Below are 56,240 nucleotides of genomic sequence, written 5' to 3'. Positions count from 1 at the left end.
AAGCCCAGGCGCGGGTGAAGCGCTACGAGCCGCTGGTGAAGATCGAAGCGGTCAGCCAGCAGGACTTCGACACCGCCATCGCCGACCTGCGCAGCGCCCAGGCTTCGGTACGCTCCGCCCAGGCGGACCTGGAAACCGCGCGCCTGAACCTGGGCTATGCCTCGGTCAAGGCGCCGATCTCCGGGCGCATCGGCCGCGCGCTGGTGACCGAGGGCGCACTGGTTGGCCAGGGCGACGCCACCTTGATGGCGCGCATCCAGCAGCTCGACCCGATCTATGCCGACTTCACCCAGCCGGTGGCCGACGCCCTGCGCCTGCGTGAAGCGCTGAAGAGCGGCAACCTCCCCGCCGGCCAGAGCCAGGCCCTGAGCCTGCGCGTCGAGGGCACGCCGTACGAGCGCAAGGGCGAGCTGCTGTTCACCGATATCTCGGTGGATCGCGGTACCGGCCAGGTCTCGTTGCGCGGCAGATTCGACAACGCCGACGGTCTGCTGCTGCCAGGCATGTATGTGCGCGTCACCGCCCCGCAGGGCACCGACGCCAAGGCCATTCTGGTGCCGCAACGCGCCGTGCAGCGCGCCACCGACGGCACCGCTCATGTGCTGGTGATCGGCGCCGAAAGCCGCGTCGAGACCCGCCAGGTGCAGACCGGCGCCATGCAGGGCTCGCGCTGGCAGATCAGCCAGGGCCTGGCCAGCGGCGACCAGGTCATCGTCGGTGGCCTCACCGGCCTGCAGCCGGGTGCCAAGGTCGAAGCCCGTCAAGCCGATCAAGCCCAGAAGCAACAGCAGCAACAGCAGGCGTCGCGACAATAAGGCGAGGACCGCCGCGAGGAATTCCCCATGTCACTGTTCTTCATCAAGCGCCCCAACTTCGCGTGGGTGGTGGCGCTGTTCATTTCCCTGGCCGGCCTGCTGGCCATTCCGCTGCTACCGGTCGCCCAGTACCCCAGCGTGGCGCCGCCGCAGATCACCGTTACCGCCACCTACCCCGGCGCCTCGGCGCAGGTGCTGGTGGACTCGGTCACCAGCGTGATCGAGGAGGAGCTCAACGGCGCCAAGGGCCTGCTCTACTTCGAATCCACCAGCAACTCCAACGGCATGGCCGAAGTGGTGGTCACCTTCCAGCCCGGCACCAACCCGGAACTGGCCCAGGTGGACGTGCAGAACCGCCTGAAGAAGGCCGAGGCGCGCATGCCCCAGGCCGTGCTCACGCAAGGGCTGGAAGTCGAGCAGACCAGCGCCGGCTTCCTGCTGATCTACGCGCTGAACTACAAGGAAGGCTCCCAGCGCACCGACACCACCGCCCTGGGCGATTACGCCGCGCGCAACATCAATAACGAGCTGCGCCGCGTACAAGGCGTCGGCAAGCTGCAGTTCTTCTCCTCCGAAGCCGCCATGCGCGTGTGGATCGACCCGCAGAAGCTGGTCGGCTACGGTCTGTCCATCGATGACGTGGGCAATGCCATTCGTGGGCAGAACGTGCAGGTGCCGGCCGGCAGCTTCGGCGCCTCCCCCGGCAGCACCGAGCAGGAGCTGACCGCCACCCTCGCCGTGAAGGGCACCCTGGACGATCCGGCAGAGTTCGGTCGTATCGTCCTGCGCGCCAATCCGGACGGTTCCACCGTGAAGCTGGCCGACGTGGCGCGCCTGGAGGTGGGCAGCGAGAGCTACAACTTCACCGCACGCCTGGACGGCAAGCCCACCGTGGCCGGCGCCATCCAGCTCTCGCCGGGCGCCAACGCCCTGCAGACCGCTGCGCTGGTCAAGGAACGCCTGGCCGAGCTGTCGGTGAACTTCCCCGACGACGTCGAGTACTCGGTGCCCTACGACACCTCGCGCTTCGTCGACGTGGCCATCGAGAAGGTCATCCACACCCTGCTCGAAGCCATGGTGCTGGTGTTCCTGGTGATGTTCCTGTTCCTGCAGAACGTGCGCTACACCCTGATCCCGGCCATCGTGGTGCCGGTGTGCCTGCTGGGCACGCTGACGGCGATGTACCTGCTGGGCTTCTCGGTGAACATGATGACCATGTTCGGCATGGTGCTGGCCATCGGCATCCTGGTAGACGACGCCATCGTGGTGGTGGAGAACGTCGAGCGGATCATGGCCGAGGAAGGCCTCTCCCCGCCTGCCGCCACCGTCAAGGCGATGGGCCAGGTGTCCGGCGCGATCATCGGCATCACCCTGGTGCTCTCGGCGGTGTTCATGCCGCTGGCGTTCATGGCGGGTTCGGTGGGGGTGATCTACCAGCAATTCTCCCTGTCGCTGGCGGTGTCGATCCTGTTCTCCGGCTTCCTCGCCCTGACCTTCACCCCGGCGCTGTGCGCGACCCTGCTCAAGCCGATCCCCGAAGGCCACCACGAGAAGCGCGGCTTCTTCGGCACCTTCAACCGGGGCTTCAACCGCCTGACCGAGCGCTACACCCTGCTCAACACTGCGCTGGTCAAGCGTGCCGGGCGCTACATGCTGATCTACGCCGGCATCGTCGCCCTGCTCGGCTACAGCTACCTGCGCCTGCCGGAATCCTTCGTGCCGGTGGAAGACCAGGGCTACATGATCGTCGATATCCAGCTACCGCCGGGCGCCACCCGTGCGCGGGCCGACGTCACCGGCCAGGAACTGGAGCAGTTCCTCAAGTCGCGCGAGGCCGTGGCCTCGTCCTTCCTGGTGATGGGCTTCAGCTTCTCCGGCATGGGCGAGAACGCCGCACTGGCCTTCCCGACCCTGAAGGACTGGTCCGTGCGCGATAAATCGCAGTCCGCCGAGGCGGAAACCGCGGCGATCAACGAGCGCTTCGCCGGCATCAGCGACGGCGCGATCATGGCCGTTACCCCGCCGCCCATCGACGGCCTGGGCAACTCCGGCGGCTTCTCGCTGCGCCTGCAGGACCGTGCCGGCCTCGGCCGCGAGGCGCTGCTGGCGGCCCGCGACCAACTGCTCGGTGAGGCGAACGGCAATCCGAAGATCCTCTACGCCATGATGGAAGGCCTCGCCGAGGCCCCCCAGCTACGCCTGGAGATCGACCGCGAAAAGGCGCGCACCCTGGGCGTCAGCTTCGAGTCCATCAGCAGTGCGCTGTCCACCGCCTTCGGCTCCTCGGTGATCAACGACTTTGCCAACGCCGGCCGCCAGCAACGCGTGGTGGTGCAGGCCGAACAGGGCGACCGGATGACCCCGGAAGCCGTGCTCAAGCTCTACGTGCCCAACAGCGCCGGCGAGCTGGTGCCGCTGTCGGCCTTCGTCAGCACCCGCTGGGAAGAAGGCCCGGTGCAGCTGGCGCGCTACAACGGCTACCCGTCGATCCGCATCTCCGGCGACGCCGCCCCCGGTGTCAGCACCGGCGAGGCCATGGCTGAAATGCAGCGTCTGGTGAGCGAACTGCCGGCCGGCATCGGCTACGAATGGACCGGCCTCTCCTATCAGGAAAAAGTCGCCAGCGGCCAGGCCACCCAGCTGTTCGCCCTGGCGATCCTGGTGGTGTTCCTGCTGTTGGTGGCGCTCTACGAGAGCTGGGCGATCCCGCTGTCGGTGATGCTGATCGTGCCCATCGGCGCCCTCGGCGCGGTGCTCGCGGTGACCGTTACCGGGCTGCCCAACGATGTGTACTTCAAGGTCGGCCTGATCACCATCATCGGCCTGGCGGCGAAGAACGCGATCCTCATCGTCGAGTTCGCCAAGGAGCTCTGGGAACAGGGCCACAGCCTGCGCGACGCCGCGATCCAGGCCGCGCGCCTGCGCTTCCGGCCGATCATCATGACGTCCATGGCCTTCATCCTCGGCGTAGTGCCGCTGGTGGTCGCCAGCGGAGCCGGCGCCGCCAGCCAGCGCGCCATCGGCACCGGGGTGATCGGCGGGATGCTCAGCGCCACGCTGCTCGGGGTCATCTTCGTGCCCATCTGCTTCGTCTGGCTGCTGTCACTGCTGCGTCGCCAACCCAAACCTGCGCATCAACCGTCGGAGGTCGTGCAATGACCGCCCTGCACAAACCCGCCATCACCCTGCTGCTGGCGCTGACCCTGGGGGGTTGCTCGATGGCGCCCACCTACGAACGCCCGGAAGCACCGGTGGCGCAGAGCTGGAGCGGCCCCGCCGCCCAGCCCGGCACCGCGGCGAGCCACCTGGACTGGCAGACTTTCATCGTCGACAGCGAACTGCGTGAGCTGGTGAACGTCGCGCTGGACAACAACCGCTCGCTGCGCCAGACCCTGCTGGACATCGAGCAGGCCCGCGCGCAGTACCGCATCCAGCGCGCCGACCGCGTGCCGGGGCTGAACGCGGCGGCCAATGGCAATCGCCAGCGGCTGCCGGCGGACCTGTCCAACAGCGGCAGTTCGGCGGTTAGCAGCAGCTATCAGGTCGGCCTGGCGTTGCCCGAGTACGAGCTGGACCTGTTCGGCCGGGTGAAGAGCCTGACCGACTCCGCGCTGGAACAATACCTCTCCACCGAGGAAGCGGGGCGCAGTGCACGCCTTGCGCTGATCGCCGAGGTCAGCCAGGCCTATCTCACCTACGACGGCGCCCAGCGCCGCCTGCAGCTGACCGAACAGACGCTGGCCAGCCGCGAGGATTCGCTCAGCCTGATCGGCCAGAGGCGTACTGCCGGCGCGGCCACGGCGCTGGACTATCAGGAAGCGCTCGGGCTGGTGGAACAGTCCCGTGCCGAGCTGGAAAGCAACGCACGGCAGAAGCAGCAGGCGCTCAATGCCCTGGTGCTGCTGCTCGGCACATCCGATGCAGCCAGGCGCATCCCGCAGGTGCCGCAGGACAAGCCCATGCTGATCCAGGACATCGCGCCGGGTACCCCGTCGGAGCTGATCGAGCGGCGCCCGGACATTCTCGCCGCCGAGCATGTGCTCAAGGCGCGCAATGCCGACATCGGCGCGGCCCGCGCGGCGTTCTTCCCGCGCATCAGCCTCACAGGGAGTTTCGGCACATCCAGCGCGGAAATGTCCGGGCTGTTCGACGGCGGCTCGCGTTCGTGGAGCTTCGTGCCGACCTTGTCGCTGCCGATCTTCGATGCCGGCCGCAACAGCGCCAACCTCGACCTCGCCAAGGTGCGCAAGGATTCGGCCGTGGCCGCCTACGAAGGCACCATCCAGACCGCATTCCGCGAAGTGGCCGATGCGCTCGCGGCAACCGACACCCTGCGCCGTGAAGAAGCCGCGCGCCGTGCCCTGGCCAACACCACCAACGAGACGCTGAAGCTGGCCAAGGCGCGCTACGAAGGCGGCGTCGACAGTCACCTGCGCTACCTCGATGCGCAGCGCAGCAACTTCGTCAACGAGTCGGCCTACATCGAGACCAGCACCCAGCGGCAGATCGCCCTGGTGGATCTGTTCCGCGCCCTCGGCGGCGGCTGGAATGGGGAGGCGACGGCGCAGCGCTGATCCACCACCTTGGCTCCGGTTCACGTAGGGCGCATAACCCGGCACGGGTTATCCGCCGCCATGGCGGATAACGCCTCCGGCGTTATGCGCCCTACGGTGCTGCTCCTCTGCCGACGGATGGCCCGCGCCTACCCTAACGCCATACAAGCGGACTGTGTCCGCGATGACTCCAGCCCCGAGAAGCTTGCCGGCTGGCACGGGGCCTGCGCGCTGCATCAAAGCGGGCGATCAGTCGCCGAACACCGGCCGGAAGAAGCTCCGCTCGTAGCTGAGAATGCAGCGGGTTTCTTCCGCGTAACGGAACGCGGCCTGGCATTCGGGATCGTCCATGGATTGCTGTCGGTAGCGTTCGTAGTCGGCCAGGCTGGGGAAGGTGAACATCGCCAGGGCAATGTTGCTGGCCCCCTCGGAGGGCAGGAAGTAGCCGTGGTGCTGACCGCCGAAGCGCTCCACCAGGGGAATCCACAGCCGGCCGTAGTGTTCGAATTCCTTGAGCTTGTACGGGTCCAGCACGTAGCGCAGGTAACAGGTGACCATCTTGCCAACTCTCTTGCGTTGAATGGGACGGCCACTCTACCTAGTCCTCGCGGGAACGCCTAAACAGCCTTCCCGGCATATGGCTCTTCGTAGGAGCGAGCTTGCTCGCGAACAGGCCTCCCGGCGACCTCGTCGTCAAGCGGTTCGCGAGCAAGCTCGCTGCTACAGGTCACAGCCCGCCTGCGACATGTCAGCCCGTATCGCCCACCAGCCCGTTAGACTGGACGCACCTCCCTATTCACCAGGGGCACGATGCCCCTTTCCACGGACGTCGGCACAAGACCGGCGCGGAGCACAAGGCATGAACTTCGAGATTGTCCTCGACCTCTTCGCGGCACTCTGTTTCGGCGCACTGATCGGCATGGAGCGCCAATGGCGCCAGCGCTTCACCGGCGTTGCCACCCATGGCCTGGTGGCCCTGGGCGCGGCCACCTTCGCCACCCTGCCGTTCCTGCTCGGCGCGGAGGACCAGGTGGTGCGGATGTCCGCCCAGGTGGTCACCGGCATCGGCTTCCTCGGCGCAGGCGTGATCATGCGTGACGGCCTCAGCGTTCGCGGCCTGAGCACCGCGGCCACGGTCTGGTGTACCGGCGCCGTGGGTGTGCTGGCTGGCAGCGGATTTCTGCTCGCGGCGCTGTGCGCCACCCTGCTCATCGTGCTCTGCAACCTGACGCTGCCGACGGTGACCCGCTGGATTCAGCGCCACGCTCCCATCGAACCCAGCACCGAGCGCTACTACGAAGTGCAGGCCGTCACCGAATCCCAGCATGAAGCCCTGGTGCGCTCTACCCTGCTGCGCCGCCTGGGTGCCAACGGCCTGGCCTTGCAGAGCCTGGAAAGCCACACCCGCAAGACTGGCGGCGAGGTGGAAGTGAGCGCTCTGGCGCTCGCGCCCCGCGAGCAGGACAGCCTGCTGGAAGCTCTGGTCGGTGAGCTGGCCTTGGCGCCCTATGTGTCGGCCGCCAGCTGGTCGGTCAGCGACGGGCCCCAATGAGCGCCGCACCCTGAAAAAGGGAGCCGATGGGCTCCCTTTTTCATGATATCCAGGTCAGGCGAACACGAAGTACTTGCGCACCGTCTCCACCACTTCCCAGGTGCCCTTCATGCCCGGTTCGATGACGAACACGTCGCCGGCACGCAGGTGGACTGGCTGCTCTCCCTCGGGGGTGATGACGCAGTAGCCGTCGAGGAAGTGGCAGTACTCCCACTTCTCGTAATTCACCTCGAACTTGCCGGGGGTGCAGATCCAGGTGCCCATGATCTTGCTGCCGTCCGCCGACAGGTAGGCGTTGAGGTTGACGGTGTGCGGGTCGCCGCCGATGCGCTTCCACTTGGTCGCGTCCAGCACGGGCTTCGGGCAGGTGTCGCGCAGGACGGTGATGAAATCGGACATGTCAGCTCCAGGTCGTTTCAATGAGGGTTCGCCACCCTAGGCATCGGCCGCCGGCAGCGATTGCCTGGTTCCGACATCGGTTTGCCTGCCAGCGCTGCCTGACAGATTTGTCATCCGCCGCTCACGCCAGCGTTATCCACGCTCCTACACGATGCCCGTGGCCCTCGCCACGCCTGGGCGAAAACAACAACAGCAGGCGGTAACCGACCATCCTGCCCTTAGGAGCACATCATGTACCGATACAAGTTCCCGCTGGCGGCTTCGCTGCTGGCACTGGGGGTCGCTTCGCCGACCGTCCTCGCCGAAGGCAAGTCCGAGGAGAAGGCCGAAGGCTTCCTTGAAGGCGCCAGCCTGGAAATCCTCAACCGCAACCTCTACTTCAACCGCGACGCCCGCCACGGCCAGTCGATGCCGCCGCGCGGCAACGGCTACTCGGAAGTCTGGGCCCACGGGATCATCGGCAGGTTCGAGTCCGGCTTCACCCAGGGCACGGTCGGCGTGGGCGTTGACGCCTTCGCCATGGTCGGCTTCCAGCTCGACACCGGCGACGGCCGCAACGGCGCCGGCAGCTCGGTGGACGTATTGCCCACCGATAACGACGGCCGCACCGAGAGTGACTACGCCAAGGCCGGCGGCGCCGCCAAGGTGCGCCTGTGGGACACGGTGCTGAAGGTCGGCGACGTGTTCCCGGAAACGCCCGTGGTGCATTACGGCGACTCGCGCCTGCTGCCGGAATCCTTCCGTGGCTTCACTCTGCAGAACACCAGCCTGGAAGGCCTGACGCTGCAAGGCGGCCGCCTGCACTCCATGAGCCAGCCGCAGTCACGGCAGATGGACGACGGTTTCGCCACCTTCTACGCAGGCCCGGTGGACTCCGACTGGCTTGCCTATGGCGGCGGCGACTACGCCATCAACGACAACGCCAGCGTCAGTCTCTACAGCAGCCGCCTGAAGGACGCCTGGAACCAGTACTACTTCGGCACCGCGCTTAACTTCCCGCTCAGCGAGGGCGTGGAGCTGTTCGGCGGCTTCAACTACTACAAGTCGCAGGACGAGGGCCGCGAGCTGCTCGGCGAGTTCAACACCAACATCTGGAGCGCCAGCGCCGGCGTTCACTTCGGCGCCCACCGCATCGCCGTCAGCCACCAGCGCAACAACGGCAACAACGACTTCGACTACCTGCGCCAGGCTGACTCGATCTACCTCGACAACTCCATCCAGTACAGCGACTTCAACTCGCCGAAGGAGCGTTCCTGGATGGTCCGCTACGACCTCGACATGGCCACCTACGGCGTGCCCGGCCTGAGTTTCATGACCCGCTATGCCCGCGGTACCGACGCCGACTACTCCAACGCCAACGCCGTGTACATGCGCCGCGACGACAACGGCGATCCACTCACCGACCAGAAGCGCTGGGAGCGTGACATCGAAGCCAAGTACGTGTTCCAGGAGGGCCAGCTCAAGGACCTGTCGCTGCGCATACGTCAGGCGACGACCCGCGCCACCGCCTTCGAGTCGGACCTGGATGAGGTGCGGCTGATCATCGAGTACCCCTTGGCGGTGCTCTAGGACCATCGCCTGGGGGGATGACGAAATTGTCAGCTACGCCTCAGCCTCCCGTTAGGCGCCCCTGCGTATAACGGAAGGCATCACCGCCCCCAAGGCAACTGGTGATGATTTCCCCCGCAAGACTGCTCCACTTCCTGGCGCTCCACGTGCCCCTTTGGAGGAAGAGGAACCCTCGGCGCCCGCATGGGCGCCTTTTTTTGCCGCTTTCATCGTCATCGCCGCTGCCCATGCCACCGACTCAAGCCGATGCAGAATTCTGCGCGGATTCCGGACGCGAGCTTGTCCGTCCCCGCCGACGATGCCACTCTCTGGCGATCCTCACGGTAGCGGACCACAGCCTTGAAGCTTTCGACACTCATTGCGGCGTTGCTCAGCCTGCTGGTGAGCAGCCTCGCCGGGGCCGACGACTACCGGGTCGTCACGGAAGACTGGGCCCCTTACAACTATCGGGAGAATGGGCAGATCACCGGACTTGCCACGGAAATTGTCCGCGCCATCATGCTGCGCACGGGCGACCGCTTCGAGATCGTCCTGCTGCCGAGCATGCGCACCACCCGCGACCTGCAACTGCGCCCAAAGACCATCATGTTCTCGTTGTTCCGCACGGCGGAGCGCGAGCCTCTTTACAAGTGGGTGGGGCCGATCGTCGAGGAATCCATTCACGCCTACCAGCTGGCCGGCGCCGAGCCGCCGATCACGACCCTGGCTCAACTGCGGCAGGCCAAGCGCATCACCACGCGCCACGCGGGCCTGGTCCCGGATACGCTGGCGGCGCAAGGCTTCGACAATCTCGACCCGCGGGCAGTGGAAAGCGAGCAGCTGTACCGCATGCTCCTGGCCGGCCGCACCGGCATCATCGTCGGTGACACCGACGCGGGCGTCGCCTATTACAGCAAGCAGCTGAACATCGCCGCGGGAACGCTACGGCGCATTCCCATCGAGCTCTATCGCTCTTCTCTGTACATCGCCTTCAGTCGCGACAGCGACGACGCCCTGGTTGCGAGCTGGGCCAGCGCTCTGGAGGAAATGCGCCAATCCGGCGAGCTGGAGCAAATCCGGCGCCGCTACGAACACGCTGACGAGCACTGAGTGGTTTCGTCGCCAGGGCGATCAGGCCCTGACGACAACCGCGCTCATCAATCCGCCTGCGAAACCTCCTCCTCGCGACGGTGGATCCACCGATACAACGCCGGCAGCACCAGCAATGTCAGCGTGGTCGAGGACAGGATGCCGCCGATCACCACGGTCGCCAGCGGCCGCTGCACTTCCGCGCCAGTGCCGGTAGCCAGCGCCATGGGCACGAAGCCCAGGGAAGCCACCAGCGCCGTCATCAGCACCGGGCGCAGGCGGGTCAGCGCGCCTTCACGGATCGCCGCATCGAGGCCGCGCCCCTCCTCCCGCAAACTGCGGATGAACGAGATCATCACCAGGCCGTTGAGCACCGCCACGCCCGACAGCGCGATGAACCCTACGCCCGCGGAGATCGACAACGGGATATCGCGCAACCACAGCGCGACCACGCCGCCCGTGAGTGCGAAGGGAATCCCGGTGAACACCACCAGGCCATCGCGGACGTTGTTGAACATCATCAGCAGCAGAGTGAACACCAGCAGCAACGCCACCGGCACTACGATCTGCAGACGTTGCGCCGCCGACTGCAACTGCTCGAACTGGCCGCCCCAGGTCGTCCAGTAGCCGGCCTGCAGCTTCACCTGCTGCTCGATGCTGCCGCTGGCTTCGGAGACGAACGAGCCGATATCCCGGCCACGCACGTTGGCGCTGACCACGACGAGACGCTTGCCGTTCTCGCGACTGACCTGGTTCGGCCCCTGCACCAGCTCCAGGCGCGCCACCTCTCCCAGGGTGATGAAACCGATGCGCGAATCGATGGCGTTGGCCGGAGCCGGCACCGGGATCAGCATGCGCGACAGGGCGTCGATATCGCTGCGCAGGTTTTCTGGCAGGCGCACGATCAGGTCGAAGCGGCGGTCGCCCTCGAACAGCGTGCCTGCCTCGCGCCCACCGATGGCCACGGCGACATTGTCCTGGATATCGCCGACATTCAGCCCATAGCGCGCCGCGCGCTGGCGGTCGATGTTGACGGTGAGCACCGGCAGGCCGCTGGTCTGCTCGACCTTCACCTCGGATGAACCCTGCACCTGGCGCAGTACACCGGCAATCTGCTCGGCAGTCTGGTTCAGCACGTCCATGTCATCGCCGAAGACCTTCACCGCCACGTCGCTGCGCACCCCGGAAATCAGCTCGTTGAAGCGCAGCTGGATGGGTTGCGACAGTTCGTAGGCACTGCCCGGTACGCCATTGGCAGCGTCCTGGATTTCCGCTTCCAGTTGCGCGCGACTCTTCTTCGGATCGGGCCACTGGTCCTTGGGCTTGAGCATCACGTAGGCGTCGGAGATGTTCGGCGGCATCGGGTCAGAGGCGATCTCGGCGGTACCGGTACGGCTGAACATGCGCTGCACCTCCGGCACCTTGTCGAGCACCTGGCGCTCCAGCCGTTCCTGCATGGCCACCGATTGCGAGAGGCTGGTGCCCGGCGTACGCAAGGATTGCAGGGCGAAGTCTCCTTCGCCCAGGCTGGGCACGAACTCGCTGCCCATGCCCCTGGCGAGCAACCCCGAGAGCACCACCAGCACGGCGGCGCCGGCGAATACCAGCGCACGGCGCGCCATCACCCAGTCCAGCACCGGCTCGTAGGCACGGCGCGCACTGCGCATCAGCAGGTTTTCCTCTTCCTTCACCTTGCCGGTGATGAACAGCGCGATGGCCGCCGGGACGAAGGTCACCGAGAGGATCATCGCCCCCAGCAGCGCCAGCACCACGGTGAACGCCATGGGGTGGAACATTTTCCCCTCGACGCCGGTGAGGGCGAGGATCGGCAGGTACACCACCATGATGATCAGTTGCCCATAGATCAGCGCGCGCCGCGCTTCCTTCGACGCGGCAAAGACCTCGTGCAGACGTTCGCTACGGGTGAGCATGCGCCCATGATGCTGCTGCGCGTGGGCCAGGCGGCGAATGGCGTTCTCGACGATCACCACGGCGCCGTCGACGATGATGCCGAAGTCCAGCGCGCCGAGACTCATCAGGTTGGCGCTGATGCGGTTGCTGAACATGCCGGTGAAGGTGAACAACATGGCCAGCGGGATCACCATGGCGGTGATCAGCGCCGCGCGGATGTTACCCAGGAACAGGAAGAGCACCGCGATCACCAGGATCGCCCCCTCGGTGAGGTTGCGCTTGACCGTGGCGATGGCCTTGTCCACCAGCTGCGTACGGTCGTAGACGGTCACTGCCTTGACCCCGGCCGGTAACGTGCGGTTGATCTCGTCCAGCTTGGCCGCAGCAGCCTTGGCGACCGTACGGCTGTTCTCGCCGATCAGCATGAACACCGTGCCAAGCACCACTTCGCGGCCATCTTCGGTGGCGGCGCCGGTGCGCAGCTCACGACCGAGGTCGACCTCGGCGACGTTGCGCAGGCGGATCGGCGTGCCGTCGACATTGGCGACCACGATGTTGGCGATGTCTTCCAGGCTTCCCACCTGCCCCGGTGCACGCACCAGCAATTGCTCGCCGTTGCGCTCGATGTAACCGGCGCCGACGTTGGCGTTGTTACGCTCCAGCGCGGCGATCACATCGGCCAGGGTCAGCCGGTAGGCTGCGAGACGGCGGGTGTCCGGGGCGACCTGGAACTGCTTGGCGAAGCCGCCGATGGTGTTCACCTCGGCCACGCCCGGCACGTTGCGCAGTTGCGGCTTGATCACCCAGTCCTGGATCACGCGCAGGTCGGTGGGCGTGTATTCGCTGCCGTCCTCCTTGCGCGCGCCCGGCTCGGCTTCGATGGTCCACAGGAAGATTTCTCCCAGTCCCGTGGAAATCGGCCCCATGGCCGACTCGACGCCCTCCGGCAATTGCTCGCGGGCCTGCTGCAAGCGTTCGTTGACCAATTGGCGAGCGAAAAACAGGTCGGTGCCATCCTTGAAGATCACCGTCACCTGGGACAGCCCCGAGCGCGAGATCGAGCGCGTCTGCTGCAGGCCGGGCAGTCCCGCCATGGCGGTCTCCACCGGGTAGGTGACGCGCTGCTCGGTCTCCAACGGGGTGAAGCCCGGTGCCGAGGTGTTCACCTGCACCTGCACGTTGGTGATGTCGGGTACCGCGTCGATGGGCAGCTTCTGGTAGCTGGCGATACCCAGGCCGGCCATGGCGAGAACGGCGAGCAACACGAGATAGCGTTGCTCGATGGCGAAACGAATGATGCGTTCGAACATGCTCTCGCTCCGTCAGTGCGCGTGGGACGCCGAGCTCTTGCCCAGCTCGGACTTGAGGACGAAGCTGCCTTCGGCCGCCACCTGATCGCCGGCGGCAAGCCCGGCCAGCACCTCGACCTGACCTGCGCTGCGCGCGCCGAGATCGACCGGACGCGGGGCGAACCCTTCGATGCTGCGCACGAAGACGCTGGGCTTGCCTTCCACCTCCTGGATCGCCTGCTCCGGCACCGCAACCGCCACCTGGCGCGCACTGCTGCTCACCCGCACATTGACGAACAGGCCGGGACGCCAGGCGCCATCGGGATTGGCCAGGGTGACGCGGGCCACCGCGCTGCGGGTCTGCTCGCCGAGCAGGTTGCCGACATAGCTGACGCGACCATCGACCTGCATGCCCAGGTCCGCCGCCTCCACCCGCGCCGGCTTGCCCACCTGCACCCGCGCCAGGTCCTGAGGCGCCACACTGAAACTGGCCCAGACCCGCGACAGGTCGGACAGCGTGAAGGCCGCCGTGGTCTCGCTGACCACCTCGCCGGGTACCAGGTGCTTCTCCACCACTACGCCGTCGAAAGGCGCGCGCAGTTCATAGCGATTGCCACCGGCGCTGGCCGACACGCCGCTGAGCGCGTTGGTCTTCTGCTGTGCGTTGGCCAGGGCGATGCGCGCCTCTTCCAGGTCCTGGCGCGCCTGCAGGTAGTCCTGTTCGGCGGAAATCTTCTCCTGCCACAGCTCCCGTTCGCGCTCGAATGTCCTGCTCGCCAGGGCCAGCCGGCGCTGGGCGGCAGCCAGCTCGCTGCGCAGCTCGGACACCTGCTGGCTGGCGATCACCGCCAGCAGCTGGCCCTTCTTCACGCTTTGCCCGAGCTCCACCGACACCGCTTCCACCACGCCAGGGGTGCGCGGCACGACGTGCGCGGTGCGGTCCTCATCGAAACCGATCTCACCGGGCAGGCTGAAGGCTTCATCCAGCGCCTGTGGGCCGGCGGTCACCAGCTGGATGCCGGCGGCCTCGATCTGCGCAGGGGTCAGGTGCAGGCCTTCCTCCTCGTTGTCTGTTTCCTCGGCGACGTGATGTTCACCATCGGCATGGCTGGCCGCTTCGGCATGGCTGGCCGGCGCAGGGTTGCCATGGTGCTCGCCGTCCGCATGGGTGGCGTCGTCGAGGTGTTTGCCGCCGGCCTGTTCGCTGCCCATCCAGGCGTAGGCGCTGACGCCTAGAGCGGAGGCCAGCAGAACGGCGGCGGCGAGAGGGGTTTTCTTGATCATGGAAGCTCCGGTAAATATCCCCCGACGCCGCGCCGTGGCGCAGGCACCGCAGGGTGATGGAGGGTGCTGAAGAGGTCATGGACGCACCAGTGCGCGGGCAGGCTCACGGTCGGCGCGGCAGCAGATGGCATCAGGGTCACGAGCAGCAGGCCGAGCCAGGCGCGACGGCGGTTAGCGGGCCGTGCCGACATCGCCGTAGACCCGTTCGATGCGTCCCCAGGCATCGCTGACCTGAGCCAGCGCACGCAGGTACTGGTCGCGGGCGGTGATCAGGGTGCGCTGGGCGTCGAGCACTTCGAGGAAGCCGAACTTGCCCATCTCGAAGCCGCGCGTGGCGCTTTCCACGGCGGTCTGGGCACTGGGCAGGATGGTCTGGCGGAAGGCATTCACCTCGCCCTGGGCGGTACTCCACTGCTGCAGCGCCTGCTGGGTTTCCTGACGCAGGCGCAGCTCGGTGGCATTGCGCAGGTCGCGGGCCTGATCGGCACGGCGCGATTCGGCGAGGATGTTGCCCTGGTTACGGTCGAACAACGGCAGCGGCAGGCTGAAGCCGATCACCGCAACGCGGTCGCGGTTGCCCTCCTCGATCGCTTCCTGGCTCCCCAGGCTGACATCGAGGTCGGGGATGCGCTGGGTCTTCGCCAGGCGCACGGCAGCTTCGCCTTCATCGATGCGCCCCTGCGCCAGGCGCATCGGCGCGCTATCACCGAGGCGGCGCAGCAGCTCATCGGGGGTTGGCAGCGCGGGCAAGGACTGCGCGCCGTCGTTGCGCACCCCGGTGAAGTCCGGCGACGCAAGCCCCATCAGCGCGGCCAGCGCCTGGTTGGCGTCGGCCCGTTCGCGACGGGCGCGCTCCTGCTCCAGGCGCACTTCGGCCAGTTGTACCTGCGCGCGGTTGGCCTCCAGTGGCGGCGCCTTGCCGGCACGCACACGGCCATCAGCGGCAGAGACGCCCCGCTGCGCCAACTCGACGGACTGTTGCGCCAGGCGCTCGCGCTCCTGGGCACGCAGGGCGGTGTAGAACACCGCGATCACCTCGCCACGCAATTGATTGCGCCGGGCTTCCAGGCTCAGCGCCGCCACATCCTGGCCGCGCTCGGCCAGTTCCACCCGTGCGCCGCGCTTGCCGCCCAGTTCCAGTGGCTGGCTGATACTGAGGGTGGTGGTGCGGTTGCGCGATTCGGTGCCCTCCTGCTCCCAGGACAGCGTCGGGTTGCGCAGCAGACCGGCCTGCTCGCGCAGCCCCTGGGCAATACCGATTTCCCGGCCGCTGGCAGCCAGCTCGGGGTTACCGCTGGCGGCCGCCTGCAGGGCATCCTCGATGCCGATCTCGCGGGCCTGCGCCCAGCTTGGCGACTGCCAGAGCAGCAACGCCAGCAGCGTCGCCTGCGCGGCGAATACAGAACGTCTTGAAAACACGGCGAACCTCGCACGGTGGAGTCAACTTCGACGGCATCCCGTCATTTCCACCGGCGAATCTAGAAGTGCCTCTCTAGCGACAAGGTGACTGGATAATTACAAACATGTAATTGGCCATCCGCCGACGTCCCGTTGTATGTATTTAAAAAGGCCGCACGCCGCTTCCAGGTAACTTCAGGAAACAATTCAAAGCATTCCAACGAAACCCTAAATCTCCTGAAATTCCTTGCAGACCAGCGATCTACAGAACTTTCAGCACTTCTTTCAGAACCGCAAATGCGACATCGCCATCGTTGACCCTGAAGTCGCTACAGCTTCTAGACTGCGCGCGTTTTTCGCAGTCCGGATGAACTTTCCTGCACCTGCGGCACCACTCTTCACGCAATTACCGAGTAACTATTCATGAAGATCCTGCTCATCGAGGACGACCACAAGACGGCCGATTATCTGCAACAGGGGCTGAGCGAAAGCGGCTATGTCGTCGACCGCGCCGACAACGGCGTCGACGGCCTGCACCTGGCCCGGCAGTGCGCCTACGACCTGGTCATCCTCGATGTGAACCTGCCGCAGATGGACGGCTGGGACGTGCTCGCCAGCCTGCGTCAGCACAGCGACATCCGCGTGATGATGCTCACCGCCCGCGGCCGCCTCACCGAGCGGGTCAAAGGCTTCGACCTGGGCGCCGATGACTACCTGCTCAAGCCCTTCGAGTTCCCCGAACTGCTGGCCCGCGTGCGCTCGCTGATGCGCCGCAGCGAGCGCATCGACCAGCCACAGGTGCTGGAGATCGGCGGGCTGGAACTGGACCCCGGCCGCCATCGCGCCTACCGCGACAGCCAGCGCATCGACCTGACCAGCAAGGAGTTCGCCCTGCTGTACCTGCTGATGAGCCGCAGCGGCGAAGTGCTTTCGCGCACGCAGATCATCTCGCTGGTCTGGGACATGAACTTCGACTGCGACACCAACGTGGTGGAAGTCACCATTCGCCGTTTGCGCGCCAAGATCGACGATCCCTTCGCCGACAAGCTGATCCACACCTTGCGCGGAGTCGGCTACGTGCTGGAGTCCCGCGCATGAAGCCGGCCAGCCTGTCGCTGCGCATCGGCCTGTGGGTCGGCGTGCTGGGTTCGGTGCTGACGGTACTGCTGCTCACCCTCGCCTACGTCGCCCTCGATCATCAGCTGGACCAGCGCGCCCACCGCGAACTGGAAGACAAGCTCGGGCAACTGCGCCACGCGCTGGAGGCCGACCCCGGCCTCGCCGCCCTGCCCCTGCGCGGCCATACCCTGCAGGACCAGTTGATGGGCCACGATAATCTCAGCGCTGTGCTGCTCGCCGAACAGCCTGGAAAATCGGCGCTGTTCAACAGTGGGTCGCCCGCTGATCTGCCGGCGCTCGATGCATTCGCCGGCACTGGCCGTGCGTTCGGCTGGAGCGCGCCGGATGGCCGCCGCCTGCTCACCGAGCCCAGCCTGATCCGCCTGCGCGACGGCAATACCCTGCGAGTATTCCTGACCCTGGATCGCCGCGAGGATGACGCCCTGCTCAGCGCCTTCCTGCGTTCGGCCTGGCTGGCGGTGCCGCCACTGCTGCTGCTGATCGCCCTCGGCGCGCGCCTGGTGGCCAAGCGCGGCCTGCAACCTTTGCGAAAATTCGGCCAGGTGGCTTCTCTGATCACCACTCAGGATCTCAGCCATCGCATCCCCGTGCAGGACCTGCCGCGGGAACTGGGCAAGGCCGCGCGGGCGCTGAACCTGATGCTGCACCGACTGGATGGCGGCGTGCAGCAGCTGACGCAGTTCTCCGACGACATCGCCCACGAACTGCGCTCGCCCATCGGCAACCTGCTGGGCAAGGCTCAGGTAACGCTGTCGCGGCCGCGGCAAAAGGAAGAGTACGAGACGGTGCTGGCTGCCAGCACCGAGGAGCTGGAACGAGTCGGGCGGATCGTCAGCGACATGCTGTTCCTCGCCCAGGTCAGCCACCCACGGGCACTGCTGCCGCAGGAGCCGGTACGGCTGGAAGAGGAAGCGGCGAAGGTCGCCGAGCTGTTCGACTTCAGCGCCGAGGAGAAGTCGCTGCGCATCGTCATCGAAGGTCACGGGCTGGTGGTGGGCGACCGCCTGATGATCCAGCGCGCCATTTCCAACCTGCTGTCCAACGCCATCCGCCACACGCCCAAGGGCGAGCGCATCAGCGTGCAGGTGCGGGGCGATGGGGAGGCCGTGACGCTACAGGTACAGAACCCCGGCGCGGGGATTTCCGCCGAGCACCTGCCGCACCTGTTCGAGCGCTTCTACCGGGTGGACAAGGGTCGCTCGCGGGCACAGGGCGGCACGGGCCTTGGGCTGGCCATCGTGCGCTCGATCATGGAGCTGCACCTGGGCACCGCCTGTGCGCAGAGTTCGGAGGAAGGGCCGACGCGCTTCCTCCTGAAGTTTCCTCCGCCACCTGACTGATCGCCGTCCAGCTCAAGATCAGCGGGTGGCACGGCAGGCGACGCGCTCGGTGCGGTACTCGATGGCCTGTTCCTCGCCGAAGGAGTCCTTGTAGCGCAGCTGCACCGGCACCACGCCGCAGTCGGCGCTCATCGGAGTCACCGCCACCACTTCGGCAATGTCCAGGTTCATCCCGTAGGTGTACTGCTTCGCCTCGGCGATCTGCGTCGGCGTGGGCGCGCTCTGGCGGGCCTGCATGACCTGCTGGCGGGCCTGTTCCATACGGGCGAAGGTGATGTCGCCGCCACCGTCGGCCAGCGCCAGGGAGGATACGCCGGTCAGAACAGCGATCAGGAAGAAGCGGGAGAGTTTCATGGCAGTCACCTCGTGGGTGGTTGGAAGTGACTCCACCTTAAGTGCCCGCCGCTAACGGGAAGCTGAGGCAAGGATGACGATTCGGTTATCCAGCCTTGATCGATCATTAGCAATTTCTCACCACTCATCCGCGCAATTTCCCACCGGTGAACTCTCGGCATCCGACAACTGTCTGTGTGCTGTCGGCCCACCGGGTGGGATCCCTGGCCATTGGCCACCCGGACAGCTCTGAATCCTTCGTTTCAAATAAATCGCCCGGCCGGCGTTTTCGCTCCCGCAAGGCGGGTTTCGTTCCAAGTCATGTGAAGATTGCCCATGTCCCTATCGCGTCGCTTCCCCGCACGAGTTTCTCCCCTCCAGACCCGCGCCCTCGGTGCCTGCCTGTTCGCCGGCCTGCTGGCAGCCGGCGCTCCGGCCCAGGCCGAGGAGCCCGCCAGCAACGCGCGCTGGGTGAACGACAGCCTGAGCACCTACGTGCGCAGCGGCCCTACCGACGGCTACCGCATCGTCGGCACCCTGACCTCCGGGCAGAAGGTCCAGTTGGTCAGCACGTCCGGCGACTACAGCCAGGTGCGTAGCGACAGTGGCAACACCGTGTGGATCGCCAGCAAGGACCTGCAGGAGAAGCCGGGCCAGGCCGAGCGCCTGCCCTCCCTGGAACAAAAGGTCACCGAGCTGACCACCCAGCTGCAGACCATCGACGACAGCTGGAAGAACCGCGTGCAGGGCATGCAGGAAACCCTGGACGCGCGCAAGAAGCTCATCGACGAACTGCAGGCCGCGCGCACTGCCCTGGACGGCGAACTGAGCCAGGCGCGCTCGCAACTGCGCGATGCGCAGGCGCAACTGGGCGATGAGAACAAACAGGTGCTGATGCGCTACATGGCTTACGGCGGCAGCATTGCCGGCGCCGGCCTGCTGGCCGGGCTGATCCTGCCAACCATGTTGCGGGTGCGCCGCAAGCGCAGCACCGAGTGGGTCTGACGCCTCAGTCCAGGCGCAACTCGTACTGCCGATAGCCCAGGGCGTCACTGCCCTGCGGCTCGAACCCGGCTCGCTCGTACAGGCGCCGCGCCGGGTTGTCCGGGCGCACGCTGAGCTTCAATCGCGTGTAGCCTTCCTGCCGGGCATCGGCGATATAGCGCTGCAACAGCGCCGCACCGACACCCTTTCCCCGCCACGCCACGCTGACACCCAAAGTGCAGAGCTCCGCGCTGCCCTCTTCGGGTAACCAGAGGCTGTAGCCGACACTCTCGCCTTCATGCTCGGCGATGGTCAGGCGCTCGAAGTGCTCCAGCCAGCGCGCCAGGTGCCGGTCGAAGTCTTCTCGCCAGCGCGCCTCGTGGGCAGGCTCCCACTGGCGGATATAGGCCTCCTCGCCTCGCTGGACGTAGGGCACATCGGTGATGCAGGCGGGGCGGAACGAGAAACTCATTGCAGGCGTCCATGAAAGGTTCCGGGCGGTACGATCAGACCCTCTCATCTGTCGCCCCTTGCAGGCAAGCCGACTGATCCGCCCGGACAGTCCCTGCCGATAATCGCTACCGTTGATTCGCCATTGGCCAGTGGAGCCCCCCCTCACGCCACCTCGCTCTCCACCCCCGCATCCAGGTCCACCAGCAGCTCGATCATCGCCCGCGCCGCCGCCGAGAGGCGGTCGCCGCTGCGGGTGACGATACCGCAGCGGGCCTGGAGGATATCGACGTTCTGCGGCAGGTTTCGAAAGTGCAGGCGCACCAGCTCCCCGCGCGCCATCGGCTCGCTCAGCGCCTCCTCCACGGCGATGCCGATGGCATCGGTCTGGCTGACGATGCGCACCAGCGAGGCCATGTCCTCGCACTGCACGTTGGTGCTGATGTCGATCTTGCCGCTGAGGTTGGCGAGCATCTTCCGCGCGCTGGGCGGGATCAGCGTGGCCGCCAGCGGGTAGGCGAACATGTCGTTGGTGGAGAGGCTTTCCTTGGCCAGTAGCGGGTGCCCCTCGCGGCAGAAGAACAGCCCGCTGCGCGGCTTCAGCGCGCGGGTCTGGAAGTTCGGGTCAGCCTCGAAATGGCGGATATCGGCGACGAAGAATTCGATCTCCTCGCGACTCAGACTGCGTGCCAGGCGCTCCCAGTTGTCAACACCGAACTGGATATGGATGCGCGGGTAGCGCTGGACGAAACGTGACACCGCATCGGACACCAGTTTCTGCGCCGGCGCCGGCCCGCTGCCGAAGCGCAGCTCACCCGAGTCCAGCTTGTTCAGCCGGGCCACCGCGTGGCTCAGGTTGTTGGCGCCCTGCACCAGGCTCAGCGCGTGCTGCAACACCACCTGGCCCTCGGGGGTCGGGCGCAGGTCCTTGCTGCCCCGGTCCACCAGGCGGCAGCCCAGCTCCTGCTCCAGGCCCTGGATGCTGCGGCTGAACGCCGGCTGGGTGATGCCCATGGCGTCGGCGGCGCGAACGAAGCTGCGGTGTTCGTTGAGGGCGATGAAGTAGCGGAGTTGGCGCAGATCCATGATGCATTTCCGGCATTGAAAATAGTGGGCAAAGGCATTTGCCGCTCGTTATGCGCTGGTTTTAAATGCAAGCTCTTATTCCGTCAACGAAGAATAAAACAAACATCTATTCTTTTATGAACTAAGAATATAGCTCAGACCAGGAGTCGCCCGATGCCAGCCTTGCACCGCCTCTCTTCGCGAATGTGCCTGTCCCGCTGTCGCTGACAGCAAAGCCGCACCCACCCACAACGAAAAACGTCGTTCGCCACTTTTGCCTGGCGCGGCCCCCTTTTGCCCGCGAACAGCGTGCAGAGACAAGGACACAGCATGACTTCGAGACACTCGCCCTTCCCCTTCAAACCGCGCCGGCTGCGGGCTCCGGACTACGCCGTGGTCCTGCTACTGGCCCTGGGCGGCGCCCTGCCCGTGCTCGCTGAGGAAACCGAGGACGCCACCACCGGCAGTGAAACCAGCAAGCCCGTCAGCGCCGCGCAGGCCAAGGCCGACGCCACCCTGGGCAAGGTCACCGTGACTGCCCGCCGCCGCGAGGAAGACTCGCAGAAGGTGCCGACGCCAATCACCGTGGTCGGCGGCGAGACCCTGGAAACCCAGCGGGTCTACAAGGTGCAGGATCTGCAGCAGATCCTGCCCAGCGTGAACGTCGCCTTCATCCACGCGCGGCAGTCGAGCATCGCGGTTCGCGGCATCGGCAACAACCCGGCCAGCGACGGCCTCGAAGGCAGCGCCGGGGTCTACCTGGACAACGTCTATCTCGGTCGTCCGGGCATGGCGGTATTCGACCTGCTGGACATCGAGCAACTGGAACTGCTGCGCGGCCCGCAGGGCACGCTGTTCGGCAAGAACACCACGGCCGGCGTGCTGAACATCAGCACCCGCGCCCCGACTTTCACGCCGGAACGCAGCGTGGAGGTCTCCGGCGGCCAGGACGGCTACTTCCAGGGCAAGGGCACCGTCTCCGGCGCGCTGACCGATACCCTGGCCGGGCGCGTTTCGGCCTACCGCACCCGCGACGACGGCTACATCAAGAACGTCCACGACGATAACTACCTGAACGGCGGCGAGCGCCAGGGCATTCGCGGGCAACTGCTGTTCAAGCCCAACGAAGACTTCGACCTGCGCTGGATCAACGACTACAACGAGGAGGATTCCAGCAACGGCAGCATGGTGGTGTATGGCGCCGCCGACCGCTTCTGGCAGCGCGCCGCCGCGGTGGGCGCCTCGCCGATTCGCGATCCGGACCGGCACAAGGTCAACATCAACAGCCGCCAGCACGTCAGCGTGCACCAGGGCGGCAGTTCGGTGGAGGCCAACTGGAACCTCAATGGCGGCTACAAGCTGACCTCCATCAGCGCTTACCGCTACTGGCACTTCACCCCGGCCAACGACGAGCAGCTCAACGTCTCGGCAATCAACAACACCGGGGTCGAAGTCCACGACCGCCAGTTCTCCCAGGAAATCCGCCTGGCCTCGCCTACCGGTGGCTTCTTCGACTACGTGCTGGGCGCCTACGCGTTCAACCAGAACCTGGGCAACAAGACCTTCACCGACTACGGCCCGCTCGCCGATCCTTACCTGCTCGGGGCAAACCTCAACGCCCTGAACAACACCTACTCCAAGGCCAACGGCAAGATCGAAACCGACAGCTTCGCGCTGTTCGCCCAGGGTACCTGGCACCTCACCGACAAGCTGGACTTCACCGCCGGCCTGCGTGGCACCTACGAGGAAAAGGACGCCAAGGTCGAACGCTTCGATCCGGTGGGTGGCGCACCGGTTACCGGCGTCGGCGCGGTGGTGCGGCGCAACCAGCTGGGCGCCTACGACTCGGGCGACCTGAGCCTCTACAGCTTCGCGCCCTCGGCGCTGCTGAGCCTGAGCTACCAGTTCACCGACGACCTGCTGGGCTATGCCTCGCTGTCCCACGGCGAGAAGTCCGGCGGTGTGAACCTCGCCGTGGCCAGTGCGCCAACGGCCGGCGCCGACTCCCTGCTGGTCGGCCCGGAGCGCGCCAATGACGCCGAACTGGGGATCAAGACGACTCTGTTCGACAACCGCCTGCAACTGAACACCAACCTGTTCTGGACCGGCATCCACGGCTACCAGGCGACCACCCTGTACCAGCCGCCGGGCTCGACCCAGCTGGTCTCGGTACTCTCCAACGCCGGCAGCGTGCGTTCGCGCGGCCTGGAGTTCGAAGCCACCGCCCTGCCGATCCGTGGCCTGACGCTGAACTTCAACGGCTCCTACAACGACGTCACCTACCTTTCGTTCAAGGACGCCCCGTGCCCGGCGGAAGTCTCCACTCAAGCCAATGCACCCGCCACCTGCGACCTCACTGGGGATCGGGTGGTCGGCGCCTCCAAGTGGATCGCCAACCTCAATGGCGAATACGCCTGGAACCTCGACGACGGCATCCGCCCCTACGTGACCGGCAGCTACTCCTACCGCTCCGAGGCCGAGGGCACGCTGGACAACTCCGACCTCTCGAAGATCGACGGCTACGGCCTGGCGAACTTCTCCGTCGGCCTGCGCAAGGACCTCGATGACGGCCAGCTGGACGCCTCGGTCTGGCTGAAGAACGCCTTCGACAAGGACTACTACCTGGCCGCCTTTGCCAGCATCAACGGCTCCTACACCGCCTCGGTAGGGCAGCCGCGCACCCTGGGCGCCTCCGTTCGATACGACTTCTGATCCCCATCCGCCGCGCTGACGGGCGCGGCGCTATTGCCACAGCAAGAGGACGATGAGATGAGCAACGCAGCACAAGCTATCAAGCAGGACCTCGCCAACCTGGACATCCACCCGGTCGCCGGGCGCATCGGCGCCGAAATTCGCGGCGTGAAGCTGTCCGGCGAGCTGGACGCCGCCACCACCGACGCCATCCAGGCCGCACTGGTGAAGCACAAGGTGATCTTCTTCCGCGACCAGACGCACCTCGATGACCAGGGCCAGGAGGCGTTCGCCAAGCTCCTCGGCAAACCCGTGGCACACCCCACCGTCCCGGTGCAGGAAGGCACGCACTATCTGCTGGAACTGGACGGTGCCCAGGGCCGCCGCGCCAACTCCTGGCACACCGACGTGACCTTCGTCGATGCCTATCCCAAGGCCTCGATCCTGCGCAACGTGGTGGCCCCGGAGTCTGGCGGCGACACCGTGTGGGCCAACACTGCCACTGCCTACGACGACCTGGCGCCGGAGCTCAAGGCGCTGGCCGATTCCCTCTGGGCGGTACACAGCAACGAATACGACTACGCCAGCGTGCGACCGAATGTCGACCCGGCGCGCCTGGAGGAATATCGCAAGATTTTCACTTCCACCGTCTACGAGACCGAGCACCCGGTGGTGCGCGTGCATCCGGTCAGCGGCGAGAAGACGCTGCTGCTGGGGCACTTCGTCAAGCGCCTGAAGGGCCTCTCGCAGCATGATTCGGCGCACCTGTTCGCCGTGCTGCAGAGCCACGTCACCCGCCTGGAAAATACCGTGCGCTGGCGCTGGCAGCCGGGCGACGTGGCCATCTGGGACAACCGCGCCACCCAGCACTACGCCGTGGACGACTACGGTACCCAACCGCGCATCGTGCGCCGCGTGACCCTCGACGGCGATGTGCCGGTGGGTGTCGACGGGCAGCGCAGCCGGACGATCAAGAAGCTTTGATGGTCCTCTGCCATTCACCCTCTCCCCAGCCCTCTAACTAGGCGTCCCCCCCCTGAAGGGAGAGGGAGCTTCCGCGTGAAGCGAGTTTCGCGTGCAGTCCTGTTGCCTCGTTTGCCGGCCTGCACCCCGGTTTCACCTGGCTCCGATCCAGTCCCCTCTCCCTTCAGGCAGAGGGTTAGGGAGAGGGCCACCCATGCCTGAATGGAGCACCAACGCATGACCCAATCCGCCCTCAAACACTCCACCGCCGAACCCTTCGCCATCGTCCCCCTCGACGCCCCACTGGGCGCCGAAGTACGCGGCCTCGACGCCCGCGAGCCACTGACGCCGGAACAGATCCTGGCAATCAAGCAGGCCCACCGTGAGCACCACATCCTGATCTTCAAGGACCAGCAACTCGACGATCAGCAATACCTGCGTTTCGCCACGCTGTTCGGTGCGGTGTTCCAGCCCCCAGCGGACGTACCGGTGCTGTCCTCCGGCGCTGATGGCAAGGCGCCGGACATCGTCAAGGTGGCCAACACCGAGGATGGCGAGCTGGGCAACTTCGCCCTGCCGGCCCACGTCGACCATCAGTGGACGCCGCTCCCCTCGTCCGGCTCCTTCCTCTACGCGCTGGAGGTACCCAGGACCGGCGGCGAAACCCAGTTCACCAACCTCGCCCGCGCCTATCAGACGCTCGATGAGGCGACCCGCGCCGAGATCGATCCGCTGCGGCTGATCAACTACAACCCCTTCATCCGCCTGAAGAGCGGCGGCTACAACGGCACCTTCGTGCGCTACCGCACCCCGGACATCGAGCCCATCCAGGGCACCGAGCACCCGCTGGTGCGCACGCACCCGGAGAGCGGCAAGCGCGTGCTGTTCCTCTCCGTGCACACCGAGGTGGAAATCCCCGGCGCCGATCCGCAGCAGGGCGCGGCGCTGGTGGAGAAGCTGCGCGAGCATCTGCAGAAACCCGAGCTGATCTACAGCCACAAATGGTCGGTCGGCGACATCGTCTGGTGGGACAACCAGGCCGTGCTGCACGGGCGCAACGCCTTCCCGGCCAGCGAGAAGCGCCGCCTGAAGCGCATCAGCCTGTCCGGCAGCCGGCCGTTCTGAAGCCAGCGTAGGGCGCATAACGCTGGTGCGTTATGCGCCCTACGGAGCAGGAGTTTCTGCGCGAGTGCCATTGAACCTGTAGGAGCGAGCTTGCTCGCGAACCGCCTAATGCCGGAGTACCCGGATAATTTGTTCGCGAGCAAGCTCGCTCCTACAAAACATCCGGCCTGTGAAATTCCATGAAACCGGCGCTTTCTATGCTTATGCGAAATCGTTTCTTGTCCTGAATCAATTATTCCTTTTATCCTTTCGGCAACTCGTCATAACAAGTTATGAACTATGGCCGAACTACTCCCCCTCTCTCCCGTTCCTCTCTACAGCCAGCTGAAGGAAATCCTGCGCACGCGCATCCTCGACGGCAGCTATCCGCCGCTCAGCCGCATGCCTTCCGAGGCTGAGCTGGGCAAGGCCTTCGAGGTCAGCCGGATCACCGTGCGCCAGGCATTGGGCGACCTGCAGAAGGAGGGGCTGATCTTCAAGATCCATGGCAAGGGCACCTTCGTCGCCAAGCCCAAGGCGTTCCAGAACGTCAGCACCCTGCAAGGCCTGGGTGAGTCCATGACCCAGCGCGGCTACGAGGTGATCAACCGCCTGCGCAGCTTCAAGACCGTGCCGGCAAATGCCCAGGTCGCCGCCCGCCTGCAGGTTGCCGAGGGCGAGAACGTGGTGCAGATCAAGCGTGCCCGCCTGGTCAACCGCGAGCTGGTGTCGCTGGAGATCACCTGGCTGCCCGAGCACGTCGGCAAGCGCCTGGAGAAGGCCGACCTGGTCAGCCGCGACATCTTCCTGATCCTCGAGAACGACTGCGCCCTGCCCCTGGGCCACGCCGATCTGGCCATCGACGCCATCCTCGCCGACGCCGAACTGGCCGGCGCGCTGGAAGTGGAAGAAGGCTCGCCAGTGATGCGCATCGAGCGCCTGACCCACACCGCAGACGGCGCCCCCCTGGACTACGAACACCTCTACTACCGTGGCGATGCCTTCCAGTACCGCCTGCGCATCGACCGCCACAAGGGACAGCATTCATGAGCCAGTTCGACCTCTCCCAGGTTCCCGAGGACAAGGAACTCGCCTACGACATCGTGGTGATCGGCGGCGGCACCGCCGGCCCGATGGCCGCGATCAAGGCCAAGGAAGCCAACCGCGAGTTGCGCGTGCTGCTGGTGGACAAGGCCAACGTCAAGCGCAGCGGCGCCATCAGCATGGGCATGGACGGCCTGAACAACGCCATCATTCCCGGCCACGCCACGCCCGAGCAGTACACCAAGGAAATCACCGTCGCCAACGACGGTATCGTCAACCAGGCGGCGGTTTACGCCTACGCCACCCACAGCTTCGAGACCCTGCAGCAGCTGGACCGCTGGGGCGTGAAGTTCGAGAAGGACGAAGTTGGCGACTACGCAGTGAAGAAGGTCCACCACATGGGCGCCTATGTGCTGCCCATGCCCGAGGGCCACGACATCAAGAAGGTGCTGTACCGGCAGCTCAAGCGCGCGCGCATCGAGATCACCAACCGCCTGGTGGTCACCCGCCTGCTGACCGACGCCGATGGCGCAGTCAACGGCCTGCTCGGCTTCGACTGCCGTACCGCGCAGTTCCAGGTGATCCGCGCCAAGGCCGTGGTCCTCGCCTGCGGCGCTGCCGGTCGCCTGGGGCTGCCCTCGTCCGGCTACCTGATGGGCACCTACGAGAACCCCACCAACGCCGGCGACGGCTATGCCATGGCCTACCACGCGGGGGCGGAGCTTTCCAACCTGGAGTGTTTCCAGATCAACCCGCTGATCAAGGACTACAACGGCCCGGCCTGTGCCTACGTCACCGGCCCGCTGGGTGGCTACACCGCCAACAGCAAGGGCGAGCGCTTCATCGAGTGCGACTACTGGAGCGGCCAGATGATGTGGGAGTTCCACCAGGAACTCGAAGGCGGCAACGGCCCGGTATTCCTCAAGCTCGACCACCTGGCCGAGGAAACCATCCAGACCATCGAGGACATCCTCCACAGCAACGAACGCCCCAGCCGCGGCCAGTTCCACGCCAACCGTGGCACCGACTACCGCCAGCAGATGGTGGAGATGCACATCTCCGAGATCGGTTTCTGTTCCGGCCACTCGGCTTCGGGTGTCTGGGTCAACGAGAAGGCCGAAACCAGCGTCAAGGGCCTGTACTCGGCCGGCGACATGGCCGCCGTGCCGCACAACTACATGCTCGGCGCCTTCACCTACGGCTGGTTCGCCGGCGCCAATGCTGCGCAATACGTGGCCGGCCGCGAGTTCAGCGAGGTCGATGCCACCCAGGTCGAACGCGAACGCGAACGCGTCTTCGCCCCGCTCAAGCGAGAGCACGGCCTGCCGCCGGCGCAGGTCGAGTACAAGCTGCGACGCATGGTCAACGACTACCTGCAACCGCCCAAGGTGACGAAGAAGATGGAGATCGGCCTGCAGCGCTTCGCCGAGATCGCCCGTGACCTCGACCAGCTCAAGGCCAACAACCCCCACGAGCTGATGCGCGCCATGGAAGTCAGCGTGATCCGCGACTGCGCCGAGATGGCCGCCCGCGCCTCGCTGTTCCGCACCGAAAGCCGCTGGGGCCTGTACCACCACCGCGTGGACTACCCGCTGCGCAACGACGCCGACTGGTTCTGCCACGCCCATCTGAAGAAAGGCGAGGACGGCGAGATGACCAGTTTCAAGAAACCCATCGAACCCTATGTGATCGCGCTGGATGAGGACGAGCAGCAGGCTTACGAGAAGCTGCGGGTGAAGAGCGAGGCGGCCTGATGATTTCCGACTGACCGCAGAGCCCCTCTCCCCCCGCCCTCTCCCGCAGGCGGTAGAGGGAGCCCGATCGGCGCCAGCAGTGAACACGGAGCCAGCCGACGAACACAGAAACATCCACGACTCCGAACGCCCCCCTCTCCCTTCAGGGAGAGGGCTGGGGAGAAGGTCTCGAGCCACCGCACCGAACCTTCGCCCGAACAACCAGCCCGCCGCCATGACGGCCGGCAAAGCAACACGATGAGGACCGCGTGCCATGGCCTACCAACCCCAGGAAGTCTTCTTCCGCTCCAGCGCCCCGGTGACGGTGGACGAGGACAAGTGCATCGCCGACAAGGGCTGCACCGTCTGCGTCGAGGTCTGCCCGATGGACCTGCTGGCAATCAACCCCGCTACCCAGAAGGCCTACATGGCCTTCGACGAATGCTGGTACTGCATGCCCTGCGAGAAGGACTGCCCGACCGGTGCGGTGCGCGTCGAGATTCCCTACCTGCTGCGTTGAGCTTGCGCTCAACCCGGGTATCGCTGTGCTCCACCCAGGCTACGGGTGCTTCGTAGGATGGCGTGGAGCGAAGCGATACCCATCATTCACATAAGAAACGCCATCCGGCCCCACCGCCGGACGCCTGATGCACTGCCCCTCGTTTCCCACCGCAAGGCCTGCGGCGGAGACGATTCCAACACTCATGATTCGAGGGGAACACCCATGACCTTGCGCACCACCCTGGCCGGCCTCGCGCTCGCCATTGCCAGCGTTACCACCGCTCAAGCCGAGACCATCCGAGTAGCCATCGGCACCCAGGACACCACCATCAACTGCGCCGCCGGCGGCCTGTTGATCCGCGAACTCGGCCTGCTCGACAAGTACCTGCCCCACGACGGCAAGTACCAGGACGCGCAGTACGATGTGCAGTGGAAGAACTTCACCAGCGGCGCACCACTGACCAACGAGATGGTCGCCGGCAAGCTCGACTTCGGCGCCATGGCCGACTTCCCCGGCTCGCTCAACGGCGTCGCCCACGAGGCCGCCGGCAAGCGCAGCCTGTTCATCAGCGTGCTGTCGGGCAGCATCGAGGGCAGCGGCAACGGCATCGTCGTGCCCGCCTCGTCCAAGGTACAGTCGCTGGCCGAGCTCAAGGGCCAGACCATCTCCGTGCCCTTCGCCTCCACCGCCCACGGTCTGCTGCTGCGCGCCATCGCCGCCCAGGGCTGGGACCCGGAAAAGGACGTCACCATCATCGCGCAGCCGCCGGAAGTCGCCGGCTCCGCGCTGCAAGCCAACAAGATCGCCGCCCACGCCGATTTCGTGCCCTTTGCCGAGCTGTTCGAAAGCCGTGGCATCGCCCGCAAGATCTACGACGGATCGCAAGCCAAGGCGCCGACCTTCCACGGCGCGCTGGTGGAAGCCGACTACGCGCAACAGTACCCGGAAATCGTCGAGGCCTACCTGCGCGCAACCTACGAGGCCAACCAGCTGCTGGCGAAGGACCCGGAGAAATACAGCGAGCTGATCGAGAAGGTCGCCGGCATCCCCGCCGAGGTGAACTACCTGTTCCATGGTCCGCTCGGCCTGCAGACCCGCGACCTGACCTGGAAGCCGGAATACCGCCAGGCCGTCGCCACCGCCATCGACACCCTGAAGCTGCTGAAGAAGGCCGACCGCGGGCTGAACGTCGAGCAGTTCGTCGACGACCGCTATATCCGCGCGGCCTTCAAGGCGTCCGGCGCCGACTATGACCAGGCGCTGAAGAACTACGCGCAGCAGCCGCTGCTGGGCAACGACGCGCTGACCGGCAAGCCGATCGGCGATACCCGCAAGGTCGCGCAGATCTGGGTACGCGGCGAGCCGAAGGTACGCAGCTACGCCACCGCCAGGGAAGCGCTGGGGCAGCTCGCCGAGCTGAAGAAGCAAGGCAAGGACATCCGTGCCGTCTACGCCCAGGCCAGTGACAGCGGTATCAAGCTGCTCGCCGGGCAGGCCTGGTTCGTGCGCGGCAAGGATGGCGCGCTGGATGCCTTCCTGCTGCGCGAACAGGCCGACGCCTTCGCCCGTCAACACGGCGGAGAAGTCGCCGACTTCGCCGCCGCCAGCCAGCAGGCCGTGGCCAGCCGCTGAGGTCAGCCACTCGGGTAGATCCCCGGCGCCCCGTGCGCCGGGACTCGACGGAGAACGATGATGAACACCACCACTCTCTCCCGCTGGAGCCTGCGCCTGGTCTCGCTGCTGGTCTGCCTCGGACTCTGGCAGGTGCTCAGCGCACGGCACGTGAACCTCGGTCTGGTCACCTTCGCCAACGTGCCTGGCCCGCGTGACGTACTCGATGCCGCCTGGAGCCTCGCGCAATCGAGCAAGCTCGGCCGCCACCTGGGCAGCAGCCTGCTGCGCGTGCTGGCCGGCTACCTGCTGGCGGCCTTCGCCGGCATTCTCCTCGGGCTGCTCATCGCCCGCGGCCGCTGGGCCCGCGACAGCCTGCTGCCGCCGCTGGAAGTGCTGCGGCCGATCCCCGCGGTGGCATGGATTCCGCTGGCGATCCTGATGTTTCCCAGCTCCGAGCTGTCGATGATCTTCATCACCTTCACCGGTGCGCTGTTCCCCATCCTGCTCAACACCATTCACGGCGTGGAAGCGGTGGACCCACGCCTGCTCGCCTCCGCCCGCAGCCTCGGCGCCGGCCGCCTGGCGTTGCTGCGCGAAGTGGTGCTGCCGGGCGCTGCGCCGAGCATCGTCACCGGCCTGGCCATCGGCATGGGCACCTCGTGGTTCTGCCTGGTCACCGCCGAGATGATCTCCGGGCAATGGGGCATCGGCTACTACACCTGGGAGTCCTACACCTTGCAGAACTACCCCGACATCGTGGTCGGCATGCTGCTGATCGGTGTGCTCGGCATGGCCAGCAGCCTGCTGGTGCGCCAGCTCGGAGCCCTGGTCACACCCTGGCAGCGTCAGGCCGGAGGCAAGCCATGACCCTGCCCGCCAGCGCACCGGGGCGCGTGCGCGTCGACGACCTGTCGATCCACCTGGGCAACGGCCGCGACGCCTTCGAGGCCGTGCAGTCCCTGAGCTTCTCCATCGAGCCGGGCGAATTCGTCTGCGTGCTGGGCCCGTCCGGCTGCGGCAAGTCCACCCTGCTCGGCGCATTGGCCGGGCACCTGACGCCCAGCGCCGGCAAGCTGGAAGTGGACGGTGCCAGCGTCGCCGGTCCCTCGCCCGAACGCGGCATGGTCTTCCAGCACCACACCCTGCTGCCCTGGCGGCGCGTGCGCGATAACGTCGCCTTCGGTCTGAAGATGCGCGGCGTGGCCCGCTCCGAGCGCCATCGCCAGGCCGACGAGATGCTCCAGCTGGTGGGCCTGAACGGCTTCGCCGAGCGCTGGCCGTCGCAGCTCTCCGGCGGCATGCAGCAGCGCGTGGAAATCGCCCGTGTGCTGATCAACCAGCCGCGCCTGCTGCTGATGGACGAACCCTTCGGCGCCCTCGATGCGCAGACACGGATGATGATGCAGGAACTGCTGCTGGACATCTGGACGCGCCTGCGCACCAGCGTGCTGTTCATCACCCACGACATCGACGAGGCGCTGTTCCTCGCCGACCGCATCCTGGTGATGAGCCCGCGCCCCGGACGCATCCTCGAAGACATCCGTCTCGACTTCCCGCGACCGCGCCACGCCGACCTGCTCACCACGCCTGAATTCTCCCGGCTCAAGCGCCACTGCCTGGAACTGCTGCGCCACGAAGACGGCCGCCAGTTGCCACGCCTGACGCCCCTGGGCCTGCCCACTCTTCAACGGATACCGCGATTCGCCATATGACTGCCTTCAACCCCTCTTACCACATCAGCACCGACAACCCCGACATCCTCGACCTGCAACCGCGCCTGCAGGATGCCGACCCCGGCGTGCGCCGCATCGCCCTGATCGAGCTGGCCGACCTGGAGGACCCCGATAGCCTGCCCTGGCTCGCCGCCGCCCTGAGCGGTGACGAAGCCGCCAATGTCCGCGCCGAGGCCGCACGCCTGCTGGAAGCCTGGGAAGAACCCGAGGTGGTGGACGCTCTCTGCCAGGCCCTCGCCGACAGCGACAACGACGTGCGTGAGGCTGCCGCCCAGAGCCTGAGCGAACTGAAGACCCGCGAAGCCGGCGTGCGCCTGCTGCCGTGGGCTACGCACAGCGATATCTTCGTCCGCCGCAGCGCCTTGCGCGCCTTGCGCGAACTGCGCCTGGAGGATGCCGCCGAACCTGCACTGACTGCGCTGGGTGACAGCGACGCGGGAGTGCGCCGTGAAGCCGTGGGCATCCTCGGCTGGCTCAAGCGTACCGACGCCCTGCCCCATCTGGCACGCCTGACTCGCGACGATCCGGACGCCGAAGTCCGCCGCGCCGCTGCCGGCGCCCTCGGCCTGGCCATCGACGCCAGCGTGCTGCCGGCCCTGCAAGCCGCACTGGCCGATCCGGCCTGGCAGGTGCGCGAGGAAGCCGCCGGCACCCTCGGCAAACTGGCCCTGACGGGTGCCGGCGAAGCACTGGTCAAGGCGCTGCAGGATGACTTCTGGCAGGTGCGCCTGCGCGCCGCCCGCTCGCTGGGCAAACTACGTTACCTACCGGCGCTGCAAGGCCTGACGGTCGTGCTCGGCCACGGCATCAGCAACCTGCGCAAGGAGGCCGCGCTGGCCCTGGGCGAGCTGGGTAGCGGAGACGCCGTGGAGGCGCTGCGCAACGCCGAGAACGACGGCGACCCGGAAGTCCGCAAGGCCGTGCGCATCGCACTCTCTCAGTTGGAGCAAAAGCCGCCGCTGGGGCAATCGGCATGAACACCCCAGTCGCCCTGCACCGCTCCAGCGCCGAAGGTGAGCTGCGCATCCGCTGGAGCGACGGCGTCGAACAGTGCATCGCCTTCGCCCGCCTGCGCGGCGCCTGCCCTTGCTCGCAATGCCGGGCATCGCGCCTGCAAGGGCGCATCGACCTGGTAACGGCTGGCGTCGGCCTGCAGCAACTGAACCTGCAGGGCTACGGCGTGCAACTGGTGTTCGACGACGGCCACGACCGTGGCATCTATCCCTGGGATTACCTGCGCGGTCTGGCCTGAACCGGACGCTCATGCAGATGACGCGCTGGCGCATCCAAACTGGCGTGCAGGAACATGCCGCGCGGCGGCAGGGTGATTAGCGTTCGCACCATACCCACAAGAACGCCAACCACCGAGCGCTATTCACCATGCATCCATCGCTTTCCCCGCGCGTCATCGCCATCACCGGAGCCTTCGGCAACCTCGGTGCGGCGCTGGCCATCCAGGCCGCCGAGGCCGGCGCGCAGCTTGTGCTGATCGACCGGGCCGAGACTCCACCCGTTGACTTCCGCGCCCCCGACGGCGCCCTCCTGCTGACCGGTATCGACCTCGCCTCGCTGGCCGATGCCCAGGCGGCTGCGCGCCTGATCGACGAACGTTTCGGCCGGCTCGATGCGCTGGTGAACGTCGCCGGAGGCTTTGCCTGGCAGACCCTGGCCGAAGGCGACGTGGAGTGCTGGGACCGCCTCTACACCCTCAACCTGCGCACCGCCCTGTGCGCTTGCCAGGCGCTGCTGCCGCTGATCCGCCAGTCCAGCGCCGGGCGCATCGTCAACCTGGGCGCCGGCGCTGCCAGCCGGGCCGGCTTCGGCATGGGCGCCTACGCCGCCTCCAAGGCCGGCGTGCTGCGACTGACCGAAAGCCTCGCCGATGAGTTGAAGGACCAGGGCGTCACGGTCAACGCGGTACTACCGAGCATCATCGACACGCCACAGAACCGCGCCGCCATGCCCGAGGCGGACTTCGGTCGCTGGGTCACAGCCGACCAGCTGGCGGGCGTCATTCTCTTCCTGCTCGGCGATGCGGCCGCCGCCATCACCGGCGCCGGGATTCCGGTCAGCGGCCGCGTCTGAGCGTGCCGACGGACGCCGCTGGCCTAGGCGGCGCCCGACTTGCTAGATTGCACCCGCTCTCCAACCGGACCACCGGACCGCCCCACACGCCATGCATCCCGCCACCGCCAGTGCCGCCTTCGTCAATCACGTGCTGAACACCGCCGAGCAATACGGCTGTGACGGCGAACTGCTGCTGAACGAAATCGGCTTGCAGCGCGAACGCCTCGCCGACCCGATCCTGCGTATCCCCATGCACCAGTTGCGGGCCCTGCTGGAGCTGTCGGTACGCATGAGCGGCCTGCCGCACTTCGGCCTGCTGGTGGGCGCAGCGGTGCGTCCCGGCAGCTATGGCGTTCTGGGTGCGGTATCGATGACCAGCGCCACCCTGGGCGAGTCCATGAGCATGATCCGCCGCTTCGGCAAGATCGTCTTCGACAGCCCGTCGAGCCAGACACACATCGTCATAGGGGACGGCCGCGTACTGCTGGAAGACCAGCGCATCACCGAACTGGAACCCTACTGCGCCTGCCAGCAGGACGCCGTGCTGGCAGGCTGGACGGCCTTCGGCCGCTGGCTGATCGGCAGCAGCGCGCCGCTGCTGGAAGTGCAGATGATCCACGCCGCGCAGGGCGACGCCGCCCTGTACGACGAGTTCTTCGGCTGCCCCGTACAGTTCAACGCCCCGCGCAACGCACTGGTGTTCCCCGAGGCGATGCTCGCTGCACGCATCCAGGGCGCCGACCCGCGCACCCACAAGAGCCTGCTGCTGGAGGCGGACCTGCAACTGGGTCGCTCCTACGCACCGCTCTCGGTGATCGGGCGCCTGCGGGCACTGCTGATCGAGCACATGCCCGGCGGTGAGGTCAGCCTGGAGGCACTCGCCAGCGAACTGGCCATGTCGCCGCGTACCCTGCAGCGCAAGCTGGCCGCCGAAGGCGAAAGCTTCTCCCAGGTGCTGGAAACCATGCGCATGGAGCTGGCCGATCATTACCTGCGGCGGACCGATTCCAGCGTCATGGAGATCGCCCTGATGCTCGGCTTCTCCCAGGCCAGTGCCTTCAGCCACGCCTTCCGCCAGTCGCGCGGCATCTCCCCGGCAGACTTCCGCAAGACCCTGCGCAGCGCCTGAGCCCCGGTGCCGGGCACTGACGTAGGGCGCATAACGCCCCAAGCGTTATCCGCCGGCCTGCAGGCCTTGTGCACACGGCGGATAACCGCAAGCGGTTATTCGCCCTACGTGAGTCAACCCAGGCCGCCGCTATACCACCTCATCACCCGTCCGAATTCCGAGAGGATTGACGTCGCGCGACATGCGCTCTGGCGCCCTGCATCACGCCCGCTTCTCGGCAGCGCGTTAGCCTCCTCGCATCATAAGAAGGAGGCAGAACATGCCCAACATGATCGTCTACGCCGTGCCGGCATTCCTCGTGCTGCTGCTGGTCGAACTGCTCTGGAGCTTCTGGCGGCGGCGCCAGACCTTTGCCCTGGCCGACAGCCTGTCCAGCGCCTCGCTGGGGCTCAGCGGCCAGGTCATCAACCTGTTCGTGCGTGCCCTGAACTTCGGCGTCTACCTGCTCGCCTACCAGTACCTGGCGTTGTTCGACCTCTCCACCTCACACTGGTGGGTCTGGGCCATCGGCCTGCTCGGCTACGACCTCTGCTACTACTGGCACCACCGCATGGGCCACGAGGTGAACCTGGTCTGGGCCTCCCACGTGGTGCACCACTCCAGCGAGGAGTTCAACTACTCCACCGCGTTGCGGCAGACCAGCACCGGCTTCCTGACCAACTGGTTCTTCTACTGGCCGCTGGCGCTGATCGGTATTCCGCCGACCGTGTTCATCGTCGCCGGCGCGGTGATCCTCGGCTACCAGTTCTGGATCCATACCCGCCACATCGGCCGCCTGGGCTGGTTTGACTACTGCTTCGCCTCGCCGTCCAACCACCGCGTGCACCATGGCCAGAACGCCTACTGCGTGGACAGGAACTACGGCGGCGTGCTGATGCTCTGGGACCACCTGTTCGGCACCTTCGCCAAGGAACGCCCAGAGTCGGAAGAGCTGATCATCTATGGCATCCACGGCCAGCTGAAGACCTTCGATCCGCTCAAGGCGAACTTCCACAAGTACCGCGACCTGCTCGCCGACGCCCGCCTGGCCGATAACTGGAAAGACCGAATCCGCGTCTGGTTCGCCCGCCCCGGCTGGCGCCCGGCCGCCGCGCAGCGACTCGATCCGAAGCCGCCCCATGACATCAGCGCCTTCCGCATCTACCGCCCGCGCATTTCCGCCGCCACGGCCTTCTACTGCCTGCTGCAGATGCTGTTGCTGATGGTGCTGGGCATGGGCTTCCTGGCCTTTGCCTACCAGTTGCCGCTGGCCGGGAAAATCCTCGGCGCGGTGTGGCTCATCGCTTCCCTCTGGGTACTCGGCCGTAGTCTGGAGAACGCACCGGGCAACGGGCGCTGGCAGCTGCTGTGGCTGGGATCGCTGGCCATTCCGGTGGCCCTTGCGCACCTGCAATGGGGCCTGCCGGTGGCCTGGGCAGTGGCGCTGTTCGTGGGCGCAACGCTGGGCCTGCTCGGCATGCTGCTGCGTTCGCTGCGCCAACCGCAACCGCTGGAGGCCTGAGATGAATACCAGCGTGATCTGCGAGCTGTTGCTGTGCGCCGCCAGCCTCTGGGCAGCGCTGGACAGCCTGAAGAATAAACACGGCTGGCGTGCCCTCGGGTTCGCCCTGATCGCCGTGACCGCGCTACTCGGCGCGCTGGTCTATGGCGGCCTGGAAGCGACACGGCCGGCGCACCAGGCGATGACCAGCCTTTCCGGACGCATCGCCTTGCTGCTGATCGCCATCGGCAGCCTGCACGGCGTCACCCGCCATCTGCTACTGGCCGCCCTCGCCGCGCTGATGCTGTGGCTGCCGGACAACCTGGCGCTGGCCGGCAACCTTCTGGCACTCATCACCATCGCCTGGCCCAGCCGGTCGCAACGCTGGCCGCTGGCGATGGCCGGTGCCCTGCTGTTCGTTCTCGCCGGCCTGGGTATCGCCGGTCGGGGCGAGTGGCAAGGCATCCCGCGCGTGGACCTTTATCACCTCACGCTGATGCTGGCGACGCTGTGCTGGACGCTCGCACGGCTGCGCGGCACGCGCTGGCTGCCTGGCAAGCCAGCTTCCCTCGCCCGCTGAGCAAGGGCGCTACCCGCTACTGGAGACCTACGCCCGGCGTGAACGCAACACGCCCATTGCCTTCGCAGAGCACTATCCGAAGGGGCGCCGCCACGAGGCCCCGTCTGATGACACACACAATAAGAACCCGTCGTTGGAGTAGCCTCACATGACCACCAGATCCCGCAAGCGTCGCTTGCAGACCGGGTCCGCCTTTGCCTGCGTTTTACCCCTGATGCTCAGCGGCCAGTCGAAGGCCGTCGAATTCAGTTTCCTCGACAACCAGCTCAGTGGCTCGCTGGACACCACCGTGTCCTACGGCGCGCTGTGGCGCGTGCAAGGTCAGGACAAGACCAACAACGACGTCAACAGCAACGACGGCAACCGCAACTTCAGCACCGGCCTGGCCTCGGAGGTGTACAAGATCACCTCGGACCTGGAGGCCACCTACCAGAATTACGGCCTGTTCATGCGCGGCTCGGCGTTCTACGACACGCAGATCATGGACAAGCGCAACGACTACTACGACCACAACGAGCCGCCACAGCCGTCGCAAAGCTACCCGCACAACGACCACTTCACCGACGCTACCCGCGACACCGCCGGCCACCGCGCGGAAATCCTCGATGCCTACCTCTACGGCAACTGGGATATCACCGATCATCCGCTGAGCGCGCGGCTGGGCAACCAGGTCTTCAACTGGGGCGAAGGCGTGTTCTACCGCGGTGGCATCAACACCACCAACCCGGTGGACGCCGCCAAGTTCCGCCTGCCCGGCTCGGAGCTCAAGGAAGTACTGATGCCCGTGGAGGCAGTCAGCTTCAACGTCGGCCTCACCGACAGCCTGTCGATGGACGCCTTCTACCAGTGGAACTGGAAGGAAACCCGCCTCGACCCGGCCGGCACCTTCTTCTCCGAGACCGACCTCTTCGCCGACGGCGGCAACACCGGCTATACGCGGGTGAAGGCGCTGTCCGACCCGACCTTCCAGAGCCTCTACCCGATGCTCTCGGCCAGCCACTTCGCCGGCCTGCAGGGCACCGACTACCTGGACCAGAACGGCTACTTCAAGGTCAGCCACATCGGCCAGGACATCAACGCCAAGAACGACGGCCAGTTCGGCGTGGCCTTCCACTACATCGCCGAGCAGCTCAACTCCACCGAGTTCGGCTTCTACTTCGTCAACTACCACGCCAAGGATCCGGTGATCTATGCCGACCTGAACAAGAGCTACGCCGGGCTGGACATGGACCAGTTGGCGCAGCTGGTCGGCTCGCCGTCCTACGACGCGCTGGTGCAAAGCGGTGGGCAGATGCTCGGCCTGATCAACGCCGCCGCCGCAGTGGACATGGCCAACCAGGCTAACGCCCGCCGCGAATATGTGGAGAACATCCGCATGTACGGCCTGAGCTTCAACACTACCCTGGGCGACGCTTCGCTGTTCGGCGAGATCGCCTACCGGCCCAACCTGCCCATCGGCGTGGCCACCACCAACGACCTGCTCGGCGACATGCTCGCCCAGGCCGGGAAGATCGCCGACGGGCAGAAGGTCAATGTCGGCGGGCAGATGGTCGGCCTCGGCGGCGCGGTCCACGACTACGAGCGCGTCGAGTCCTTCAACAGCTCGCTGGGCACGATCTACAACTTCGGCCCGTCGCTGTCCTTCGACTCGTTCATGGGCGTGTTCGAAGTGGCCGCCGAGCAACTGCGCGGCAGCAGCCTGCAATACACCGCGTATGACGGCAGCACACGCTACTACTCCGGGCGCAGCAATGGCGCGTACGTCTCCGGATTCGACCGCAGCGACCAGGTCAACCGCAACGCCTACGGCGCCACCCTGCTGCTGACCGGCACCTGGAACGATGTGTTCGCCGGGGTCAACCTCTCGCCCTACGCCGTCTACAAGGACGACTTCAGCGGCAACTCGCAGCAGGCTGGCAACTTCATCGCCGGGCGCAAGGCCTACACCCTGGGCCTCAAGGCCACCTACCTGAACAGCCTGGAAGCCGAGCTGCAGTACACCGAGTTCTACGGCGCCGGCCAGGAGAACGCCGCGCGCGACCGCGACAACGTCGGCTTCAACGTCAAATACTCCTTCTGAGCGGAGATTCACCATGGGCAACATCCGTACCCTGGCCGGCGCCGTGGCGCTGGCCCTCACCGCCAGCGGAGCGCTGGCGGCGGTCTCCCCGCAGGAAGCGGCCAGGCTGCAATCCACCCTCACCCCGCTGGGCGCGGAAAAGGCTGGCAACGCCGCCGGCAGCATCCCCGCCTGGACCGGCGGCATCACCCAGGCCCCGGCCGGCTTCAAGCCCGGCCAGCATCCGATTGACCCGTACGCGGCGGACAAGCCGCTGTTCACCATCACCAAGGCCAACCTGGGGCAGTACAAGGCCAACCTGACGCCCGGCCAACTGGCGATGTTCGACAACTACCCGGACACCTTCCAGATTCCGGTGTACCCGACCCGCCGCAGCGGCTCGGCGCCGCAGTGGGTCTACGACAACACGTTGAAGAATGCGACCAGCGCCAGGCTGGCCGAGAACGGCAACGGCTTCGTCGATGCCTTCGGTGGCATTCCCTTCCCGATTCCACAGAGCGGTGTGGAGGCGGTGTGGAACCACATCGCCCGCTATCGCGGCACCTTCATCGTGCGCCGCTCCGCCGAGGCCGCCGTGCAACGAAACGGCGATTACTCGCCGGTGGTGACCCAGCAGGAAGCACTGTTCAAGTACTACCAACCCGGCGGTAACTTCGAAGGTCTGGGCAACCGCATGTTCTACTTCCTCGCCTTCACCAAGAGCCCGGCGCGCCTGGCCGGCAGCGCCGCGCTGGTGCACGAGACGCTGGACCAGGTGAAGGAACCGCGCCAGGCCTGGGCCTACAACGCCGGCCAGCGCCGTGTGCGGCGCGCGCCCAGCCTGGCCTACGACACGCCCATCGCCTCGTCCGATGGCCTGCGCACCGCCGACGACACCGATATGTACAACGGCGCGCCGGACCGTTACGACTGGAAGCTGCTGGGCAAGCGCGAGATCTACATCCCCTACAACAACTTCCGCCTCGCCAGCGGCGAAGTGAAGTACAAGGACCTGCTCACGCCCAACCACCTCAACCCGCAATACACTCGCTACGAGCTGCACCGTGTGTGGGTGGTCGAAGGCACGCTCAAGCCAGGCGCGCGGCACATCTACTCCAAGCGCGTGCTGTTCCTCGACGAAGACAGCTGGGGCGCCGCCGAAGTGGATCAGTACGATGGCCGAGGCGAGCTGTGGCGCGTGTCCATGGCCTACCTGCGCAGCTACTACGAGCTGCCCACCACCTGGACCTCCATCGACGTCTTCCACGACCTGCAGGCGCGCCGCTACGTGGCGATGAACCTCGACAACGAAGAGCCGGCCAGCATCGATTTCACCCAGGCGCTGCCGGACGGCGAGTACTTCAGCCCCTCGGCATTGCGCCGCCGCGGCACCCGCTGACCCTCGACCCCGCGGGGCGCTGCGCCCCGCCAACCGCTGCAAGGAACTCCGATCGATGTCCAGACCCGCCCTCACCCTCAAATGGTTCGGCTGCTACCTGATGCTGCTGGGCCTGGCACTGATGCTGCTGCCCAACCTGCTGCTCGGCCTGTTCCACATCGCCGCCACGTCGGAGGTGTGGATACGCATCGTCGGCGTCCTGGCGTTCAACATCGGCGTCTACTACCTCGCCGCCGCCCGCAGCGAGTCGCGGCCGCTGTTCCTCGCCTCGGTGTATACCCGCACCCTGGTGCTGGCCAGCTTCGCGATCTTCGCCCTGCTGCAACTGTGCGAGCCCATAGTGGTGCTGTTCGGTGCCGTGGATTTCTGCGGCGGCCTCTGGACGCTGCACGCCCTGCGCACGGAGAACCGCGCACGCGCCATCAGGAACTAGACTTGCTGCTTTCCGCGTCACCAACGGAGGCCGCCGCCATGCAACCTGTCACGCTCACTTTCGCCACTTGCCTCGCACTCCTGGGTGCCCTGGCTGGGTATGCCCAGGCCGAGGGCGACGTCGCCAAGGACGTGCGCGAGCTGCACCGCGATCTCGACAAGGGTGTCGACCACGACGCCAAGGAGATCGACAAGGGCTACAAGCACGACAAGCACGAGGTGGACAAGACCGATGACCACCTCGACAAGGAGCGTCACAAGGAAGACAAGCACCTGGACAAGGAAATCAAGAAGGACCTCTGATCCTGTCTAGGTCGCCGTGCGCTGCAGGTGCTGGAGCACCCTCTCGACGGCCTTCTCCAGGCAACCCTTGAAGAAATGGTCGGCGCCGGCATAGAGCAGCACTTCGCGCTGGTGGGGCCGCGCCCAGGCCAGCAGGTTGGCCAGCGGCGCCATCTCGTCCGCCTCGCCATGCAGCAGCAGGCACTCGGCCGGCACCGCCTGCGCTTGGTAGTCGCGGCCGCCGGGAACCGTGCCCACCGGCAAACCCATCAGCACGATGGCATCCGCTGGCGGTGACAGCTCGCTGGCCACGCGGGCGAACACATAGGCGCCGAAGGAAAAGCCCACCAGCGCCAACGGCAGGCGGGGATACTCATTACGCAGATACGCGATCACCGCGAGCATATCCTGCGCTTCGCCGATGCCTTCGGCGTACGCGCCTTCGCTGCCCTCCACCCCCCGGAAGCTCGGCCGCACGGTCAGCCAGCCAGCACTGCACAGTTTGCGCGACAGGGTCAGCGGCACGCGGTGCTTCGGGCTGCCGCCCAGCAGCGGCTGCGGATGACTGATCAGGGCGATGCCCCGCACCGGCATGCCCGGCCGGTCGATCAGCAATTGCAGCTTGCCCACCGGGCCATCGATCAGTTGCGTGCGGCGCTCTTCTTCGGACATCGACTCTTCTCGCGGGGCGGGAACGGAGCGCCGATTGTAGCGCCCCGCCCGCATTCCAGGCTCGCAGAAGACCGCCCTGCAAACCGGGAATATCTGCGCGTGGCGTCGGGTCCTGTAGGAGCGAGCTTGCTCGCGAACCGCTTGATGCTGGAGCGGCCGGGCAATCCATTCGCGAGCAAGCTCGCTCCTACGAAGAGCTCCTGGGGCAGCACCCAGCAAGGTGCTGCGTTGGCGTTACAGGATCGACAGCGGGTAGTCGACGATCAGGCGGAACTCGTTGACGTCGCCCTCGGCCTGGTCGGCATTGCCGCGGTGAATCGCCTCGCGCAGACGGAACGACAGGTCCTTCGCCGGCCCGGACTGCACCACGTACTTGGCTTCCAGGTTGGTCTCGTGGTGCTTGCCGTCCTCGCCGTAGCCATAACCGCGATACTCGCTATCGGCGGCCATTTTCGTGCCGTCGATGCCGTGGCCGTTGACGTAGCGGGCCATGAAGCTCAGGCCGGGAATACCGTAGGTGGCCATCGCCAGGTCATAGCGCAGCTGCCAGGACTTTTCTTCCGGACCGTTGAAGTCCGAGTACTGGATGGAGTTGGCGAGGAAGATCGAGTCGCCGGTATCGCCGGGGCCGTTGACGCCGAAGGCCACGTAGTCGAACGGCGTGTCGCCGTGGACCTTCTGGTAAGCCAGCGTCAGGGTGTGGGCGGTGAGGAAGGTATACGCGGCGGCGGCAGACCAGGTGGTGTTGCTGATCTCGCCGGCCTTGGCGCTACCGTCGTCGTTGGTGCGGTAGATGTTGAAGTCGAAGTTCAGCGACTGGTCGTCCGCCAGCGGCAGCGTGTAGTTGGCGTTGCCGTAGTACTGGCGCCACACGTCTTCGAGCTTGGAGGCATAGAGCGAGAAGTTCAGCGTGTCGTTGACCGCGTACTTGCCACCCACGTAATCGATGCTGCTGGCCTCGACGTTGGCGTAGGAGGCCCAGATGCCGTGGTCGCCGTTGGTGGTCACCGGGCCGTTGCCGCCGGTGAAGTGGCCGCCGTCCAGGTCAAGCCCGGCGATCTCGCTGCTGAGCACGTTGAAGCCAGTGGCGGTCTGCGGGAACAGCCGGGTACCCCCGGCGGCGAACACCGGCGCGGTAGGTTGCAGGTCGCCCCAGCGCAGTTCGGTCTTCGACACGCGCAGCTTCACGGCGCCGCCGGCACGGCCGTATTCGCTTTCCGGCGAGCCATCGTCACGCACCGGCAGGTTGCCAGTGCCGGAGGTACCAGCGCCGCCATCCAGGCGGATGCCCCAGTTGCCGAAAGCCTCGACACCGAAGCCGACCGTGCCCTGGGTGAAGCCGGAGCTGTAGTTCAGCGTGAAGCCCTGGGTCCAGTCCTTGCGGTCACCGGCACCGGACTTGCGGTCGCTGTTGTAGTAGTAGTTGCGCATCAGCAGCAAAGCCGTGCTGCCTTCGATGAAGCCGGTGGCTTCGGACTGGTCGGAAACGACGGCGGCGTGCGCCAGTTGGAACGGCATACCGATGATCGATGCGCTGACGCAGGCACCGAGCAATGAGAGTCGGAACGCGGACATCTGCTACCCCTTTGTTGGTCTTGTCTTGGCAGGTCTATCGTTTTTAGTGCGAATAACTTTCTTATGTTTCCCCGCCATAGGCAGAGCGAGCGAAGAAATAACAATCCGCTGCTCCACCCTCCAACCAGCCTTGTCGATAGTTGATATCGAGACGAATGATTCAGCATTTGCCGCTATCGCCATTAAGCTTGCGCCCCGATGAAGAACATGAGTCCCGGATGCCCGCTCCAGAGCGTCCGGCCGATTGCTCCACTTCATCATCCTTTGGTTTGGCCGCCTCCCCAGGCGGCCTTTTTTTGCCTGTTGGAAAGTTATGGAACAGACGTTCCAGGCCATTTCCCGGATAATTATCCCGACCACTTCCAGAGTTGTTCGGACGGTACTTCCCGGTAACTTCCCCTGAACTTCTCCGGTAAGGTTCCGCAGGATCAGGCAACGCTTGTGCCTACCGGAAGTTCACCCGACACACCGTTCATCCCCTGTGCCATTCCTCCCGCGACGAGTCACTTGCGCAAAGCAAGTGACCGCTTTAGATTACACCCATAATCTTTTCCATCCAGACCTCGCCTGTCGCCTTGCAGGCCCGTTACAGGGCGGCCCGATTAGATGATGGCTTTAATTCAAATGGATTCAATCATGCGCAGAACCACCTTCGAACACCTGCCCTGCCCTGTGGCTCAGGCGCTGGATCTGATTGGCGACAGCTGGAACGTGCTGATCCTGCGCGAAGCCTTCTACGGTTCCACCCGCTTCGACCAGTTCCTCGCACGATTGGGCATTGCCAGCAACGTCCTCACCCGCCGCCTGCGCGCCCTGGTGGACAGCGGCCTGCTGCAACGCAGCCAGTACAACGATCACCCGCCCCGCTACGAGTACCTGCTTACCGAGAGTGGACGCGACCTGCGCCCGGTGCTGCTCACCCTGCTGCAATGGGGCCAGCGCCACGCCGGCATGGCCAGCACCGCCGAGCTGGTGGACACCCGCAGCGGCCAGCCGGTGCACATCGCCCTGGTGGACGCCGACAGCGGCGAACCTATCGGCCCGCAGCACCAGATCCATCGCCGCGAAGGCGACCGACTCGTCCCCGTCCATCACCGTCCCCAAGCCGCCCTTCCCCACGTAGATCACGCCTGAGCGAGCACTGCCATGAACCAGTCCGTTACCCTTCCCGCCTCGCCGGCCGTCGATACGGCCAGACCGAAATCGCGCAAGGCCCTCAAGCTCGCCGTCGCCACGGCTGCCTTGCTCGGCGTCGGCGCCTACGCCGGGCACTGGTGGCTCGACGGGCGCTTCCTGGAAAAGACCGACGATGCCTACGTCGGCGGCGACGTGACGGTGATCAGCCCGCGCGTTGCCGGGTACATCGCCGAGCTGAAGGTGAGCGACAACCAGCTGGTGCACGCCGGTGACCTGCTCGCCCGCATCGACGACCGCGATTACCGCGCCGCCCTGGCCAAGGCCGAAGGCGCAGTTCACGCCGAGGAAGCGGCGCTGGGCAATGTCGACGCCCAGGCCTCGCTTCAGGACGCGCTGATCCGCCAGAGCCAGGCGGAGATCGATGCGGCTACTGCCGAGGAAGTACGCACCCGCGACGACCAGCGCCGCTATGCCACCCTTGTACGCACCAACGCCGTGTCGGTAGAAGCCGCGCAACGCGCCGATGCCAGCTTCAAGTCCGCCCGCGCCAACAGCGACAAGGCCCACGCCAGCCTGCTCGCCGCGCGGCGCCAGCTGGACGTAATCCACAGCCAGCGGCAGCAGGCCCTGGCCGCGCTGGAGCAGGCCGTCGCCGCCCGCGACCTGGCGCGCCTGGACCTCGGCTACACCGAGCTGCGCGCCCCGGTGGACGGCTACATCGGCAACCGTCGGGCACGGGTCGGCAGCTACGTGGCCGCCGGCACCCAGCTGCTCGCCGTAGTGCCGGCGCAAGGTCTGTGGGTGGACGCCAACTTCAAGGAAGACCAACTGGCGCGCATGCAGCCTGGCCAGGCGGTGACCATCGAGGCCGACATCCTCCCCGGCAAGGTCTTCCACGGCCACCTGGACAGCCTCGCCCCGGCCACCGGCGCGCAGTTCAGCATCCTCCCGCCGGAGAACGCCACCGGCAACTTCACCAAGATCGTCCAGCGCGTGCCGGTGCGCGTGCACCTGGACGACGCCGACGGTCGCCTCGGCAACCTGCGCCCCGGCCTCTCCGTGCTGGTGGAAGTGGACACCCGAGCGCACGAGCATGGCTCGGCCGATCAACGCGTCGCCCAGGACACCCGGCCGTGAGCCTTTCGCGCAGCCAGTTCTGGAGCAACGACACGGTGCCGGTGGAAAGCCTTTCCACCGGGCGCAAGGTCATCTCCTTCGCCTGCATGTGCCTGGGGATGTTCATCGCCCTGCTGGACATCCAGATCGTCTCCGCCTCGCTGCGCGACATCGGCGGCGGACTCTCGGCCGGTGCAGATGAGCTTGCATGGGTGCAGACCAGCTACCTGATCGCCGAGATCATCGTCATTCCGCTCTCCGGCTGGCTGTCCAAGGTACTCTCCACACGCTGGCTTTTCGCCGCTTCGGCACTGGGCTTCACCCTCACCAGCCTGCTCTGCGCCATGGCCTGGAACATCCAGAGCATGATCGCCTTCCGCGCGCTGCAGGGTTTTCTCGGCGGCTCGATGATCCCCATGGTGTTCACCACCGGCTTCCTCTACTTCGACGGCAAGCAACGGGTAATAGTCGCCGCCACCATCGGCGCCATCGCCTCCCTGGCGCCGACCCTGGGGCCGGTGGTGGGCGGCTGGATCACCGACATTTCTTCCTGGCCCTGGCTGTTCTACATCAACCTGGTGCCGGGGCTGTTCGTCGCCATCGTGGTGCCGATCATGGTGCGCATCGACAAACCCGACCTGTCGCTGCTCAGGGGCGCCGACTATCCGGCGATCGTGCTGATGGCACTGTTCCTCGGCTGCCTGGAATACACCCTGGAGGAAGGCCCGCGCTGGAACTGGTTCAGCGACGACACCATCCTCGCCACCGCGTGGATCTCCGGCCTCTGCGGCATCGCCTTCATCTACCGCAGCCTGACCGCCGCGCACCCTATCGTCGACCTGCGCGCGCTGAAGGAACGCAATTTCGCCCTCGGCTGCCTGTTCAGCTTCGTCACCGGCATCGGCATCTTCGCCACCATCTACCTGACTCCGCTGTTCCTCGGCCGGGTGCGCGGCTACGGCGCGCTGGACATCGGCCTGGCAATCTTCTCCACCGGCATCTTCCAGATCATGAGCATCCCGCTCTATGCCGCCCTCGCCCGTCGCGTCGACCTGCGCTGGATCCTGCTACTGGGCATGGCGATGTTCACGCTATCGATGTATGAGTTCGCCCCGCTGACCCACGACTGGGGCTCGGCGCAGCTGATGTTCCCGCAGGCCCTGCGCGGCATGGCCCAGCAGTTCTGCGTGGCGCCCACCGTAACCCTGGCCCTGGGCTCGCTGCCGCCGGAACGGCTGAAGCTGGCCTCCGGGCTGTTCAACCTGATGCGCAACCTCGGTGGCGCCATCGGCATCGCCGCCTGCGCCACGGTGCTCAACGACCGCGCCAACCTGCACTTCCTGCGGTTGGCCGAGCACCTGAACAGCGGCAACGAAGCGCTCAACCACTGGCTGGCGCCGTCCATGGATCTCAACGGCGAACCCTCGCAGCAGGCGCTGAAACACCTGTGGGACCTGACTTGGCGCGAGGCACAGACATTGACCTTCGCCGATGCCTTCCTGCTGGTGGGCGCGTGCTTTGCCGTGACCCTGCTGCTGGTGCCGCTGATGAAGAAGATCGCCCCACCGACCCAGCCGAGTGCCGACAGTCACTGAGCCGCGAGGACTTCCTCGAGGAAGGCCACGAAGACGCGGATGCGGCTGGACTCGCGCAGGCTCGGCGGGTACAGGGCATTGATGCTGCCCACCGTGCTGCCGGGGTACACTTGGTAGTCCGGCAGCAGGCGACGCAACCGGCCGCTGCGCACGTCCTGGGCCACCAGCCAGTCGGACAGCAGGGCAATGCCGCCGCCAGCCAGCACTGTCTCTCGCAGGACATCGGCGTTGTTGCTCTGCAACCGGCCCTGCACGTTGAGTGCCCAGGTTTCCTGGCCGTCGCTGCAGGTCCAGGTCGAGTGCGGACCGCCGTAGTCGAAGCGCAGGCACGGGTGCTCCATCAGTTCCAGCGGATGCCTGGGCGTGCCGGCACGTTCCAGGTAGCCGGGGCTCGCCACCAGCCAGCGGTCGAACTGGCCGATGCGCCGGCTGATGATGTCGTCGCTGACCAACGTCGCCCCCAGGCGAACGGACAGATCGATCTGCTGTTTGGGCAGGTCGACCAGTTGGTCGTTCAGCGACAGACTGACTTCCAGTTCCGGATGCTGTGCCAGCAGACGCCCCAGGTGCGGGGCGATGACGCGGCGACCGAACTCCACCGGCACGCTGACCCGCAGTCGGCCCTTGGCCTCGCTGCCGCGGTCACTGACCAGACCATCGGCCTCCACCAGCGCATCGAGGATTTCCACGGCCTTGTCGTAGTAGGCCTGACCGGCCAGGGTCGGGCTGCTGTGGCGGGTGGTGCGGTTGAGCAGTGCGGCGCCCAGTTCCGCCTCCAGCGCAGCCACCTGCCGGGTCACCGAGGAAGTCGCTACCCCGAGCTTGCGGGCCGCCGCCGAGTAGCCGCCACAGCGCACGGTCTCGACGAACATCGACAAGGCCTGCAGTTTGTCCATGGCGGGACTCCGGTAGGGGGAAATCCCGGAGTGTACCCAATCACTTCTGCCGTTGCCTTGCACGCCTGTGCTCTCAGGCGTGGCCTTCACCGCGCAGCAGGAAGAGCAAGGTGGCAATGGCCGGGATCACCGCCGCACCGATGGCGAAAGGTGTCCAGCTGATGGCCTCGTAAAGCAGGCTGGCGACCAGCGAACCCAGCGCGCCGCCGACGAAGATGCTGGTCATATACACCGCGTTCAGGCGCGCCCGGCTATGCGGGTCGAGGGCGTATACCTCGCGCTGGCCGAGCACCATGTTCAGCTGCACGGCGAAGTCCAGCAGCACCGCGCAGACCACCAGCCAGAAGAACCCCGCGCCGGGCAGCGCCCCGAGCAGTAGGGCGAGCGGCGCCAGCAGCAGCGCCACGAGGGTGCCCTTGAAGGTGTGCCCGGCATCCGCCAGACGCCCGGCAATGGGCGCGGCGACGGCACCGACTGCGCCGACCAGGGCGAACAGCGCGACCTGGGTCTGGCTGAAACCGTGGTGGCGGATCAGCTCGATGGGCGCGATGGTCCAGAAGGCGCTGAATGCAGCGAACAGCAGACCCTGGTAGAGCGCACGCTCGCGCAGCACGGCGTAGCGCCGCGCCAGCGAGAACACCGAGCCGATCAGCTGTGGGTAGGTCGCGCTATGGGTCGGTACGCGGCGCGGCAGTGCCACCGCCATCACCAGCGCAATCACCAGCATCAGCACCGCTGCGGCGAGGAACACCCCGCGCCAGCCGAAGACTTCCGCCACCAGGCTGGACACCGGCCGCGACAGCAGGATGCCCAGCAACAGGCCGCCCATGATGTTGCCCACCACACGCCCCCGGGCCTCTTCCGGCGCCAGGTGCGCGGCCAGCGGAACGAGTATCTGCACCGCCACCGAGGTCAGGCCGATCAGCAGCGCGCAGGCCAGCAGCACCGAAGGCGAACTCGCCAGCCCGGCACCGGCCAGGCAAAGCGCGACCGCCAGGGTGAAGCCGATCACCAGCTTGCGGTTCTCCAGCAAGTCCGCCAGCGGCACGAGGAAAAGCAGGCCTATGGCGTAACCGAACTGGGTCAGCGAAACAATCAGGCTGGCGTGCTCGGTAGACAGGCCAATGGCCGGGGCGATCAGCTCGACGATGGGTTGTGCGTAGTAGAGGTTGGCAACCACCGCGCCGCAGCAGAACGCGAGCAAGGCCACCATGGCAGAGGAAAGGGTCGGTTGCGCAGGGGCAGCCGGGAGGGAAGTCGAAGCGGAGTTCATGACCATTCCTTGAGGGGAAAACAGTGGCGCCAGACTATGCCGCCACCCCCTCGCACAGAATCGGTCGGGCCGGCAAAACAGCGGTGCGCGAAACGCAACGCTGCGCGCCGGGGACTGTCTTCAGGCCATGTCGCTTTCGCCGAACTCCTCGGCAAGGAAATCGATCAACGTGCGTACCGAGGGCAGCAGGCCACGGCGCGACGGGAAGATCGCATGGACAATGCCGCACTTGGGCGACCAGCCCGGCAGCAATTCCACCACATTGCCGGCGGCCAGGTCCTCGCGTACCGCCACACGGGGTACGTGGGCGATACCGACGCCAGCCAGCACCGCATTGCGCAACGCCAGCAGGTCATCGGTGACCATCCGTGGCTTGTGCGAAATCAGCAGACGCTCGCCTTCATCGTTGAACAGCTCCCATTGATACTCGCGCTGCATGCCACCCCAGTGCAGGCTGGGCAATTGCCCCAGCCCCATGGGCGAGCTGTCGCCGGCCATGCGTTCGAGCAGTTCAGGGCTCCCCACCAGGCACTGGGTACTGTTGGCCAGCACCTTCATCACCATGTCGGTGTTTTCCAGCGGCGGGAAGCGCACCCGCAAGGCAATGTCGAAACCCTCGTGGAGCAGATCGACGCGGCGGTTGGTGCTCTCGATGAACAGCTCTACCAGCGGGTACTTGAGCATGTAGCGAGTGAGCATCGGCCCGACCCAGGAGTTGAGCAGCGTCGTCGGGCAGGCCAGGCGTACCAGGCCGCGCGGTTCGGCGCGGTTGCGCTCGATTACCTCGGAAGCCCCTTCCGCCTCGATGCGCATCGCCACGCAGCGCTGGTAGTACTCCTGGCCGATTTCCGTCAGCGAGCAGTGCCGGCTGGTGCGGTGCAGCAGGCGAACGCCCAGGCGTTCCTCCAGTTGGGCGATGCGCCGGCTGAGCTTGGACTTGGGGATGTCCAGCGCACGGCCGGCCGCGGCGAAACCACCCTGCTCCACCACCTGGGTGAAGTAATAGAGGGTGTTGAGGTCTTCCATGGATCGTTCTCCGGATGGAACGCTGGCAAAGTCCGGCAGCTTACCGCATCGGGCAGCAGCAGATGAAAGACGAGGCAACAACCTGCGGGTTGATCGCCTTCCCGCCCAGCGCCTAGAATTGCCGCGCCCACCTACGGGCATCCTCTCTGATCCATCGAGGTCCGAATTCATGTTGGAGATAGCAGTAGCCCGATAACCGCAGACGCCTTGCCCAGCAGGCGGGACGGTTATCGATGCGCACAAACACTGGCGGACACCCTCTTGTGCCCGCGGTTTCTACGCACCTACTGCAATCAGGTTTCCACCATGAACATTTCCAGATCGGAACAACGGACCCTGCACGTCCTCGCCAAGGGCGGCCACATTTCCTTCCAGCGCGACGACTCCGGTCGTATCGTCTTCGTCGAGTGCTATACCCGTGACGGATACGTACTGGCCGACTGCACCCTGGCGGTCTTCAGGAAGCTGAAGAACAAGCGCCTGATCCTCTCGCGCGGCGGTTCGCCGTACCGCATCAACGCCAGCGGACTGGGCGCCGTACGCCCACAACTGGACAACCGCTGACAGCCCCGGCCGGGCCGCCAGCGGCTGCCCGGTCGTTTTCACAAGGAATCGCACCATGCAATACGACATCCATCCCGAACGGCCCAACGATGCGGCCATCATCCGTCAGGTGACCGAAGCGGCCTTCGCCGTGGCCGAGCACAGCGACGGTACCGAGGGCGCCATCGTCGATGCGCTGCGCGCGGCCGGCGCGCTCAGCGTGTCGCTGGTCGCCACGCTCGCCGGCGAGGTGGTCGGCCACATCGCCTTCTCGCCGGTCACCCTCGATGGCGCGGACCTGAACTGGTACGGCCTCGGCCCGGTCTCCGTACGACCTGACCTGCATGGCCGAGGCATCGGCGCCGCACTGATCCACGCAGGGCTTGAGCAATTGAAGGCGCTGGGCGCGCGCGGCTGCGTCGTGCTCGGCGACCCACGCTACTACCGGCGTTTCGGCTTCGCCCAGGACGCTGCGATCCGCTATGCGGGTGTACCGCCGGAGTACTTCATGGCCTTGTCGCTGGACGGTTCGACAGCCGCTGGCAGCGTCGCCTACCACCCGGCTTTCTCCGCGTCCTGACGCGGGCCTGGCGGGCCTTTTCGCGAGGCCCGCCCTTTCATCGATCAAAAGAAGGAACGTTCATGAATGCGAGGATTCGCGCGGCCGGCGTGGCCGATATCGACAGCCTTTTCGACATCCGCACCAGCGTGCAACAGAACCACCTGAGCCGCAGCCAGTTGGCCGAACTGGGCATCACCCCGGCGGCACTGAAGGACGCGCTGGAGTCCGGCCCCTGCGCTTGGATCGCCGAGCTGGACGGCATTGCTGGAGGCTTCGCCATGGTGGATCTGGAGTCGGGGGAAGTCTTCGCGCTGTTCGTGCGACCGCACTGCGAAGGCCGGGGGCTGGGGCAGCTATTGCTGGCGGCGGCGGAACAGCAGCTGTTCCGCGAGCACGGGACGATCTGGCTGGTGACCGATGGCGGCGAAGAAATTCGCGCCAATGGCTTCTACCTCAAGCAGGGTTGGACACTGGCCGGGCGCATGGATGAGCGGGATGTGCGTTACGAAAAACATCGCCCTTCGTAGGCAGCAATCAAGCCCGTAGGATGGCGTGGAGCGAAGCGATACCCATCAGCTTCGCCGGGAACCTTTCGATAGGTATCGCTTCGCTCCACCCATCCTACGAACAGACTTGCCTCGGCAATCGGCAGTCTCAAAGCAGCGACTTGCCCTGGCTGAGGACCTTGTCGCACACCTGCTTGGTGACCTTTTCCTTGATGCCACTGCCGGACAGGTCGAGGCTCTTGCCGTCGCTGCCGGTCAGGATGCCCTTGGCGCCGTCCTTGTAGCCGCTGTCGCTGGTAGTGGTATTGCCTGGCAGTTTGCCCAGCAGCTTGTCCTTCACCTGGGTCGCCGCATCGGCGTTGAGGTAGTTGTTCTTGGCGCAGTACTCCAGCAAGCCGGCGACGTTGCCACTGCTGCCGGACGACACCGACGACAGGTTGCCAAGGCCGCCGAGGCTACCGGCAACATCGCCAAGGGAGGCTGCCTGGGCCAGCGTCCAGGGCAGCAGTGCGGCGGCAAGAACGGCGGGAATCAGTTGACGGGCATTCATGACGATCTCCTGGTTGCAGACGACGTGGCGCCAAGCGCCACAGCGAGTGTAGACATCAACGGCCACGGACCACGCGATAGACCAGCGCCCCGAGGCTGCCGCCGACCAGCGGAGCGAGCCAGAAGGCCCAGAGCTGTTCCAGTGCCCAGGGTGCGGCGTAGAAAGCCACGGCCAGGCTGCGCGCCGGGTTCACCGAGGTGTTGCTGACCGGGATGCTGATCAGGTGGATCAGCGCCAGGGTCAGGCCGATGGCCAGTGGCGCGAAGCCCGCCGGAGCGTCACGGTCAGTGGCGCCCATGATCACGAAGAGGAAGATGGCGGTCATGATCACTTCGCAGAGCAGTACTGCGCCCAGACTGTAGCCGCCGGGCGAGTGATCGCCGTAGCCGTTGGCGGCGAATCCGCTGGCTGCGTCGAAGCCGACCGCGCCGCTGGCGATCAGGTACAGCGCGCCGCCGGCCAGCAGACCTCCGACGAGCTGGGCAAGGATGTAGGGCAGTACGTCGGCGGCCGGGAAGCGACCGCCAACCATCAGGCCAACGCTCACCGCCGGGTTGAGGTGACAACCGGAGATCGGGCCGATCGCGTAAGCCATGGTGACGACGCTGAGGCCGAAGGCCAGTGCGACGCCGAGCAGCCCGATGCCATGCTCCCCGAAGTTGGCGGCGAGAACGGCGCTGCCGCAGCCGCCCAGGACCAGCCAGAAGGTGCCGATGAGTTCGGCGGCAAGTTTCCTGTACATGATCGTCTCCCTGGTACCGGAGCACCGGTTCCGCACGGAATATCGAAGGGGAACGGGAGGGCGTCAGTGCCCTCCCCGTGGGTCTTTGCCTACCAGAGGTAGCGGTAGCCCAGGGTCACGGCCCAGGGTTGCTCGAGGTGGTCGCCCTTGGCGTAGTCCACTTCCAGCGAGACCTTCTGCTGGCGGCTGACCTGCAGTGCCGCACCGGCCCCCAGTTCGCCGCGCGAGCCGGGCAGCTCGTTGTTGAGCTTCTCGCCGTTGACGCGGACATGGGTGTTGCCGGCCAACTCGTCGATGTAGGACGCGGTGGCGTAGGCCTGCAGACGCATGTCCCGGTCGAGCTGGATTTCCTTGCCGCCGCGCACGCCGAGCCGACCCTGCAGCGAGTCGGTGTCGCTGGCACGCACCTTGAGACCGTCGCTGCTGGTGTAGCGCGGACCTTCGAAGTGGGTGGCGCTGAGCTGCACCTGGGGTTCGACGAACCACTGGTCGTGCAGGTCGATGCGTTTTCCGCCCTCGACACTGACGCCGTAGGCGTCGGCCTTGTAGTCGCCTTTCACCGGCTGGCCGAGGTTGGTCGGGACCTTCACGTCGCCGTCCATGTGGCTGTACTTGATGACGTTGTCCAGGTACCAGCCATCGTCGCGCAGGTAGGTGGCGTAGGCGCCGACGCTGGTGCTGTCGAGATGTCCGCGGCTGCTCTCGGTGAAGCGGATGCGCGACTCACTGGCGCCGACCATGGCGCCCAGGTACAGGCGAGCGCCGTCGAGGTGGATGGCCTTGTCGGCGCCGATCTCGACGCCATCGAGGTTCTGTTCGAAGGCCCGGCCATAGTGCTCGCCCATGCGCATACGCTTGCCGATACCGCGAATCCAGACGCCGCCTTCGTCCTGGCTCAGGCGCAGTTCGCCCAGACGCTGCACCAGGGTGCCGAGCTCGGCGTAGTACAGATTGGCCGCGGCGCTCTGCATACCCAGGGCGACGTTGGAACCCTTGGAGATGATGTCCGGCTGGCTGGTGCCGCCGCCCCCGTTGGAGCCCTGGTCACCGCCGTCGCTGCCTCCCTGGCTGCCACCGTCGGTGCCGCCCTGGTTCCCGCCCGAGCTGCCGCCCTGATCGCCGCCGTCCGTGCCGCCCTGGTTGCCGTTTTCATTGCCTCCATCACCCGGATCAGGAGTGGTCGTCCCGGGCTCACCGCCATCACCGGGCCCCGTGGAGGGCTGGTCGGGGTCTACCGGATCGGTCGGATCGACCGGGTCGACCACATTCTTGCCGGACGCGACCAGGTACCAGTCGTTGCCCTGCTGCTCGAGGGTGTAGCGGTAGGCGCCGGCATCCACATGCTCGCCGTAGAGACTGAAGACACCAGGGCTGCCCTGGGTGCCAACGACGCGCAGTTGATCGCCGCCCGCTTCCTTGCCGCTGTCGGCGACCACCAGGGTATGGGCACCATAAGCCTGGCCGCCCACCAGGATCAGGTCGGTCTGCAGGCTGGAAAGATCGGTGTTCATGTCGAAAGTGCCGGCGCCGGTCAGGTCACCGGTCATCGACAGGGTGTGGTAACCATCGGCGCCGAAGGCAACGGTAGCGCCGTCCACGTCCAGGTTGCTCAGGCTGGAGTCGGCGTTCAGCTGCCAGCGGGCGTTGTGCAGTGTCATGTCGAGCAGGCCCTGGTCGCCGTCCTGCAGACGGGTGTCGCCGTGCAGGTCGCTGCCTTCGCTGGTCAGCTTCAGCGAGCCATTGCCGGCGACATCGGCCAGCAGACCGGAATCCCCGACGTCGAGGCTGGAGTCGGTCAGTGTGGACTGCAAACTGGCGCCCTCGGCGATGGCATAGCCGACGCCGTTGCCGGCCTGCAACTGGCTGCCCGTGGCATTGAAGGTGCCGGCGCTGCCGGTCTGTGCCGTCACCACGGCGGCATCGCTGGTCACGCGGCTGGCGCTCAGGTCCAGTTGTGCCTGGCTGCCGGGCTGGTCGCCCTGGCTGAAGAGAATGGCCGAGCCATTGCTCGAATCGATCTGGCTGGCACTGGCGGCCACCGTCCCGCCGTTGTCCAGGTGGATGCCCGCACCGCCGCTGCCGGTG

At 66.1% G+C, this 56,240-nt stretch carries 49 protein-coding genes and 1 pseudogene (2 of these 50 cut by a window edge); 34 read left to right on the top strand and 16 right to left on the bottom strand.

Translation table 11 applies throughout. The annotated features are described in order from the left end of the window. The 3 genes in view from FAS41_RS21640 to FAS41_RS21630 are tightly spaced (at most 27 nt apart) and all read left to right on the top strand, a layout consistent with a single transcriptional unit that may run on beyond the window. Positions 1-815, top strand: partial view of a MexC family multidrug efflux RND transporter periplasmic adaptor subunit gene (locus FAS41_RS21640; RefSeq protein WP_138525484.1) — the 3' portion only. Its footprint begins 355 nt before the window's first position; only the last 815 of its 1,170 coding nucleotides appear in the window; its start codon lies beyond the left edge, outside the window; its stop codon occupies positions 813-815. A gap of 27 nt (positions 816-842) precedes the next feature. Then, complete coding sequence (locus tag FAS41_RS21635; RefSeq protein ID WP_138525483.1) at positions 843-3,974, top strand: efflux RND transporter permease subunit; 3,132 nt, start codon at positions 843-845, stop codon at positions 3,972-3,974. Then, positions 3,971-5,389: an efflux transporter outer membrane subunit gene (locus FAS41_RS21630; RefSeq protein ID WP_138525482.1), complete on the top strand. Its 1,419-nt coding sequence runs from the start codon at positions 3,971-3,973 to the stop codon at positions 5,387-5,389. The genes FAS41_RS21635 and FAS41_RS21630 overlap by 4 nt, the downstream gene beginning before the upstream one ends. Before the next feature lie 228 nt (positions 5,390-5,617). Here the strand turns inward: FAS41_RS21630 and FAS41_RS21625 are convergent, their stop codons facing one another. Beyond that, positions 5,618-5,926 carry an NIPSNAP family protein gene (locus tag FAS41_RS21625; protein ID WP_138525481.1) on the bottom strand — a complete coding sequence of 103 codons (309 nt, stop codon included), beginning with the start codon at positions 5,924-5,926 and terminating at the stop codon, positions 5,618-5,620. A gap of 301 nt (positions 5,927-6,227) precedes the next feature. On the opposite strand from FAS41_RS21625, the gene FAS41_RS21620 reads away from it, so the two are divergent. Continuing rightward, positions 6,228-6,920, top strand: a complete 693-nt coding sequence (locus FAS41_RS21620) for an MgtC/SapB family protein (RefSeq protein ID WP_138525480.1) — start codon at positions 6,228-6,230, stop codon at positions 6,918-6,920. 54 nt (positions 6,921-6,974) lie between these two features. Here the strand turns inward: FAS41_RS21620 and FAS41_RS21615 are convergent, their stop codons facing one another. Next, a complete protein-coding gene (locus FAS41_RS21615) occupies positions 6,975-7,319 on the bottom strand; it encodes a cupin domain-containing protein (RefSeq protein WP_138525479.1) in 345 nt (114 codons plus the stop codon). Between the two features lie 231 nt (positions 7,320-7,550). Between FAS41_RS21615 and FAS41_RS21610 the strand changes: the two genes are divergently transcribed. Both FAS41_RS21610 and FAS41_RS21605 read left to right on the top strand, forming a co-directional pair. Then, a complete protein-coding gene (locus FAS41_RS21610; protein ID WP_138525478.1) occupies positions 7,551-8,888 on the top strand; it encodes an OprD family porin in 1,338 nt (445 codons plus the stop codon). A gap of 339 nt (positions 8,889-9,227) precedes the next feature. Continuing rightward, positions 9,228-9,977 carry a substrate-binding periplasmic protein gene (locus FAS41_RS21605; protein ID WP_138525477.1) on the top strand — a complete coding sequence of 250 codons (750 nt, stop codon included), beginning with the start codon at positions 9,228-9,230 and terminating at the stop codon, positions 9,975-9,977. Between the two features lie 47 nt (positions 9,978-10,024). Here the strand turns inward: FAS41_RS21605 and FAS41_RS21600 are convergent, their stop codons facing one another. The 3 genes from FAS41_RS21600 to FAS41_RS21590 all read right to left on the bottom strand — a co-directional run bounded on the left by FAS41_RS21600 (position 10,025) and on the right by FAS41_RS21590 (position 15,859). After that, complete coding sequence (locus FAS41_RS21600) at positions 10,025-13,177, bottom strand: CusA/CzcA family heavy metal efflux RND transporter (RefSeq protein WP_138525476.1); 3,153 nt, start codon at positions 13,175-13,177, stop codon at positions 10,025-10,027. Between the two features lie 12 nt (positions 13,178-13,189). Further along, on the bottom strand, positions 13,190-14,440 hold the full coding sequence (locus FAS41_RS21595; RefSeq protein ID WP_138525475.1) for an efflux RND transporter periplasmic adaptor subunit: 1,251 nt from the start codon (positions 14,438-14,440) through the stop codon (positions 13,190-13,192). A gap of 171 nt (positions 14,441-14,611) precedes the next feature. Further along, entirely contained in the window at positions 14,612-15,859 is a 1,248-nt protein-coding gene (locus tag FAS41_RS21590) for a TolC family protein (protein ID WP_425049040.1), read from the bottom strand. Between the two features lie 402 nt (positions 15,860-16,261). On the opposite strand from FAS41_RS21590, the gene FAS41_RS21585 reads away from it, so the two are divergent. Further along, a complete protein-coding gene (locus FAS41_RS21585; RefSeq protein WP_138525474.1) occupies positions 16,262-16,936 on the top strand; it encodes a heavy metal response regulator transcription factor in 675 nt (224 codons plus the stop codon). Then, a complete protein-coding gene (locus FAS41_RS21580; RefSeq protein ID WP_138525473.1) occupies positions 16,933-18,318 on the top strand; it encodes a heavy metal sensor histidine kinase in 1,386 nt (461 codons plus the stop codon). Before FAS41_RS21585 ends, FAS41_RS21580 begins: the two co-directional genes overlap by 4 nt. Positions 18,319-18,336: 18 nt before the next feature. Here FAS41_RS21580 and FAS41_RS21575 read toward each other — a convergent pair whose 3' ends face one another. Next, complete coding sequence (locus FAS41_RS21575; RefSeq protein WP_138525472.1) at positions 18,337-18,672, bottom strand: DUF2790 domain-containing protein; 336 nt, start codon at positions 18,670-18,672, stop codon at positions 18,337-18,339. Between the two features lie 315 nt (positions 18,673-18,987). On the opposite strand from FAS41_RS21575, the gene FAS41_RS21570 reads away from it, so the two are divergent. Continuing rightward, positions 18,988-19,656 (top strand): TIGR04211 family SH3 domain-containing protein, encoded by a 669-nt coding sequence (locus tag FAS41_RS21570; RefSeq protein WP_138525471.1) that lies wholly within the window; start codon positions 18,988-18,990, stop codon positions 19,654-19,656. 4 nt (positions 19,657-19,660) lie between these two features. On the opposite strand, the gene FAS41_RS21565 is transcribed toward FAS41_RS21570, so the two are convergent. Then, entirely contained in the window at positions 19,661-20,107 is a 447-nt protein-coding gene (locus tag FAS41_RS21565; protein ID WP_138525470.1) for a GNAT family N-acetyltransferase, read from the bottom strand. A 143-nt stretch (positions 20,108-20,250) separates the two neighbouring features. After that, positions 20,251-21,171, bottom strand: a complete 921-nt coding sequence (locus FAS41_RS21560) for a LysR family transcriptional regulator (RefSeq protein WP_138525469.1) — start codon at positions 21,169-21,171, stop codon at positions 20,251-20,253. A gap of 347 nt (positions 21,172-21,518) precedes the next feature. On the opposite strand from FAS41_RS21560, the pseudogene FAS41_RS21555 reads away from it, so the two are divergent. The 19 genes and pseudogenes from FAS41_RS21555 to FAS41_RS21465 all read left to right on the top strand — a co-directional run. Further along, positions 21,519-23,862: pseudogene (locus tag FAS41_RS21555) on the top strand (TonB-dependent receptor); the annotation flags it as partial. Positions 23,863-23,919: 57 nt separating this feature from the next. Continuing rightward, a complete protein-coding gene (locus tag FAS41_RS21550) occupies positions 23,920-24,825 on the top strand; it encodes a TauD/TfdA dioxygenase family protein (RefSeq protein ID WP_138525467.1) in 906 nt (301 codons plus the stop codon). Positions 24,826-25,041: 216 nt separating this feature from the next. Next, positions 25,042-25,929 carry a TauD/TfdA dioxygenase family protein gene (locus tag FAS41_RS21545; RefSeq protein WP_138525466.1) on the top strand — a complete coding sequence of 296 codons (888 nt, stop codon included), beginning with the start codon at positions 25,042-25,044 and terminating at the stop codon, positions 25,927-25,929. 279 nt (positions 25,930-26,208) lie between these two features. Then, on the top strand, positions 26,209-26,958 hold the full coding sequence (locus FAS41_RS21540) for a GntR family transcriptional regulator (protein WP_138525465.1): 750 nt from the start codon (positions 26,209-26,211) through the stop codon (positions 26,956-26,958). Beyond that, a complete protein-coding gene (locus FAS41_RS21535) occupies positions 26,955-28,706 on the top strand; it encodes a fumarate reductase/succinate dehydrogenase flavoprotein subunit (protein ID WP_138525464.1) in 1,752 nt (583 codons plus the stop codon). The genes FAS41_RS21540 and FAS41_RS21535 overlap by 4 nt, the downstream gene beginning before the upstream one ends. A gap of 253 nt (positions 28,707-28,959) precedes the next feature. After that, positions 28,960-29,205, top strand: a complete 246-nt coding sequence (locus tag FAS41_RS21530; RefSeq protein ID WP_138525463.1) for a 4Fe-4S dicluster domain-containing protein — start codon at positions 28,960-28,962, stop codon at positions 29,203-29,205. Positions 29,206-29,409: 204 nt separating this feature from the next. Continuing rightward, positions 29,410-30,819: an ABC transporter substrate-binding protein gene (locus FAS41_RS21525; RefSeq protein WP_138525462.1), complete on the top strand. Its 1,410-nt coding sequence runs from the start codon at positions 29,410-29,412 to the stop codon at positions 30,817-30,819. Between the two features lie 60 nt (positions 30,820-30,879). Beyond that, positions 30,880-31,668 carry an ABC transporter permease gene (locus FAS41_RS21520; protein WP_138525461.1) on the top strand — a complete coding sequence of 263 codons (789 nt, stop codon included), beginning with the start codon at positions 30,880-30,882 and terminating at the stop codon, positions 31,666-31,668. After that, the gene (locus tag FAS41_RS21515; RefSeq protein WP_138525460.1) at positions 31,665-32,513 is read left to right on the top strand and encodes an ABC transporter ATP-binding protein; all 849 of its coding nucleotides are present in this window, start codon (positions 31,665-31,667) and stop codon (positions 32,511-32,513) included. Before FAS41_RS21520 ends, FAS41_RS21515 begins: the two co-directional genes overlap by 4 nt. Beyond that, positions 32,510-33,511: a HEAT repeat domain-containing protein gene (locus tag FAS41_RS21510; protein ID WP_138525459.1), complete on the top strand. Its 1,002-nt coding sequence runs from the start codon at positions 32,510-32,512 to the stop codon at positions 33,509-33,511. The genes FAS41_RS21515 and FAS41_RS21510 overlap by 4 nt, the downstream gene beginning before the upstream one ends. After that, positions 33,508-33,786, top strand: coding sequence for a DUF971 domain-containing protein (locus FAS41_RS21505; protein ID WP_138525458.1), 279 nt, complete (start codon positions 33,508-33,510; stop codon positions 33,784-33,786). Before FAS41_RS21510 ends, FAS41_RS21505 begins: the two co-directional genes overlap by 4 nt. Positions 33,787-33,914: 128 nt before the next feature. Then, a complete protein-coding gene (locus FAS41_RS21500) occupies positions 33,915-34,619 on the top strand; it encodes an SDR family NAD(P)-dependent oxidoreductase (RefSeq protein WP_138525457.1) in 705 nt (234 codons plus the stop codon). A gap of 91 nt (positions 34,620-34,710) precedes the next feature. Continuing rightward, positions 34,711-35,730 (top strand): AraC family transcriptional regulator, encoded by a 1,020-nt coding sequence (locus FAS41_RS21495; RefSeq protein WP_138525456.1) that lies wholly within the window; start codon positions 34,711-34,713, stop codon positions 35,728-35,730. Between the two features lie 259 nt (positions 35,731-35,989). Next, the gene (locus FAS41_RS21490) at positions 35,990-37,231 is read left to right on the top strand and encodes a sterol desaturase family protein (protein WP_138525455.1); all 1,242 of its coding nucleotides are present in this window, start codon (positions 35,990-35,992) and stop codon (positions 37,229-37,231) included. 1 nt (position 37,232) lies between these two features. After that, positions 37,233-37,790, top strand: coding sequence for a hypothetical protein (locus FAS41_RS21485; RefSeq protein ID WP_138525454.1), 558 nt, complete (start codon positions 37,233-37,235; stop codon positions 37,788-37,790). A 148-nt stretch (positions 37,791-37,938) separates the two neighbouring features. Next, positions 37,939-39,870: a DUF1302 domain-containing protein gene (locus tag FAS41_RS21480; protein ID WP_138525453.1), complete on the top strand. Its 1,932-nt coding sequence runs from the start codon at positions 37,939-37,941 to the stop codon at positions 39,868-39,870. 13 nt (positions 39,871-39,883) lie between these two features. Continuing rightward, positions 39,884-41,248, top strand: a complete 1,365-nt coding sequence (locus FAS41_RS21475) for a DUF1329 domain-containing protein (RefSeq protein WP_138525452.1) — start codon at positions 39,884-39,886, stop codon at positions 41,246-41,248. Positions 41,249-41,303: 55 nt separating this feature from the next. Next, a complete protein-coding gene (locus FAS41_RS21470) occupies positions 41,304-41,681 on the top strand; it encodes a hypothetical protein (protein ID WP_138525451.1) in 378 nt (125 codons plus the stop codon). A gap of 38 nt (positions 41,682-41,719) precedes the next feature. Then, positions 41,720-41,983: a hypothetical protein gene (locus tag FAS41_RS21465; protein ID WP_138525450.1), complete on the top strand. Its 264-nt coding sequence runs from the start codon at positions 41,720-41,722 to the stop codon at positions 41,981-41,983. Positions 41,984-41,989: 6 nt separating this feature from the next. Here FAS41_RS21465 and FAS41_RS21460 read toward each other — a convergent pair whose 3' ends face one another. Then, on the bottom strand, positions 41,990-42,634 hold the full coding sequence (locus FAS41_RS21460) for an alpha/beta hydrolase (RefSeq protein ID WP_246084914.1): 645 nt from the start codon (positions 42,632-42,634) through the stop codon (positions 41,990-41,992). A 234-nt stretch (positions 42,635-42,868) separates the two neighbouring features. Beyond that, positions 42,869-44,209, bottom strand: coding sequence for an OprD family porin (locus tag FAS41_RS21455; RefSeq protein WP_425049039.1), 1,341 nt, complete (start codon positions 44,207-44,209; stop codon positions 42,869-42,871). 636 nt (positions 44,210-44,845) lie between these two features. Between FAS41_RS21455 and FAS41_RS21450 the strand changes: the two genes are divergently transcribed. The 3 genes from FAS41_RS21450 to FAS41_RS21440 all read left to right on the top strand — a co-directional run bounded on the left by FAS41_RS21450 (position 44,846) and on the right by FAS41_RS21440 (position 48,057). Next, positions 44,846-45,343: a winged helix-turn-helix transcriptional regulator gene (locus FAS41_RS21450; RefSeq protein ID WP_138525448.1), complete on the top strand. Its 498-nt coding sequence runs from the start codon at positions 44,846-44,848 to the stop codon at positions 45,341-45,343. A 12-nt stretch (positions 45,344-45,355) separates the two neighbouring features. Then, positions 45,356-46,483 carry an HlyD family secretion protein gene (locus tag FAS41_RS21445; protein ID WP_138525447.1) on the top strand — a complete coding sequence of 376 codons (1,128 nt, stop codon included), beginning with the start codon at positions 45,356-45,358 and terminating at the stop codon, positions 46,481-46,483. 86 nt (positions 46,484-46,569) lie between these two features. Next, entirely contained in the window at positions 46,570-48,057 is a 1,488-nt protein-coding gene (locus tag FAS41_RS21440) for a DHA2 family efflux MFS transporter permease subunit (protein WP_246084916.1), read from the top strand. On the opposite strand, the gene FAS41_RS21435 is transcribed toward FAS41_RS21440, so the two are convergent. The 3 genes from FAS41_RS21435 to FAS41_RS21425 form a co-directional block, all read right to left on the bottom strand. Beyond that, positions 48,051-48,953 carry a LysR family transcriptional regulator gene (locus FAS41_RS21435; RefSeq protein ID WP_138525446.1) on the bottom strand — a complete coding sequence of 301 codons (903 nt, stop codon included), beginning with the start codon at positions 48,951-48,953 and terminating at the stop codon, positions 48,051-48,053. The genes FAS41_RS21440 and FAS41_RS21435 overlap by 7 nt on opposite strands. A 73-nt stretch (positions 48,954-49,026) precedes the next feature. Continuing rightward, the gene (locus FAS41_RS21430) at positions 49,027-50,226 is read right to left on the bottom strand and encodes an MFS transporter (RefSeq protein ID WP_138525445.1); all 1,200 of its coding nucleotides are present in this window, start codon (positions 50,224-50,226) and stop codon (positions 49,027-49,029) included. A 120-nt stretch (positions 50,227-50,346) separates the two neighbouring features. After that, complete coding sequence (locus FAS41_RS21425) at positions 50,347-51,252, bottom strand: LysR substrate-binding domain-containing protein (RefSeq protein ID WP_138525444.1); 906 nt, start codon at positions 51,250-51,252, stop codon at positions 50,347-50,349. A gap of 306 nt (positions 51,253-51,558) precedes the next feature. On the opposite strand from FAS41_RS21425, the gene FAS41_RS21420 reads away from it, so the two are divergent. From FAS41_RS21420 to FAS41_RS21410, 3 genes are all read left to right on the top strand, one after another. Continuing rightward, the gene (locus FAS41_RS21420) at positions 51,559-51,816 is read left to right on the top strand and encodes a YjhX family toxin (protein WP_138525443.1); all 258 of its coding nucleotides are present in this window, start codon (positions 51,559-51,561) and stop codon (positions 51,814-51,816) included. Positions 51,817-51,871: 55 nt separating this feature from the next. Next, on the top strand, positions 51,872-52,375 hold the full coding sequence (locus FAS41_RS21415) for a GNAT family N-acetyltransferase (RefSeq protein WP_138525442.1): 504 nt from the start codon (positions 51,872-51,874) through the stop codon (positions 52,373-52,375). Positions 52,376-52,437: 62 nt separating this feature from the next. Continuing rightward, the gene (locus FAS41_RS21410; protein WP_138525441.1) at positions 52,438-52,884 is read left to right on the top strand and encodes a GNAT family N-acetyltransferase; all 447 of its coding nucleotides are present in this window, start codon (positions 52,438-52,440) and stop codon (positions 52,882-52,884) included. A 127-nt stretch (positions 52,885-53,011) separates the two neighbouring features. On the opposite strand, the gene FAS41_RS21405 is transcribed toward FAS41_RS21410, so the two are convergent. From FAS41_RS21405 to FAS41_RS21395, 3 genes are all read right to left on the bottom strand, one after another. Further along, positions 53,012-53,413 (bottom strand): DUF2501 domain-containing protein, encoded by a 402-nt coding sequence (locus FAS41_RS21405; RefSeq protein WP_138525440.1) that lies wholly within the window; start codon positions 53,411-53,413, stop codon positions 53,012-53,014. 55 nt (positions 53,414-53,468) lie between these two features. After that, on the bottom strand, positions 53,469-54,155 hold the full coding sequence (aqpZ, locus tag FAS41_RS21400; RefSeq protein ID WP_138525439.1) for an aquaporin Z: 687 nt from the start codon (positions 54,153-54,155) through the stop codon (positions 53,469-53,471). An 89-nt stretch (positions 54,156-54,244) separates the two neighbouring features. Then, on the bottom strand, positions 54,245-56,240 hold the 3' portion of the coding sequence (locus FAS41_RS21395; protein WP_138525438.1) for an autotransporter family protein. Its footprint extends 1,079 nt past the window's final position; the window shows 1,996 of its 3,075 coding nt (coding positions 1,080-3,075); its start codon lies off the right edge, out of view; its stop codon occupies positions 54,245-54,247.

The sequence above is a fragment of the Pseudomonas nicosulfuronedens genome, from assembly GCF_005877905.1.
In the GTDB taxonomy this organism is placed as follows: Bacteria; Pseudomonadota; Gammaproteobacteria; order Pseudomonadales; family Pseudomonadaceae; genus Pseudomonas; species Pseudomonas nicosulfuronedens.
The sequence above is the reverse complement of the archived record's forward strand: the minus strand, read 5'-3'. Positions and strand labels throughout refer to the sequence as shown.

Excerpts from the sequence above, each read along its gene's own strand:
- FAS41_RS21415 (WP_138525442.1), top strand. The coding sequence starts at position 51,872 with ATGCAATACGACATCCATCCCGAACGGCCCAACGATGCGGCCATCATC.
- FAS41_RS21615 (WP_138525479.1), bottom strand. The coding sequence starts at position 7,319 with ATGTCCGATTTCATCACCGTCCTGCGCGACACCTGCCCGAAGCCCGTG.
- FAS41_RS21435 (WP_138525446.1), bottom strand. The coding sequence starts at position 48,953 with ATGGACAAACTGCAGGCCTTGTCGATGTTCGTCGAGACCGTGCGCTGT.
- FAS41_RS21510 (WP_138525459.1), top strand. The coding sequence starts at position 32,510 with ATGACTGCCTTCAACCCCTCTTACCACATCAGCACCGACAACCCCGAC.
- FAS41_RS21460 (WP_246084914.1), bottom strand. The coding sequence starts at position 42,634 with ATGTCCGAAGAAGAGCGCCGCACGCAACTGATCGATGGCCCGGTGGGC.
- FAS41_RS21545 (WP_138525466.1), top strand. The coding sequence starts at position 25,042 with ATGACCCAATCCGCCCTCAAACACTCCACCGCCGAACCCTTCGCCATC.
- FAS41_RS21540 (WP_138525465.1), top strand. The coding sequence starts at position 26,209 with ATGGCCGAACTACTCCCCCTCTCTCCCGTTCCTCTCTACAGCCAGCTG.
- FAS41_RS21500 (WP_138525457.1), top strand. The coding sequence starts at position 33,915 with ATGCATCCATCGCTTTCCCCGCGCGTCATCGCCATCACCGGAGCCTTC.
- FAS41_RS21625 (WP_138525481.1), bottom strand. The coding sequence starts at position 5,926 with ATGGTCACCTGTTACCTGCGCTACGTGCTGGACCCGTACAAGCTCAAG.
- FAS41_RS21490 (WP_138525455.1), top strand. The coding sequence starts at position 35,990 with ATGCCCAACATGATCGTCTACGCCGTGCCGGCATTCCTCGTGCTGCTG.
- FAS41_RS21430 (WP_138525445.1), bottom strand. The coding sequence starts at position 50,226 with ATGAACTCCGCTTCGACTTCCCTCCCGGCTGCCCCTGCGCAACCGACC.
- FAS41_RS21550 (WP_138525467.1), top strand. The coding sequence starts at position 23,920 with ATGAGCAACGCAGCACAAGCTATCAAGCAGGACCTCGCCAACCTGGAC.
- FAS41_RS21595 (WP_138525475.1), bottom strand. The coding sequence starts at position 14,440 with ATGATCAAGAAAACCCCTCTCGCCGCCGCCGTTCTGCTGGCCTCCGCT.
- FAS41_RS21600 (WP_138525476.1), bottom strand. The coding sequence starts at position 13,177 with ATGTTCGAACGCATCATTCGTTTCGCCATCGAGCAACGCTATCTCGTG.
- FAS41_RS21465 (WP_138525450.1), top strand. The coding sequence starts at position 41,720 with ATGCAACCTGTCACGCTCACTTTCGCCACTTGCCTCGCACTCCTGGGT.
- FAS41_RS21485 (WP_138525454.1), top strand. The coding sequence starts at position 37,233 with ATGAATACCAGCGTGATCTGCGAGCTGTTGCTGTGCGCCGCCAGCCTC.
- FAS41_RS21425 (WP_138525444.1), bottom strand. The coding sequence starts at position 51,252 with ATGGAAGACCTCAACACCCTCTATTACTTCACCCAGGTGGTGGAGCAG.
- FAS41_RS21440 (WP_246084916.1), top strand. The coding sequence starts at position 46,570 with ATGTGCCTGGGGATGTTCATCGCCCTGCTGGACATCCAGATCGTCTCC.
- FAS41_RS21580 (WP_138525473.1), top strand. The coding sequence starts at position 16,933 with ATGAAGCCGGCCAGCCTGTCGCTGCGCATCGGCCTGTGGGTCGGCGTG.
- FAS41_RS21455 (WP_425049039.1), bottom strand. The coding sequence starts at position 44,209 with ATGTCCGCGTTCCGACTCTCATTGCTCGGTGCCTGCGTCAGCGCATCG.
- FAS41_RS21635 (WP_138525483.1), top strand. The coding sequence starts at position 843 with ATGTCACTGTTCTTCATCAAGCGCCCCAACTTCGCGTGGGTGGTGGCG.
- FAS41_RS21535 (WP_138525464.1), top strand. The coding sequence starts at position 26,955 with ATGAGCCAGTTCGACCTCTCCCAGGTTCCCGAGGACAAGGAACTCGCC.
- FAS41_RS21560 (WP_138525469.1), bottom strand. The coding sequence starts at position 21,171 with ATGGATCTGCGCCAACTCCGCTACTTCATCGCCCTCAACGAACACCGC.
- FAS41_RS21630 (WP_138525482.1), top strand. The coding sequence starts at position 3,971 with ATGACCGCCCTGCACAAACCCGCCATCACCCTGCTGCTGGCGCTGACC.
- FAS41_RS21470 (WP_138525451.1), top strand. The coding sequence starts at position 41,304 with ATGTCCAGACCCGCCCTCACCCTCAAATGGTTCGGCTGCTACCTGATG.
- FAS41_RS21410 (WP_138525441.1), top strand. The coding sequence starts at position 52,438 with ATGAATGCGAGGATTCGCGCGGCCGGCGTGGCCGATATCGACAGCCTT.
- FAS41_RS21520 (WP_138525461.1), top strand. The coding sequence starts at position 30,880 with ATGAACACCACCACTCTCTCCCGCTGGAGCCTGCGCCTGGTCTCGCTG.
- FAS41_RS21495 (WP_138525456.1), top strand. The coding sequence starts at position 34,711 with ATGCATCCCGCCACCGCCAGTGCCGCCTTCGTCAATCACGTGCTGAAC.
- aqpZ (WP_138525439.1), bottom strand. The coding sequence starts at position 54,155 with ATGTACAGGAAACTTGCCGCCGAACTCATCGGCACCTTCTGGCTGGTC.
- FAS41_RS21570 (WP_138525471.1), top strand. The coding sequence starts at position 18,988 with ATGTCCCTATCGCGTCGCTTCCCCGCACGAGTTTCTCCCCTCCAGACC.
- FAS41_RS21450 (WP_138525448.1), top strand. The coding sequence starts at position 44,846 with ATGCGCAGAACCACCTTCGAACACCTGCCCTGCCCTGTGGCTCAGGCG.
- FAS41_RS21565 (WP_138525470.1), bottom strand. The coding sequence starts at position 20,107 with ATGAGTTTCTCGTTCCGCCCCGCCTGCATCACCGATGTGCCCTACGTC.
- FAS41_RS21585 (WP_138525474.1), top strand. The coding sequence starts at position 16,262 with ATGAAGATCCTGCTCATCGAGGACGACCACAAGACGGCCGATTATCTG.
- FAS41_RS21575 (WP_138525472.1), bottom strand. The coding sequence starts at position 18,672 with ATGAAACTCTCCCGCTTCTTCCTGATCGCTGTTCTGACCGGCGTATCC.
- FAS41_RS21475 (WP_138525452.1), top strand. The coding sequence starts at position 39,884 with ATGGGCAACATCCGTACCCTGGCCGGCGCCGTGGCGCTGGCCCTCACC.
- FAS41_RS21525 (WP_138525462.1), top strand. The coding sequence starts at position 29,410 with ATGACCTTGCGCACCACCCTGGCCGGCCTCGCGCTCGCCATTGCCAGC.
- FAS41_RS21505 (WP_138525458.1), top strand. The coding sequence starts at position 33,508 with ATGAACACCCCAGTCGCCCTGCACCGCTCCAGCGCCGAAGGTGAGCTG.
- FAS41_RS21620 (WP_138525480.1), top strand. The coding sequence starts at position 6,228 with ATGAACTTCGAGATTGTCCTCGACCTCTTCGCGGCACTCTGTTTCGGC.
- FAS41_RS21420 (WP_138525443.1), top strand. The coding sequence starts at position 51,559 with ATGAACATTTCCAGATCGGAACAACGGACCCTGCACGTCCTCGCCAAG.
- FAS41_RS21480 (WP_138525453.1), top strand. The coding sequence starts at position 37,939 with ATGACCACCAGATCCCGCAAGCGTCGCTTGCAGACCGGGTCCGCCTTT.
- FAS41_RS21530 (WP_138525463.1), top strand. The coding sequence starts at position 28,960 with ATGGCCTACCAACCCCAGGAAGTCTTCTTCCGCTCCAGCGCCCCGGTG.
- FAS41_RS21515 (WP_138525460.1), top strand. The coding sequence starts at position 31,665 with ATGACCCTGCCCGCCAGCGCACCGGGGCGCGTGCGCGTCGACGACCTG.
- FAS41_RS21405 (WP_138525440.1), bottom strand. The coding sequence starts at position 53,413 with ATGAATGCCCGTCAACTGATTCCCGCCGTTCTTGCCGCCGCACTGCTG.
- FAS41_RS21445 (WP_138525447.1), top strand. The coding sequence starts at position 45,356 with ATGAACCAGTCCGTTACCCTTCCCGCCTCGCCGGCCGTCGATACGGCC.
- FAS41_RS21610 (WP_138525478.1), top strand. The coding sequence starts at position 7,551 with ATGTACCGATACAAGTTCCCGCTGGCGGCTTCGCTGCTGGCACTGGGG.